A 57,671-nucleotide genomic window follows, 5' to 3' on the forward strand; every position below is an offset into this window, starting at 1 on the left:
CGTAAGACATGGAATTGGCATAGTCGATTGATGGCCACGTACATCTACTCTCCTGCTCAAAAAGACTGGGGATGACTGTGGCTTAATGATATCCAAGTATCGCGTCAAAAATGGCAAATAAAAGCCCGACTAGCACTTGTGCAAAGCAGCGATTACGACAGTCGAATGTATGCTTATGAACCCAGTCTCCCATATTCATTTTCATTACCCGCTTATTCTGGTAAAGGAATAAGAACATGCTTGGTAATTCAATATAAATGCATGACACATTTGGACGTTTCCGCCAAAATGGGGAGAATGGATTATTTTGATCGAGATGAAATTGGATCTGGTTTAGACCTAATTACAGGTTCACACAAAACGGATGTCAGTCTACAAATAGTTTGGAACAATTTATAAAATGGCTTCTCTGATTTTCATCAATTTTTCCAAAAGACCTTCCAATTGATCCAGAGGCAACATATTTGCCCCATCTGATTTAGCTATGGATGGATTAGGATGGGTTTCTATGAATAAACCATCTGCTCCTACCGCAATCGCTGCTTTGGCAATTGTCTCAATGAGTGCTGGCTGCCCACCAGTAATTCCAGATCCCTGATTAGGTCTTTGTAACGAATGCGTACAATCCATGATAACTGGAACCTGAAAAGCAGCCATTTCGGGTAAATTTCTAAAATCAACAACCAAGTCGCCATATCCAAATGAATTCCCTCGATCTGTCAAATAAACCAAAGCCTCGGGGTTTTCATACTTCACTTTTTCAACCGCAAATTTCATGGAGGCGCCCGACATGAACTGCCCTTTCTTAATATTAACGGCTTTTCCGGTCTGTGCGGCCGCTGCTAATAAATCAGTTTGACGACATAGAAAAGCAGGAATCTGCAATATATCCACATAGGGGGCAGCCATAGCGGCCTCCGTGCTTTCGTGTATATCTGTCACCGTAGGAACTTGATAATGAGCTCCTACTTCTTTTAATATCTCTAAGGCTAGGATATCACCTATACCTGTAAATGAATCAATTTTAGTACGATTTGCCTTACGATACGAGCCCTTAAAAATAAAAGGAATACCCATGGAATCGGTGATATGCTTGATTCTTTCAGCAATTTCATAAGCCAAATCTTTGCTTTCAATAGCGCAACTGCCTGCCATCAAGAAAAAGGGTGCTTTATCTTGACTTGTTGTATAGGGTAATAACATATTATAAAATGTTTACTTCGGTTTCTAGTACTACACCAAATTTACGGAGAATAGATTGTTTAATTTTTTCTGACAAAGTCAATATTTGCTGACCTGTAGCATGGCCATAATTGACTAGAACCAAAGCTTGTTTGGCATGTACACCAGCGTCTCCCTCACGGAAACCCTTCCAACCAGCTTGTTCAATCAGCCAACCCGCCGGAAATTTGATATCCGTACTTCCTGCTACTGGGTAATGCGGAATCTGAGGATATTTCTCAATCAATTCGGTGGCACTCTCCTTGTCCAATGTTGGATTTTTAAAAAAACTGCCTGAATTTCCTATGTCTTTAGGGTCGGGCAATTTGCTTTGTCGAATTTCAATAATAGCATCAGAAACATCTTGAATACTGGGCTGAGTGATGGATTTAGCCAATAACACTTCTTGAATTGCACCATAGGATGTCTTTGGACTTGCTACTTTGTTCAATTTAAAACATACATAAGCTATCACATATTTACCTTTCCCCTCGTGTTTGAAATAGCTCTCCCGATATCCAAATTGGCATGCTGCAGCATCAAATGTTTCCAACCTTTGATTGTCCAAATGAAAAGCTTGTAAATGATCAAATGTATCTTTGATTTCGACGCCATATGCCCCAATATTTTGCATGGGAGCAGCACCCACCGTACCGGGAATAAGGGATAAATTTTCAATACCTGCCCAATGATGGCTCACAGTATATTGTACAAAATCATGCCAAACGACTCCAGCACCAGCTCGTACCCAAACATGTTGATCGTCTTCTTTAATGACTTCAATACCCTCTATGGCCACTTTGACCACCAAGGCATTTATATCTTGAGTTAATAACACGTTGCTTCCTCCCCCCCAAAAAATATGAGCTACATGGGCATACTGACCAGAATTCAATAATGCGTGGTATTGCTCTATGGAACGAATTTCTACAAAATACTTTGCCTTGACCTCAATTCCGAAGGTATTGAGTGATTGGAGGGAATAGTTTTCCAATACGCTAGGTATGGCAATGGAAGAAGGCATATTAATGCAATTTAGTAGATAAAAATTCTTGTAAAGCTGGTACCTCCGTACTCATCAAAGTCTTATTACTACCCTCCCAAAGCTTTTTGCCTTCCTTCAAAAAGATCACATATTCTCCCATTCGAAGAACGGAATTCATGTCGTGAGAAATAACGACTGTCGTGATGTTAAACTCTTTAGTAATCTCTTGAATCAGTAAATCAATTTTAACGGCTGTCAAGGGATCCAGACCAGAATTGGGCTCATCACAAAATAAATATTTTGGATTCATCACAATGGCCCTCGCTATACCTACCCTTTTCTTCATTCCTCCTGAAATGTCAGAGGGCATTTGACTAGCTGCCGCCTCCAAACCCACCCGTTGCAAACAAATTAATGCGCGTTCATTCTTCTCTTCTAAACTTTGCTGGGTCAAAATATCCAAGGGGAAGCGCACATTTTCTAAGACCGTTTTGGAATCAAATAAAGCTCCTCCTTGAAAAAGTACTCCCATTTCTCTACGAATAGATTTGATAGTATCATTGGATGCCGTAACAAAATCCCGACCATCGTATAAAACTTTACCTTGCTCAGGTTTCAAAATACCAATCATACACTTCAACAATACACTTTTCCCCGTTCCACTTCCTCCTATCACCATATTGATTTTGCCCTTTTGGAAGCAGCCATCAACTCCATCCAAAACAACTTTTCCATCAAACTCTTTGTGTATGTTTTTGATTTCAATCATACTCAAAATTAGGTATATTTTGCCAAAAATGAAGAATGTCTAGTTTTTTAGCCGAATTATTTTCAAAGCCAAAATTTGCCTCTAAATCCAGATAAAATTCTAATAACATAAATTGATTGCTTGATGATACTATTCTTTGTACTTTAAGCCATTGAATATTTCAAACCTAAACACTAAAAATACTTCTATGTTTTTCATCGTCGTTGGAATTGTATTACTGGTTATTGGCAATATCATTGCGAATCCCAATTTGGTATTTTCAAAATACAGCAAAGCCTTTAAAATTGGAGGAATAGCTATGGCTGCTTTAGGCTTGTTCAGCTCAACAGTCAAACAGATTGAAGCAGGGGAAGTTGGGGTACAAAGCCTATTTGGTAGCGTCAAACCGCAAGTATTAAACAGTGGTTTAAACTTTGTCAATCCACTATCGAACATTTTTATTTTCGACGCCAAAACACAAAACTATACCATGTCAGGTGTACATGATGAAGGCGACAAGGAAGGGGATGATGCTATCAGAGTTCTAACAGCTGATGGATTGGAAGTAATTGTTGATTTAACCGTATTGTATAAAATATCTTCTCAAGAAGCCCCCAATATATTTAAACAAATTGGATTAGATTATAAGGATAAAGTCGTTCGCCCGATTACTCGAACCAAAATTAGAGATAATGCAGTCTATTATGATGCCGTGGGTTTGTTTTCGAAAAAAAGGAACGAATTCCAAAACCGTATCTTCAAAGACATTGACGCGAATTTTAAAAACCGCGGACTCATTTTAGAACAATTATTAATTCGAAATATCACTTTGCCCAATTCAGTAAAACAAAGTATAGAATCAAAAATCAATGCCGAACAGGATGCTCAGAAAATGCAATTTGTCTTACAAAAAGAAAAGCAAGAAGCTGAACGGAAACGAGTTGAAGCCCAAGGAATTGCTGATTACCAACGTATCTTATCCACGGGATTAAGCGACCGTCAATTACAATATGAATCCATTTTGGCTCAAAAAGAATTAGCAAAATCTCCTAATAGCAAAATCATCATCATGGGTAATGGAAAAAGTAGTCCGATAATTTTGGGTGGGAATTAAATTTTAACTTAAGACAAACTTATATTGCTCAATTCATCTGCCAGCTTATGTAATCCCTGAGAAATTTGAATTATTTTCTTATCCGACAATGGGGCCAATTTTCTAGTATATTGCCTGAATAAGCTTGGATTAATACCTACATAGTGTTCAGCAAATGCAGATTTATTGATTACATGGAAATAGTCGAAAAACTGTTCTAAATCCAATACATAATTCAACGAATAATCTTGAATTCGTATTGAATTACCCATTTCATTTTCATAATCAACATGGTATTGTAACACTTCTAAAAAATTAGCTTTTAACTCTTTAATGCTATCTCCTACAGTAGCCATTCCATCTATTTCTTTCGCATAGGCAGAAAAACCCGTTCCTGTTTTTTCTACAATGACCGTCAACTTTATTCGCAAATTCATCATTCTTAAATTTAAGAGAGTCTTAGCTTCTTTAATCAATATAAATCACCTCCTATTCAAACCTGCTGCTTTTAAAATACTTAACCATGTTCCATTGGCCATTTCTTTACTAGCATGTCGCGGAATCACCAGTTGACCCAATTTAATGGGATGCCTGTATAAATCATGATTAGCTCCATTTCTATATAAATACCAACCATCATTTTTCAATATTTTCAACAATTCATTAACGGATGCCATGGTTCAATTAAAAATCAAAACAAGATTATCTTTTAACTAAACCTTTCAAATATATAACAAATATGTTATAAAAAATAGAACGATAGATTAAAATTGAGCCAAATAAATTAGATAAATAGATAAAAAAAAAGCGCTCCCCAACGGGAGCGCTTTCTATATCAATATGTTGATTATTTCCTCAAAATGGAATGTCCCATTTTATCTCGTTTCGTTTGTAAATATTGCTGGTTGTGTGGATTGGGATTAATTTCAATAGGTATGGATTCCACAATTTCCAATCCATAACCTAATAAGCCTGCACGCTTTTTAGGGTTATTGGAAATTAACCTCAATTTTTTGACCCCTAAATTTCGCAAAATTTGAGCCCCTACCCCATAATCCCGTTCATCCATCGCAAAACCTAATTCCAAATTAGCTTCCACCGTATCTCTCCCCATCTCTTGAAGTTTATAGGCTTTAAGTTTGTTCAATAAACCGATTCCCCTACCTTCTTGAAACATATACAAAACCACTCCTTTACCTTCCTTTTCCACCATTTCCATGGCTTTGTGCAACTGAGGGCCACAGTCGCATCGACAAGAGCCAAATATATCTCCCGTAACACATGAACTGTGTACACGTACCATAATTGCTTCATCTTTCTCCCAAGTTCCTTTCACCAAAGCTAAATGGGTATCACCCGTATTTTTCTGCTTGAAAGCAATCAGGTCAAAATTTCCCCATTGCGTAGGCATATCGACTCCAATTTCTCGCTGAATTAAGGATTCCTTATCCAAACGATATTCAATCAAATCCTTAATGGTAACCAGTTTCAAATCAAATTTATCGGCAATCCGACGAAGATCCGCTAAACGCGCCATACTTCCATCTTCATTCAATACCTCTATCAACACGCCAGAAGGTTGAAAACCCGCCAGACGAGCAAAATCCATCGATGCTTCGGTATGTCCAGTCCGACGTAATACTCCTTCTGATTTACTCTTTAAGGGGAATATATGACCTGGTCTACCTAAATCATTGGGTTTAGTCAATGGATCGACCAAAGCTTGAATCGTTTTAGCACGATCAGAAGCGGAAATACCGGTGGTGCATCCATTTCCCAATAAATCTACCGATACCGTGAATGGAGTTTCATGTGAGGTCGTATTGTTATCGACCATCATTTCAAGCCCTAAAGCACCGCAGCGATCTTCCGTCAGAGAAACACACATTAAACCGCGTGCTTCACGAATCATAAAATTGACTAATTCAGGAGTTATTGCTTCTGATGCGCAAATCATATCACCCTCATTCTCACGGTCCTCATCATCGGCTACTATGATGATTTTACCTTGTCGAATATCTTCTATCGCATCTTCTATACGATCCAAACGAATGGAATCTTCCTGCATGTTTTTAAGCTTTATGAACCAAAACACAAAGGTAAGCAGATTTAGTTCCCATTTTACTACCTTTGTAAGATAATCTATCCCTTATCAGGTATGTCGATTGAAGTTGCCAATCTTTCTAAAATATACGGTTCACAAATCGCCGTTAATTCGATTTCATTTCAAGCTTCTGAAGGTCAAATCATTGGTTTTCTTGGGCCCAATGGTGCAGGAAAGTCAAGTACGATCAAAATGCTGGTTGGGTTAATTCAACCAAGTCAAGGTGAAGCCATAGTACTCGGACTGAATGTAGCAGACCATAGCTTAGCATTGAAAAAAAAAATAGGCTATCTAGCAGAGAACAACCCCCTTTACCCTGATATGTATGTGCAGGAATTTCTGGATTTTATCGGTAAAATTCATGGGATTTCGGCTATCCAAAGAAAACAGAGAATCGAAGAGGTTATTCAACTTGTGGGATTAGATAAAGAGAAAAAAAAGAAAATATCGGAATTGTCTAAGGGCTATCAACAACGAGTAGGCCTTGCTCAAGCGATCTTTCATCATCCATCCGTACTAATCTTAGACGAGCCCACTAGTGGTTTAGATCCCAATCAAATGGCCGAAATCAGGTCATTGATTCAATCATTAAGTAAGGGAAAAACCATTTTGTTTTCGAGCCACCTATTAACTGAGGTGGAATCCATTTGCGATCGAATTTTACTGATTAGTCATGGAAACTTAGTAGCTGATTGTTCGCTACAGGAAGCTCAAAATTATGCGGGAGGCTTGGCTGCTTTCTTTAAGGATAAAACAGCTTAATTCAATTCAAATGCATCGGCATCAAGATGTGCCGGGAATTTATCCCTAAACTCCTGTAAAGATTCCTTGGAGATACTTGTGGTTTGTATTGCCTCTTCATCCAATAGTTGGATTATTTCCTCTCCTTTAAAAGAGACAACAACTGAATCACCTTGATAAACTAAGTCATTCGCGTCTTTACCTACTCGATTAACCCCGACCACATAAGCTAAATTTTCAATAGCTCGGGCTTTCAAAAGTGTAGACCAAGCATGGGCGCGTGCAGCTGGCCAATTTGCTACATAAATAGCTACGTCATAAGCCATCTGCACATTTCTTGACCAAACAGGAAAACGTAAATCATAACAAACAAATAAGGCGATATTCCACGATTTGTAAGTTAAAATTCCTTGCTTTTCACCTGGACTATAAAACTGATGCTCGTTGCCCATGCGAAACAAATGCCGCTTATTATAAGCAATGATTTTCCCATCTGGAAAAACGGCTAACAATCGATTATAAAACTGATTATTTTCTTTGATTTTAAGGCTTCCTACCAACAATACATCTAGCCGATTGGCCATCATTTGCATCCATTGTACTTGAGCTCCTTTGGAAAATTCCGCCCCTTCGGCACTCATACTAAAACCTGTCAGGAACATTTCTGGCAAAACTACCATATCGGTTTTACCCTGTAAAACCTGTAATTTCTCTTCTAAAATAGCACAATTGGCTGCAGGATTCTCCCATACAAGAGATGTCTGCACCATACTTACCCGTAACTGATTATTCGGGGAAACCATGTATTTGTGAATTACTTCGCAATATAGGTATAATACACCTTCAATTTAATTTTACTTGCATTCAAAGGTATATAACGGATATTATCTCCAATAATACGACTATAGCCTGCTGAATTACTCGTTAAAGGACTCGTTACCAAAATGGCGAAATTCTTACGGTTATTTGCAATGATGTTTTGAATGGCCGTTGTAATATTAAAGCTATAAGTCTTCGAACCTGAATCAAAATTAGCTGTTTGAATACCGGTTCCTCCTTCGGTCAACAAATACCGTAAACCATAGGAATTCTTAAGTGTTCTATTGCTAGCATCCGTTTCAACCAAAGATAAAGAACCTAGGGTTTTAGCTAATTCGTAATGATCAGAGGCTGGAATTACTAACTCAGCTTTATTGATCGCGACATTCTTATTCCCTTTCAAATTCAATAAATAAGGGATTTCCAATTTAGTCGCTAATCCTGTTCCTGATTGAACATAAGTCACCATATTGGTCTGTGATGCAGGAACCTGATCTCCTGGTTTTTGTAAATTTCCTAAGGCACCCGAACGTGAAATATTCAATTGATTAAATCGACCGTGAATTTCAGCTACTAAAGCCGTAGATAAGCTAAAATAATAATTCACTGCATATTTAACCGTATCATTTGGATTATGATAATGTAAAGTCATGACTGAATATGTTGGTGTAAAACCAATAATAGCTGCTTTGCCTGCTGAACTGGCTTTAATGTACATACCTTTAAAATAATCTCTAAAGGCTGCACCACCGGCTGCAATGGACTTGTCCGTATATTTACCAATCAGCTCTCTTCCAAATGAAGCATTCATTTTAAAGCTCAAGGTGTCGTATTTCAAGGAATCACCGTTAGCCGTTTTGGCTTTGATTGGACGAGGATAAAAAGAGTGTGATCCAATGGGAGTGGGATCATAGGGTAAGGTAGATGTATTGAAATAATCTACCGCACGGCTAACACTGTCCTTCAAACGATAGATGGAAACAGTTTGCTTCTGAGTGGTATCACCCACAAAAGATTGATAGATTAAATTCATTTTCAATGAATCCAAAATTGAGGCTTCTGTACTTTTCAAAGTATCCACATTGGCTATTTGAGTAAATGTCGAAGCAGCAATAGTCCCCAAAATGGGATCTTGATGTGATCCTACTAAAAAAGTACCCGTTTGATTCGTGTATATCGAATCAATCAAGACAGTTGACGATTGAATGCTCAATGAATCTGTATAGTTCAAACCAACTTCAACACTAAACAAATCGGACCCAATTTCTTTGGGTAAATCACAAGAAGTAAGGAAAAGGGAAAGAATCCCTACCCATTTAATTGCCGGCCATTTCCAAATACAATTTTTCGAAGAAATCGAGATCATTTTCGGCAATATTTTGATAGGTTTTTGATTTGAATTCATCAATGATGGATTGGATACGGCTATTTTCCGCATTTTCTAATGATACTACTTTATCGGCATATTCTGCACCAATTTTAATGAAGGCAGAATAATCTGAATTTGCTAAACTAGTTAAATTTTCGTCTTCAATTTCACCTAATTTCACTTTTTCTAACAAATCTTCATTAGAGAACGTAAAATCAAATTCAGAATTGTGAGGAGAGAAAATAGTTTTTGAATCTTTAAAGATTGGATGGTTTTTGTAATGAGTAGAGATGTACAAGGGTACTAAGCTCGACATCCAATCATTACAATGCACGACATCTGGAGACCAGCCTAACTTAACCACGGTCTCTAATGCTCCTTTACAGAAGAATGCGGCACGCTCATGATTGTCCTCATAGAATGCTCCATCTTTGTCATTTAAAACATATTTACGCTGGAAATAATCTTCATTATCAATAAAATACACCTGCAATTTAGCTGCTGGAATACTAGCGACCTTAATCGTTAACGGTTTTTCTTCCTCACCCATAGGGATAGTGATTCCGGAAAGCCGAACTACTTCATGCAAACGGTTTTTGCGCTCATTAATAGAACCAAATCTTGGAACCAAGATTCGAATCTCCATTCCCCTCTCCTGCATGGCAGTTGGGAGGTTACGAACGAAGTCTGCAATTCTAGAGGTGTTAAGGAAAGGGTCAACCTCACTCGAAACGTAAAGAATACGTAATTTGGACATTCTAAATTGATTTAGGGGAAAATTATCCCAAAAAAACTTTGCAAAAATATAAAAAATTTATCGGATTCCAGCTATATAAATTAAGCAAAGGTCTTTATTTTGCCTTGTGATTCTCGAAATCCATCACCACCATATGATAAAATCCATTCTTAAGTACTTATTCTCGACTTTATTGGCTGCCTCGCTCTTGTATTGGGCTTTTTCCAAAAGTCAACTAGAATGGGATGATATTTACCAAACACTTTTACAAGCTAATTACCAGTGGGTAACCGTAGCCATCGTGATTTCTTTGATTTCACATTGGTTAAGAGCTTTACGTTGGGAGCAATTACTCGATAGCCTACATTATCAACCTGGTCAAGTCAGAACTTTTTCAGCTGTACTCATCGGCTATTTTGCTAATTTCATTGTTCCTAGAATGGGCGAAGTTTCCCGATGTGGCTCCCTTCAAAAAACAGCCGACATCCCATTTGAAAAGTCATTTGGTACTGTCATTACCGAAAGAATTGTCGATTTACTTGGCCTAGTTGGCTTGGTTGGAATTACATTTTTAGTTGAATGGAAACCCATTCAGTCTTTCTTGTTTCCTCAAACAGACAGCCCACCTTTGACCTTAATCATGGGTTTGATTATCCTGAGCCTCATTGGACTCATCACCTTATGGTTCACCAAAGATTTTATCATAGCTAAATGGGACGTTCTTTCTAAAAGTTCCAAAGTCGGGCAAATCCTTTCAGGTTGGATTGATGGCATTATTAGTATCAAAGACGTAAAAAGACCGGGTTTGTTTTTGATCTATACCCTAGCCATTTGGGTGGCTTACTTTTTGAATGTCTATACCCTGCTTTTAGCATTCCCAAGCAGTGAAAACCTAGGTTTTTCAGCTGCATTAAGTATATTAGTGATGGGCACATTTGGTATGGCTACTCCTACTCAAGGTGGAATTGGAGCTTATCATAGTCTAGTAGCATCTACTTTATTTTTCTACCAAATCCCAATGAAAGAGGCTACAGCCTTAGCTACTTTTTTCCACGGAACTCAAATGGCCACAATCTTGTTGTTTGGGGGTATCAGTTTTATTTTAACTCTTTTCTTACCTAAAAAAACAAACAGTGTCAACTCTCAGTGAACATAAGATTCATACACTCAGTGAAGCTATTGAAATTCGTAAAACCTGGAAAAAAGACCTTCAAAAAGTTGTTTTCACCAATGGTTGCTTTGACATTTTACATCTCGGCCACGTCGATTACTTAGAAAAGTCGAGTCAAGCAGGAGACAAAATGATTGTAGCTGTTAATTCTGACCGATCAGTTCGTGAATTAAAAGGCCCCGAAAGACCCGTAAATTCAGAATATGCACGGGCCCGATTAATTGCTGCTTTAGGATTTGTCTCTATGGTCATAATATTCGATGAAGAAACACCGTTAGAACTAATTAAAGCACTTTTGCCCGATGTACTTATCAAAGGAAATGATTACACCATTGGTACCATCGTGGGGTCAAAAGAAGTTTTAGAAGCAGGAGGAGAAGTAAGTACCATTGATTTAGTACCCAATTATTCAACAACAGGAATTATTAACAAACTTAAAAAATAATAAAATGACCGGAATCTATGTTTTAACCATCCTATTTGGAGTTATCGGAATGTTGATTTCTTGGAGATTAAAATCCAAATTCAAACAGTATGCAGAAGTACCATTGCAAAGTAATTTATCTGGCCAACAAATCGCTGAAAAGATGCTTGCTGACCATGGTATCTACGATGTTCGTGTTATTTCTGTCGATGGACAATTAACAGATCATTATAATCCTAGCAACAAAACCGTGAATTTAAGTGCGGATGTGTATCATGGTCGAAATGCGGCTTCCGCCGCCGTAGCAGCACACGAATGTGGACACGCTGTACAGCATGCCCAAGCCTATTCCTTTTTGCAATTTAGAAGTGCCATGGTTCCCTTGTTGAATATCGCCAATGGTTTCATGCCCATCTTATTAATGATTGGAATGATGATTTTATATTCAACAGGAAGTGCTACTTTATTGAGTATTGGAGTGGCCTTGTTTGCCTTAGCAACTGTATTCAGTTTTGTAACTTTACCTGTGGAATTTGATGCCTCCAATCGAGCCTTAGCTTGGATAAAAAACAATCAAATTGTCAATGCAAGCGAATATGAAATGTCAAAAGACGCACTTTGGTGGGCAGCTATGACCTATGTAGTGGCTGCATTAGCCATGTTGGCACAATTACTCTACTACTTGAATTTATTAGGTGGGCGAAGAAGTAATGACTAAAAAATGAGGCTATCTCAAATTCAATGGGTAGCATCAAGAATCGCTTATTTGATCTATGTCTACATCAGCGATTTGAATATAAAAAAAGAGGCTGTTTAAGAAAAACAGCCTCTTTTTTTATACATGCAATTTACTCTTTCGATAACTGTAACTGAAATAAATTACGAATCCTGCAATACACCAATATAAGAATCGCTCCCAGTTGGTTGCTCCCATTTGAGTCATCAAATATAAATTGACCAATAAACCTAACACTGGTATCAATGATAGATTGATGGTAAAACTAAAATAGGCTAATACTAACCAAATAATAAAGAATCCTGATAGCAAGAAATGGTCAACGCGAGCATCGCCAATCCAATGCGCATTCCAATAATTCGACCAAGAAACTGCATCAGGTAAATAGAAATAGATGCCAATAATAAAGCAGAAACCTACCCAATATTTGGCATTGATATAAGGAATCTTAAACTTGGATTTCTTTTGATTTTCAGGATCTAAATCCAAAATTAATACACCTCCACAAACCAATACAAAGGCAAATAAAGTACCGATACTACTCAAATTGATCACCTCTTCCAAATTGGCAAATAAAGCAGGAATACCCACTAAAACGCCCGTCATAATGGTAGAAAAGGAAGGCGTTCGGTATTTAGGATGCATGTTAGAAAAAGCCTTGGGTAAAAGTCCATCGCGTGACATGGTCATCCAAATACGAGGTTGCCCCAACTGATACACCAATAAGGCACTAGTTAAGGCGATAACCGCACTGGCTGCTACGACACCAGCAACACCGTGTAAACCAACTTGTGTGAACATGTAAGCCAATGGATCTTCTATACCAGCTAAAGATGCAGATGGCACAATACCCGTTAATACTAGCGTTACTAAGACGTATAAAACAGTACAAATAAGTAAAGCCCACATCATGGCTTTGGGGATATCACGCTGCGGATTGGTACATTCTTCTGCTGTTGTAGAAATGGAATCAAAACCGATGTAGGCAAAACAAACCGCTGCCACACTTTTTAACACACCGCTGATGCCATTAGGGGCGAATGGAGACCAGTTGTCTACTTGCACATAAAAAGCACCCACACCTACCACGATGACAATCACCAAAAGTTTAAGGATCACCAAAATATTATTCATATTCTTGGTTTCTTTAATTCCGATATAGACCAAATATGTGATGGCTGCTGTAATTAATAAAGCAGGAATATTGGCCACAAAATGCCATCCAAATAGTAATGGAGCAGTTGCATAAGCAGCATACCCTTCTCGAACATTGACTGATAGCGATTCCAATAATTGCCCTTGTGACATCGCTACTTGCGCTTCAGCGTAAGCTCTTTTAGCCGATAAAAAATCCATGGTGAGGTAATCAGGAATATGAAAACCGAGACCTTCAACTAAATCAACAAAATATTTTGACCAAGAAATAGCAACAGCCACATTGGAAATGGCATATTCCAACAAGAGGTTCCAGCCTAAAATCCAAGCAACTATTTCACCAAGGCTGGTATAGGCATAAGTATAAGCACTTCCACTAATCGGAACCGTAGCGGCAAAACGAGCGTAACAGAAGGCCGTAAACATACAGGCTACAGCAGTAAATACAAATAATAGGGATACCGCTGGGCCACCATTAGCAGAAGCCTGCCCAATAGCAGAAAATATACTTGCTCCTATGATAGCGGCTACGCCTAAAAAGGTTAGGTCACGAACTCCTAAATTCCGAACCATGGACCCACCTTCCAGCTTTTCCATTTCGATTTGATCAGAAACTATTTTATCAATGGACTTTTTGCGAAAAAAGGATGAATTCATGCAATTGGATTAGTTGATGTGATGGTAAGATTAACAAAAATACATCTTTCCCGAATAAATTCTAATTTGAACGATTTACTTACCTTTGTTACAAAGGAACATTATGTCGGTAGCGATTGTCATTTTAAATTTTAATGGAAAACATTTTTTAGAGAAATTCTTACCATCGGTTGTAACAAGCTCTCCTAAGGATTCTGTTTATGTCGCGGATAATGGATCCTCTGATGACTCCATTGACTTTATAAAAAAACAATATCCTGAAGTACATCTTTTGATTGGCGAAGGCAATTTGGGTTATGCCGGAGGATATAATCGAGCATTACGATCCATCAAAGCAGATTACTATGTATTAATGAATTCGGACATTGAACCCAGTGAAAATTGGTTGAATCCACTAGTAGAATACATGAATAGAAATCCACAAGTGGCGGCAGTGCAACCCTTCATCCTGGATTATCAAAACCCTAGCCAATTTGAATATGCGGGTGCAGCTGGAGGTTATTGGGATAATTTAGGCTTCCCATTTTGTCGAGGTAGGATCTTTGATTCCATTGAAAAAAATGAAGGGCAATATGGTACGAGCTTAGTACAATGGGCAACAGGAGCTTGCTTATTGGTCCGATCTGATATATACTGGCTTGTGGGAGGATTAGATGAGTATTTTTTTGCTCACATGGAAGAAATTGACCTATGTTGGAGAATCCAGAGGGCTGGATATCAGGTGGCTGCTGTGGCAGATAGTACGGTCAAACATGTTGGAGGAGGTACTTTAGATAAAGGAAATCCATTTAAGACCTATTTGAATTTCAGAAATAATTTGATTCTTTTATACAAAAACCTATCCGGTAGGAAAAAATGGTCTACCTTATTATTTCGAATGGGGGCTGATGGATTAGCAGGCATTCGATATTTATTAGCTGGGGAATTTGCATTAATATGGGCTATCCTAAAAGCCCACTTTTCGTTTTATTGTTATGTATTAGTACATCATCCCAAGCAAAACTTAGCGCATACTTTAATTAAAAACACCAACACTGTGAGCTATCCCAAATCCATCATTTGGGCTTATTTCGGGCAAAAAAAGAAAAAATTTAGTGACTTAAAATTTTAGAATTCCCAAACAGTTGGATTATTTCTTTGACGCAAATACCGACGAATATTCATCCAAAATGCTAGAATCAAATAGATGATAATGGGAGAACCCATGGTGATGAATGAGGTATAAATAAAATACAGTCGTATGCTGGAGGTGGAAATTTTAAACTTCTCTCCTAATCTAGTACAAACTCCAAAAGCTTGATTTTCAACGAAATACTTTACTTTTTCCATGTAGCTAAATTTAATACTTACAAAAATATTAATTAATTACCCGTTTCAAGATATCAAATACAAATAGTCCTAATAATTATATAAATATTACAATAAAAAAATAAAAAAATTGATATTTTGTAATATTTAATTTGAATTTGCTTGCATGCAATTGAATTTTATATACATTTGAACACTTAAAAGTTTTAATTCAGCAAAATTCTCGACTTCATCCCTCCTAGTATCTCCCCGGTTTACACTCCAATTGATTCTACAAGTTTGTCCCAGTCAAAATTCTTGCGTCTAAAATTCTTTAAGATTTAATTTTTTAACATTAATTTTTTATGCAAACTGGTAAAGTAAAATTTTTCAACGAGACGAAAGGTTTCGGATTCATCGTTGACGATCAAACAGGTGAAGACATTTTTGTACACGTAACTGGCTTAGCTGGTGTTACGATTCGCGAAAATGACAGCGTTTCCTACGAAGTAACTGACGGAAAGCGTGGAGCTAACGCTATCAATGTAAAGAAAATCTAATTTTCTTACATGTCCTTGATTAGAGCAAATCAGTATTTTCCAATATATATTAGGTTATCCTATTAAAATTGCAACATTGATCTCTAATAAAGAGAAAAGAAAAAGCCATCCTTCGGGATGGCTTTTTTGATTTCAATCAACATATCGATTAGAACTCAATCCAAGCAATGACTTCATCTTTGCTCGGCATAGCAGCTTCAATTTTCAGTTTCTTACGCATCCCTCCCAAATCATTAAATACTTTATTGGGATTTGCTGCTTTCAAAGCCTCTAGTGTCAATATTCCCATTTTCTGTAAAGCGGGAATCCAATGTTCGGCTACACCCGCCTGAACAAAATCAGCATCGGAAGATACTTCCTTCAATAATTCTGGCCTCATTTGTGGAAAGAATAATACTTCTTGAATGGAGGCTTGGTTCGTCATCAACATCGTTAAACGGTCAATACCTATTCCGATACCAGAAGTTGGCGGCATGGCATATTCCAATGAACGAATGAAATCATGATCCATAGCCATGGCCTCATCATCCCCTTTTTCGGCTAATCGCAACTGATCTTCAAATCTTTCTTTTTGATCAATCGGATCATTTAATTCTGAATATGCATTGGCAATCTCCTTACCATTTACAAATAATTCAAATCGCTCTACCAAACCTTCTTTTGATCTGTGCTTTTTAGTAAGCGGTGACATCTCAACAGGATAGTCAATGATGAAAGTTGGTTGAATTAAATTAGCTTCCACTTTCTCTCCAAAAAGCTCGTCGATTAATTTGCCTTTGCCCATCTGCTCATCCACTTCCATACCAAATTCTAGACATTTTGCACGTAAAGCATCCTCAGATAAAGCATCCACATCAACACCTGAATATTTAAGTATTGCTTCCGAAATGGATAATTTAGGATATGGGCCAGCAAATTCGATGGCATTTTCTCCTACCATCACATGGGTTTGATGATGTAAAGTTTGAGCTACCTTTTCAAAGATTTTCTCTGTCAAGTCCATCATCCAGTGATAGTCTTTATATGCTACATAAAACTCTAATGAAGTAAATTCAGGATTATGGGTTCGATCCATTCCTTCATTTCTAAACATTTTACCAAATTCGTAAACGCCATCAAATCCACCTACAATTAATCGTTTCAAATACAACTCATTCGCAATCCGCAAATAAAGTGGCATGTCCAAGGTATTATGATGCGTTTTAAATGGTCTAGCCGAAGCACCACCATGAATAGCCTGTAAAACAGGAGTTTCTACTTCCAACCAACCTCGTTCATCGAACATAGCTCGCATAGTAGAGATGATTTTAGCACGCTTGATAAAAATATCTTTAACGGAAGGATTTACGATTAAATCAACATATCGCTGGCGATAACGCATTTCTGGATCAGAGAAAGCGTCGTAGGTCTGCCCTTCAGCTTCCTTCACGACAGGTAATGGTTTTAATGCTTTAGACAATAGGGTGAATTCACGCACATGAAGGGAAATTTCTCCCATTTGAGTAGTAAAAACATATCCTTTTACCCCAATGATATCACCAATGTCTAAAAGCTTTTTGAAAACAGTATTATATATTGTTTTGTCTTCTCCTGGACATAAATCATCCCTTCTGAAATACAATTGGATTCGACCGCTGGCATCTTGCAATTCTGCGAATGAGGCATTTCCCATGATGCGAAAACCCATCAATCGACCTGCCAAGGTTACATCTTGAAAGTTGGCTGCCTCGGCGGAATAAGTAGACAAAATATCCTTGGCATAAACTGAAACGGGATAGGCTTCTGCTGGATAGGGATCAATGCCTAAAGCCATTAAATCCAATCTTTTCTGTCTTCTTAGTTGTTCTTGCTCACTTAAAACCATGGGGTATTTGCTAATTTCTAAAATGAATTGCAAAATTAACCAATTATAGTCCGATTAAAAAATAGACTTCTATTTCAAGTAAAATATACTGTATGATATGAATAAATTAAATCAAATAAATGGGTTCGAGTCAATCGTTTTTATATGACATTTCACATAAAATCGCTCCCAAACTAGCTTTGATAATGGTTGATTTGTCAGTTTTTGGCAATTGCTTCAAAACTGATAATCTGCCAATTCTTAAATCTTGTTAATAAAATAACGAGTTCAGAACATTGGCACACATTTTGCGTTAAATTAGCAAATCTAAAATCTAACGCATTTTTAATATTATGGAAATCAAAAACCACCTTAAAACGTATGTGATTATCGCCTTACTTTCTAGCGGAATCACCCTTGGCGCCTATTCCTTATTAAATTTAGGTTCCTCGCACACCCTAGGTGATGCACCTTCTGCATTTACAAGTTCTGTTTCCAACCAACAAAATGTCCCCGGAAATCCTGGAGAATTCACCTTTGCAGCTGAAAAAACTACACCAGCTGTGGTTCACATTAAAACTAAAATGACAGCTCGACAGAGTCGTCAGTCATCCAGTCCATTTGATGACTTTTTTGGATTTGGAGACCCATTTGGCGGACGTCGTCAACAAGCTCCCCAAACACAAGAGGCCTCGGGTTCAGGTGTCATCATTAGCTCTGACGGATATATAGTTACAAACAATCACGTGGTACAGGAAGCAGAAGAAGTGAGCGTTATCTTAAATGATAAACGTGAATTTAAAGCGAAGGTGATTTCTACGGATCCATCTTCCGACTTAGCTGTGATTCAAATCAAAGCTGAAAATTTACCTTTCTTGAACTTTGGTGATTCAGATGCACTTCGTGTGGGAGAATGGGTATTAGCCGTCGGTAATCCATTTAATCTGGAATCAACCGTTACTGCGGGTATTGTATCAGCTAAGGGCCGTCAAAACATCATTGACCGTGATGGTGATACTAATCCTTTAGAATCCTTCATTCAAACCGATGCCGCTGTCAATCCAGGTAATTCAGGCGGGGCCTTAGTTAATCTAAAAGGAGAGTTAATTGGTATCAATACAGCTATCTATTCTAGAACGGGTCAATTTGCTGGTTATTCTTTTGCCGTTCCGGTTAGTATTGTGAAGAAAGTATCATCTGATTTAATCAAATACGGAAATGTGCAACGGGGTTTCTTAGGTGTAAGTATCACCGAGGTAAATGCCAAATTGGCAGAAGAAAAGGACTTGAAATCGAAAGATGGGGTTTATGTGGGTGGCTTCTCTGAAAATTCGGCAGCCAAAGATGCAGGTATTAAAATAAATGACGTCATCATTAAGATTGATGGTACAGACACCAAATCTTCTTCTAAATTAATGGAGATTGTAGGCAGAAAGCGTCCAGGTGAAAGTATTTTGGTCACAGTGAACCGTGATGGTCAAACCAAAGAGTTTAAAGTGACTTTAAAAAATAAGGATGGTAATACCTCCATTGTGAAGGGTGATGCAGGTGAATCGACTAAATCTGAATTTTTAGGAGCAAAATTTGGAAGCCTAAGTAGCGCTGATAAAGAAAAATTCAAAGTGAGTAATGGTGTAAAAGTTATTGAGGTAATGGCTGATGGCCGACTAGAAATGTATGGCTTATCGAAAGGTTCAATCATCACTAAGATTAACGATAAAGCCGTTAGTGATCCTAAAGAAGCTGTTCAGTTATTGGAAGCACGTAAAGGACGTATTAAATTAGAAGGAGTGGATGTGGACGGTTCTCGTTTCATCTACGTCCTATAAATAGATTGATATTTTGAGGTTTTGACATATTAAAAATCCCCCGAAAATCGGGGGATTTTTTTGTTTTTGAACGCTAATTTCCTAACGCTGGCAAGGTTCTAAACCTTGACAGCGTTGAGCGTTCATAACGATTTTGGAAATAAATATGTTGTCCAAGAAATTGATATTGTATCCAACTCAAAAATGAGAGTACAAAAAAAAGAGCCAAGTGAAAGCTTGGCTCTTTTAACTTATATTTTACTAGAATTACTTTTTATAAGTAACTGTTTTTACTGCTTGTATCGTGCGCTCAATGCTTGGCAAAATTTCTTCAATCAAGGTAGGAGCATAAGGTAAAGGCAAATCCTTCGAGTTAACGCGCACTACTGGAGCATCTAAATAATCGAATGCCCAACGTTGTAAATGATAGGTAATTTCAGACGAAATAGCCGATAATGGATTTGCTTCTTCAACAACAACGCAACGATTTGTTTTCTTAACTGATTCCACTACAGCAATGTAATCAATAGGGCGAACACTACGTAAGTCGATAACTTCCGCATTAATCCCCATTTTGGTTAATTCTTCCACAGCTGGCATAACCACACGAGAAAGCATTTTACCAAAGGTTACAATGGTTACATCCTTACCTTCTTTCACGATATTAGCTTTACCGATTGGAATCAAAAATTCACCATCTGGAACCAAACCTTTATCTCCATACATTACTTCTGATTCCATGAAAATAACAGGATCGTTATCGCGTATAGATGCCTTTAATAGTCCTTTGGCATCGGCGGGGTTCGATGGAACAACCACTTTCAAACCTGGAGTATTGGCATACCAGTTTTCAAAGTTAGATGAGTGCTGAGATGATAATTGACCCGCATTTCCTGTAGGACCGCGGAAAACAATTGGACAAGAATATTGACCACCAGACATCGACATCATTTTAGAGGCCGAATTGATAATTTGATCAATCGCTACTAGGGAGAAGTTAAAAGTCATAAACTCGACTATCGGACGTAAACCATTGGCGGCAGCACCTACTCCAATACCTCCAAATCCTAACTCTGCAATCGGAGTATCTATAACCCGGTCTGGACCAAACTCATCCAACATCCCTTGGGAAACTTTGTATGCACCATTGTACTCGGCAACTTCTTCACCCATTAAAAAAACGGATGCATCGCGTCGCATCTCTTCTTGCATTGCCTCACGCAAGGCTTCTCTGAATTGAATCTCTCTCATAAAATGTTAAGGTGTATGAAAAAACATAACCGCGCAAAATTAGGCAAGAAAAAGCATACCACAAAACCAAAATTAGGTTCTCAAATTGCCCATTTTGAGAAATTCGTGGTATTTTTAAACTTTAATACCAATTTCACATCTTATGTCCGTACAAATAGCTGCTATTTCAACTTCGCTACCCGCATTTTTAGACCATAAAAGCTATTCTAGCGTAATTGTCTTAGTGGATGAGCTAACGCAAAAACATTGTTTACCCAAAATTGAAAATTTTCTACCTAAAAATCACATTAAAGTTGTCATCAAATCGGGTGAAACAAATAAAAACCTGACGACCTGTGTGAAAATATGGGAAGTCATGACTAAGGCAAATTTGGACAGACATACCTTGATGATCAATTTGGGGGGTGGTGTCATCGGAGACATGGGAGGATTCTGTGCTTCCACTTATAAAAGAGGTATTGATTTTATACAAATACCCACTACTCTTCTGGCCCAAGTAGATGCTAGTGTCGGTGGAAAATTAGGTATTGATTTTCAAGGATTCAAAAACCATTTAGGCGTATTTCAATTACCCAAAACTGTATTGATTGACCCAACTTTCTTAGAAACATTGACAGAAAGAGAAAAAAGATCTGGTTTTGCTGAAATTATTAAACACTGTTTAATCCGTGATGCCACTAAATGGTCAGAAATTAGTCAAGTGGATTGGCAAGAAAACGATTTTGCTACTTTGGTCGCGCATTCAGTTGCCATCAAAGAAGCCATTGTTATGGAAGATCCTAAAGAAGCAGGAATCCGGAAAATCCTCAATCTAGGACATACCTTAGGACATGCTGTCGAGACATTTTTATTAAACCAAGGCAAAAGAAAAATCTTACACGGTGAAGCTGTAGCCGTAGGAATCATCACAGAAGCCTATATTTCCTATGAGCGAGGTTTAATTAGTTTAGCTGAATTAGAAGAAATTGAAGCATATCTATTTGCCACCTATGGGAAAGTAATTGTATTGGAAAGTGAAATTCCAGAAATTATTCGTTTGACCATGCAAGACAAAAAGAACCTTGGAAATGAGGTTCGCTTCTCATTATTAACGGGAATTGGTGATTGTGGATATGATATTCCTGTAGGGAAATCAGAAATGAAAAAAGCACTCCAATATTATATTGGCTAATTACTCAATTACTTGAGGCACTTTAAAATAATTTTCGTTGGTGTCTGGACCTAAGTTCAACGCTTTTTGACGATCTAGCATCGCTTTGGCTTGATCTTCTCTAAAATGATTTAAAGCAGGAGTCATGTGAACTAAGGGTTCAACCGATGTTGTATTTACAGCATTCAATGCTTCCATCCAATCCAACACTTTATTGATGGAATCCTGCATGTCTTGAATTTTTTCCTCTTTCAGCTCCAAACGAGCCAAATGAGCAATTTTAATCACATCGTCCTTATTTACCTTCATCATTCTTAGGATTTAACTTTTTATCATCCGGCATCTCTTTATCCAAAAATGCATTTAAGGCATCTCGATTCAAAGTAGAAGTAATTTGTCCAAATGAATCTATATTCATCTCAAAGCCAGCCAAATCTGGATGTACTTTGGGAGCTTTCTCTTTTACTTTCTTTGATTTATCTTTCATATCTAAATGGCGGGAAACATTTCTAATGCCTTATTTAATCTAGCTAAAACTTGATCCTTTCCCCAAAGTTCCAAAGATATCATTAAATCTGGACCTGCGCCTTTTCCACTCATTGCTACGCGAAATAATTGCATCACTTTACCCATTTTTATACCTGCTTGATCTAAACATTGCTGGATACTATGTTTGATTTCTTCTGCATGCCAATCATGACAATGAGGTAGGGCTGCTACAATAAGTTCCAAAGCTTGTTTGGTTTCTGCATTCCATTTTGACGTCAACACTGCCTCATCATAATTTTCAGGAAATTCAGAAAATTCTTGAACCATTTGCTCGAGCTGTTGCGGAAAAGTAATACGGTCCAAAAACAAATGAACATATGCTTCCCCTTTTTCCATCTCAATAGATGGCAAATAAGTAGCTGCTAGCTCTTTTGCAGCATGTTGTTTCAAATATTGCTCATTGAACCATTGAGCCTTTTTAACATCGAATTTTGCCCCAGCTTTATTGATTCTTTCCAAAGAAAAAGCTTCTATTAAGTCTTCCAAAGAAAACAACTCTTGTTCTGTTCCTGGATTCCAACCTAGAAAGGCTAAAAAATTCAATGTCGCTTCTGGCAAATAACCTTCTTGCTTAAAGCCTTTGGAAATAGCTCCTGTTTGAGGATCCTTCCATTCCAAAGGAAACACAGGAAAACCTCCTAAATCAGCATCTCGCTTAGAAAGTTTACCATTCCCTTCTGGCTTAAGTAATAGAGGAAGGTGGGCAAAATGAGGAGGATTCCAACCAAATGCTTGATATAATAAAATATGTAAAGGGGCAGATGGCAACCATTCTTCCCCACGAATCACATGGGTAATTTGCATAATATGATCATCCACGACGTTAGCAAGGTGATATGTTGGCATTCCGTCTGACTTCATCAATACTTTATCATCAATGCTGGAAGTATGAACATGTACCCAATCTCGAATGATATCTTGAAATCGAATTTCACCTTTGGCAGGAACTTTCAATCTGATAACATAAGGAGTATCATTGGCCAACAATTGATCAACTTCTTCTTTAGAAAGCGCCAAAGAATTTCTCAATTTAACCCGAGTAACCGCATTGTATTGAAAGGCTGAACCTTGGCTTTCAAATGTGGCTCTCATAGCATCCAATTCCTCAGAAGTATCAAAAGCATAATAGGCTTTACCTGATTGGATTAATTCATCGGCATAAGCTTTATACATCGTTTTTCTTTCACTTTGACGATAGGGCTCAAAAGGCCCACCAACACCTATTCCTTCGTCTGGCGAAATTCCCAACCAAGCTAAACTTTCCAATATATAGGCTTCGGCACCTGGAACAAAACGCGCTTGATCAGTATCTTCAATACGTAAAATGAAAGTACCTCCCAATTTACGAGCTAATAAAAAATTATATAAGGCTGTTCGAACTCCACCAATATGTAATGGTCCTGTTGGGCTGGGGGCAAAACGAACACGTACTGAATTAGGCATATGAATTTATTTATGGGCAATACAAGAAATTTCTACACGAACATCTTTAGGTAAACGAGCTACCTCAACAGTCTCTCTTGCAGGTGGATTGACCGAAAAATACTGGGCATATACCTGATTAACCTGTGCAAAATGATTCATGTCTTTAACAAAAATGGTACACTTAACTACATCTTCGTAGTCATAACCTGCCTCTATCAAAATATAGCCAAGGTTTTTCAATACTTGATGCGTTTCTTCTTCAATATCTCCTCCAGCTTCCAATACCGAAATGGCAATTTGACCTGAAACATATAAGGTTCCATGAATAGCAACTGCCTGTGAATAGGGGCCAATCGCAGCAGGTGCTGATTCCGATAAAATTATTTTTTTTGTCATACCTTTGAAAAAAGAAATGCAAGTTACCAAAAAAATAAGGATTACCTGAATCTGAAACGAGCTTTCTCCCTAAAATATGCTTGCTAAAATTTATCCATTCATCAGTAAAAACAAAGGAATTGGCTTCATGCTATTATCCTCATTATGCTTTGCTTTGATGTCGGCCATGGCCCAAAGGATGAGTAAATTTTTCCCTTCTGTTGAATTAGTTTTATTTCGAAATGCCGTTGGCCTACCCTTTTTAATAGTGAGCCTTTGGCAGAAACCAGCAGTACAAACGGGAGGAAAACTAGGATTCCTAATATTCAGAGGCTTATTGGGTGCTTTTACTTTGTATTGTTTGTTTTATGCTTTGGAACATCTGGGATTGTCATTAACGAATACCTATGGACAAGCCTTTCCGCTTTTCATTGCCATATTTACCTTTATCTGGATACCATCAGAAAGCTTAAAAAGCAAACAAGTTTTGTTTCTTTTGATGGGCTTCATGGGTATATTATTGATTTTTCAACCTTCTGTGAATAGCCCTTGGCAAAAACATTCGGTAGGTCTATTGTATGCTATGGGAACCGCTTTAGGCTATATGGCGATTAAAGAAGCGCAAAAATACTACGATTCTCGTTGGGTCATATTTTCCTTCATGGCTGCAGGCTTTACGGCTTCTTGCATTTCTTTAGTCTTTGGAACGTGGGGTAATTTACCTAACAGCTTTTGGTCGGGTAAATGGGTGAACCCTCAGGGAATACAATATCTTGAAATTCTCATAATGGGGCTTTTAGCATTAGGCGTTCAAAGTTTTACCACGCAAGCTTTGAGATTTGAAAAAACGAGTATCGTGGGCGCTGTAGGAAATAGTGCCGTCTTGTTTTCCATAGTAATAGAAATAATCTTAGGACATGGACTACCTAATATGATCGTGATGACCGGAATGGCTTTAGTGCTTGTGGGAAGCTATCAGATTTCAAAAAAATAAATGAAAATGCTAAACCTCGACAGCGTTTGAAACGCTGTCGAGGTTAACGAAAAAAGGCTAGTAAATGATATCATTTACTAGCCTTTTAAGCTTTATTATCAAGATATTGATTAAGCAGTAGCTGAATTCATCACTTCTGTTTGCTTACGGATAGATTCTAAGTGAACCAATTTGAACAATTCTTCTACGAACTCAGGATATAAACCTAAACCTTTTGCTTGATTGGCGCGGTCACCATGTAATTGCTTCCAACGATCCAATTGTAAAACGGCTACATTGTTATCTCGCTTGTATTCGCCTAGCTTTTCAACAACCGCCATACGAGCCGTTAAGACTTCTAATAATTCGCGGTCGATATTATCAATTTTCTCACGCAATGCCGCTAATTCATCTGAGAAATCAGCACCATAACTTGCATTTCTAACTTCTAATTCACGCAACATCTCCCCTAATTTCTCTGGAGTAACTTGTTGTGAAGCATCTGACCAAGCCGCATCTGGATCACGGTGAGTTTCGATGATCATACCATCGTAATTCAAATCCAAGATACGCTGTGACAATTCCATCAACAAAGCCCGCTTTCCAGCCATGTGAGATGGATCGCCGATGATTGGCATTTGAGGGAATAAACGCTTCAATTCAACAGCCATAGCCCACATAGGTGAGTTGCGGTATTTTGTCTCTTGAGCATTAGAAAAACCACGGTGAATAGCACCTAATTTTTTAATTCCTGAACCTTGTAAACGCTCAAATGCACCTACCCAAAGAGCTAAATCTGGGTTAACTGGATTTTTCACCAATACTGGGATATCTACACCTTTCAAGGCATCAGCCAGGTCTTGTACGTTAAACGGATTAACGGTAGTACGAGCACCAATCCACAAAACATCGACACCATACTTCAAAGCTAATTCAATATGCTCAGGAGTGGCTACTTCAATAGCTAATGGCAAACCTGTTTCTTTCTTTGCTTCCACCAACCACTTTAATGCTGGCTCTCCCATGCCTTCAAAGCTTCCTGGACGAGTACGAGGTTTCCAAACACCAGCACGCATGATGTGCGCATAGCCTTCCGCTTTAATACGACGGGCTGTCTCTAATACTTGGTCCTCAGTTTCAGCAGAACAAGGTCCCGCAATGATAAGCGGCTTGCCATCTGTTTGAATCCATTCTTGCATCGGCACTACTTCTAAATTGGCATTCATAAATTTGGATTGATTAAAAGAGCCTAAGCTCAAACTGTTTTAATATTAATATTCTTGTGTTACAGATTCGGTTAAATTTTATTCACTTATATTTGCAGGCAATTTAAAAAAAATGACCCACCAAACATCTTCGAAAAAGTTGAAAAAGCTATCTTTTGAGGACACCCAAATCGCCTTTGCTTCTAAAAGCGATTTTCAACTTCGCAAGTCCTATTGGATATTTGCGATAATGAACCAAAATTGGCTTGTAAAGTTAGGGACTTTTTTCATCAAATTATTCCTTTTCTTGCATTTACCTGTTAAAAAAATAATAAAAACTACTCTTTTTGGCCAATTTTGTGGAGGAGAATCGATACAGGAATGTCAAACGACCATCCAAGAATTAGATAAAGCTCACATCGGTACAATCCTTGATTATTCGGTAGAAGGGGAAGAAAACGACAAATCTTTCCAATTAACTAAAAATGAAATCCTTAAAACAATTGTTCAATCGCATGAAAGTAGCGCGATCCCTTATGCGGTTTTCAAAATGACGGGGATTTTCAATAGTGAGCTATTAGAAAAATACCAAACGGAGAAAGGTTTGACGGAAGAAGAAGAAGTTGACTTCTTAAAAAGCAAGGATTATTTAATTGAAATTTGTCAAGAAGCTTACAATCAAGAAGTTAGACTATTTATTGATGCCGAAGAAAGTTGGATTCAAAACACCATTGATGAATTGTGTTACGAAATGATGCAACGATACAATCAAAAGACAGCCATTATCTTTAACACGTTCCAAATGTATCGCATCGATATGTTGGAGAACCTGCATCATGCCATTCAAGTAGCTGTTGATCAATCCTTTTTCTTAGGAGTAAAATTGGTTCGGGGTGCCTATTTGGAAAAAGAGCGTTTGAGAGCACATGAGGATGAATATTCAGAACCCTTGCACAAAGAAAAAGATGCGACTGACCGTGATTTTAACTTAGGAATTCAAGCCTGTCTTGATCATTTGGAACAAGTTCATTTCTGCGTAGGTACGCACAATGAGCAAAGTTGTCAATTACTATGTCAATGGATGGAAGAAAAAAGCATACCCCAAAATCATTCGCATATCTACTTTGCACAATTATTGGGTATGTCAGATAATATATCATACAATCTAGCGTCTTCAGGATATAACGTAGCCAAATATGTGCCTTACGGGCCTGTTTCTGCTGTTATGCCCTATTTATTCCGTCGAGCTGAGGAAAACAGCTCTATTGCAGGTCAAACTTCGAGAGAGTTTGCCCTTTTACAAAAAGAAGTGAGCCGAAGAAAAAAACTATGAAGTTGAAATATTACCGCTACTTTTTAGTCAGCATTGCCATTATATTGATTGATCAAGCCATTAAAATATCGGTTCATTTTTTCATGGAACCTGGTTATTTTGGTCAAAAAGAAATTTTAGGAAGCTATTTTAAATTACATTATACGCTAAACCCGGGTATGGCTTTTGGGATTCAGCTAGGAACGATCTATGGCAAACTCATGCTAACTAGCTTTCGCATAGTTGCCATGTTTGGCATAGGGTATTATCTGTACAATTTCACTAAGAAAAAAATGCATGCTGGTTTATTGGTCTGCATGGGATTGATATTAGGTGGGGCCATTGGCAATTTAATTGATTCTATTTTCTACGGTGTTTGGTTTAATAATGCTCCTCTTAATGCTCCGATGACTTGGTTTCACGGACAAGTTATTGACATGTTTTTCTTTGATATTTGGGAAGGAATATTGCCCAATTGGGTGCCCATTTGGGGAGGTAGCTATTATTCAACGCCCATCTTCAACTTTGCCGATGCATCTATTTTTTGTGGAGTAGTTCTTTTTTTAGTATTTCAAAACAAGTTTTTAGAGAAACATGAAGTAGAAAAGATTGATACGACTTCAAGTCCTGAGACATTGAATGCTCCAGAAGAAGAAACTACACAACAATTATAGCAGGTATTTGGTATATTGAAGGATGGAAACATATACCCTATTCTTTTTTTTAGCGCTATTAGCCGAAATTATCGGAACAGTTAGTGGCTTTGGTTCATCCATTTTATTCGTGCCGCTAGCTTCTTTGATTTTAGATTTCAAAATTGTGTTGGGTGTAACGGCCGTATTTCATGTATTTAGCAATACCTCTAAAATTCTATTGTTCAGAAAAGGGATTGATAAAAACATTGTCTTGAAATTGGGCATCCCAGCGGTTCTATTTGTTGTACTGGGTGCATTATTGACCAATTACATCCCACAAAAAAAGATTGAACTAAGCATGAATATCATCATATTGGCTTTATCCATTTATATGATGACTGGTGCCCACAACCGAATTCAAAAGAGCAATCAAAATTTGTATACAGGTGGGGCTATTTCTGGCTTTTTAGCTGGCTTAATAGGTACAGGAGGAGCTATTCGTGGAATAACCTTAGCCGCCTTTCAACTGGAAAAAGATGTATTTATCGCGACATCGGCCGTTATTGATTTTGGGGTTGATTTAAGTAGAGCGGTTGTGTATATATCTCAAGGGTATTTTCATCAAGAACATCTTATTTTAATTCCCTTTTTAATCATCATCAGCATAGTGGGCACATATTTAGGTAAAATTATTTTAACCAAAATTTCAGAAAAAGTATTTCATTACCTTGTTTTGTCCGTCATCATCATAACAACTGTCATTCAAACCATCCATTATTTTCAAGATTAAACAGACTATTTCACTGGCCTATTCGACATTTTTTTTGCGAAAAATGTGTTTCTAGCTGAATAATGACGAAATTGCGTAAAATTAGGCAAGCTCTATTCCATCGATTGAACCAATTTTCGGGTCTTTCCGTTTGAACTATCAGCGTAACATTCATTTTCATCCACATGGCTAACACGAACCTCATCGGACTAGACAGTCAAAAATCAGAAGAATTAGCGGCTAAATTGAACATTCTTTTAGCTGATTATCAAATACTTTATATCAATGCCAGGGGTTTTCACTGGAATATTTCAGGTGAAAAATTCTTTGAACTACATTTAAAATTTGAAGAAATTTACAATGATGCTTTGTTGAAAATTGATGAGATAGCTGAGCGAATTTTGACTTTGGGGCATACACCATTACACTCTTTCACCGATTATGTGGCTCATGCAAGAATCAAGGAAGTGAAACATATTTCCAATGGAAAAGAAGCTTTATCTCACATATTAGAAGGTTTTCAAGCACTTATTGTTTTGGAAAGAGATTTACTGAATTTGGCTTCTGAGGCCCAAGATGAAGGTACTAATGCCCTGATGAGCGATTACATTCGTGAGCAAGAGAAATTAATTTGGATGTTTGCTGCATTTCTTAAAAAATAATCCGTCTACCATTTTAGACAACGAGTTCCTTTTCGTCCGACCGGTGATCAAGAAATCAAAACAATCCGGTCGATAAACAAAAAGACACTATGTCATTTGAAAATTTAAAGTTAATTGAGCCTATTCTGAAGGCTTTACAATCAGAAGGTTATACCACCCCTACTCCTATCCAAGCCAAAGCTATACCATTAGTATTGGATAGAAAAGATTTACTAGGTTGTGCCCAGACTGGCACTGGTAAGACCGCCGCATTTGCAATTCCAATCATTCAACTGCTGACAGAAGATAAGCATTTACCTGCAGGTAAAAGGCTGATTAGAAGTCTTATTTTAACACCTACTCGGGAATTAGCCATACAAATTGGTGAAAGTTTTGAGAGCTACGGTAGAAACACCAATTTGCGCTACAAAGTGATATTTGGAGGAGTAAGCCAACACAGTCAGGTAGAATCATTGCGTGCTGGGATAGATATTTTAGTAGCTACACCTGGTCGTTTATTGGATTTAATGAATCAAAAAATTATCAGTCTACAGCATATTCAGTTTTTTGTATTGGATGAAGCTGACCGTATGTTGGACATGGGCTTTGTGCATGATGTCAAGAAAGTTATCTCACGTTTACCACAGAGAAGGCAATCCTTGTTCTTTTCTGCCACCATGCCTCCTGCCATTGTAGAATTGGCAAATACAATTTTGCACAATCCTTCTAAAGTAGAAGTTACTCCAGTTTCATCTACCGCTAATACCATCAATCAAGTGATATATTTTGTTGATAAGGACAATAAGCGCAAATTACTGATTGATATTCTAAAAGATAAGGACATTGAAAGAGCTTTAGTTTTTACGAGAACAAAACATGGGGCGGATCGAGTAGCTAAAGATTTGACCAAGGCGGGAGTCAATTCCCAAGCCATTCATGGGAACAAGTCGCAGAATGCAAGACAAACGGCCTTGAATAATTTCAAATCAAAATTGACGCGCGTGTTAGTAGCAACAGATATTGCTGCCCGTGGCATTGATATTGATGAATTAACACACGTCATCAACTATGAGTTACCCAATATTCCTGAATCCTATGTACACCGAATAGGTCGTACTGGAAGAGCGGGTGCTAGTGGTATTGCTATTGGTTTTTGTGAAGCAGAGGAGAAAGAATACTTAAGGGATATTCAAAAATTAATTGGAAAGCAAATCCCTGTGATTGAAGACCATCCTTATCCATTAATGAATCATACCATTGCTAAGAAAGCCGCAAAGCCTCAGCGCCCACCTAGAGCAGCTGGAGCTTCCTCATCTCATAGGAATAGCGGTACTCCACGAACAGGTGCACCAGCTGGAGCTAATTCCTCAGGCGCTACAGCACCTAATAAAAATACACCTTATACAGGTTGGAAGAAGAATAAATACCAAGGAGGTAAATCATAAGGGTACCCATGCGGTATTAATTAGTTTATTAAAGCAGATGTTCGATTATCCATCGTAATTCTAGCTGGGAGAATTGTTTAGTTTCGTTTAGCTTGGTAATGTGGCTTAGTGGGGAGGGAGAGGGAGATTTGTCAACTTTTAAAAAGTTGACAAATCTTAGTTGACAAATCTAAAATGAGCTTACTAAGTAATACATGTATAATATCCATCTCTTTTTAAAGCTCTAATTTAACTAAACAGTGGATAAACATCTTGATAAAATCAGATTTAGCCAAAATTTATCAATTGCTTGATTTATGAGACATAAAAAAAGGGTGCAAGTTTTGAACTGCACCCTTTTTTTGATAACAATGATCTTACTTCTTCGTAGCAGGAGTAGCTGTTTTCGTTGCTGGTGTAGTCGTTGCAGCAGATGGAGTAGCTGTAACTGGCTTAGGAGTAATTCCCATTTTCTTCAACACTAAATCAGAGATGCTAGCCTCTGCTGGATAGTGTAATAAGATAGGAGCTGTTCCCATACCTGCATCATAATTGAATACATAGGTGTAAGCATTTTCATTCGCTACAGCATGCATGTTTTCTTCAATTTTCTTCAACAAAGGCTGTAACAATTGTGCTTGCTTCTTTTGCAAAGAAGACTGTGAATTTTGTTGAAATTCCTGAATAGATGTCTGTAAATTCTGTAATTCCTTTTCTCTATCTTGTTTAATGATATCAGCAGTGCTTGCTGGCAATTTCTCAAAAACCGCTAATTTATCTTGAAAATCTTTTACCTTTCCTTGGTACAAGGTTTCATATTGCTTTTGCGTATTTTTCAAATCTTCTTCCACTTGTTTAGCTTCAGGCATTTGACTTAATATGTAATCTGCATTGATAAATCCGATCTTAATCTGCGCCTTAAGAGGCATTACAGCCATTCCGAACACTAGGCCCATGGCCAACAAAAATTTGGTTTTCATACGTGAGTTTAATTGATTATTAATTTTTTTTTACTTGTTTAATTTATCTGTTGATTTATCGACCAAATTAGGATCTAATTCCAATCCCAACTCTTCCAATATATAATCAGAGTAGTCATGCACCGGATTGGTATATATCAACGCCAACCCGTCATTGGCTTTATCAAATAGGAAATCAAGTCGCTTTTGGCGAACAACTTTCTCTACCGCTTTGGATATTTCATCCAATATAGGTTTCAAGGCTGCCTGCTTGAACTTAAACAATTCCCCATCTATGCCGAATATCTTATTTTGAAAGGATTTTGCCTCATTGTCTTTTTGACGAATGACACTTAATCTTTGTTGACGTAAATCTTCCGTCAACAATAACTCTTCTAGTTTATAATCTCTTTCTAATTTAGCGACTTCCTCATTTTTAGTTGAAATTTCTTGAATCCATTGTTTGGTCATTTGATCTATTTTGCCTTGAACTTGTTTGTACTCAGGCATTTTTGATGTAATGAATTCTGTATCAATGTATCCGAATTTCTGGGCAAAAGACCTTTGTCCTAGCACCGTAAGCATCAAAATTAAGAAAAAAATCGACTTTTTCATTGTATGCTGCTAAATCACTATCTAATCTGCTGACCAATAGAGAAGGTAAAGGCCTGACGTCCGAAATCAGAATCACCTGGTCTAGGTTTATCAAATCCAAAACCATAATCAATACCAATCATACCAAAGGCTGGCATGAATATACGTGCTCCAAAGCCTGCTGACTTATATAAATTAAATGGATTATAATCTGATAGTGTAGAGAAGTTGTTTCCTCCTTCAGCAAATCCTAATACGAAAATAGTCGCTGATGGATTCAAGGAAACGGGATAACGTACCTCCATAACAAATTTATTATAAGCTACCCCTCCATTACCATAAGATCCGGATGGTCCAATAACACGATCCTTGTAACCTCTTAAACCAACAATATCACGGTTGAAAGAAAAACCTTGAACCATTCCTGAACCACCTAGGTCGAAACGCTCAAATCGAGTTGTTTCCTTACCCCCATAAGAGCCTAAGAATCCTAAGTGAGCGCGCGTATGTAAGACAAATTTTCCTGCCAATGGACTAAACCAGCTAGCATCCAACATCCATTTATGGTACTCAATGAGTTGTCCTGTTTTATTCCCACCTAATAACGAATAAGGTGGTGTTAAGGACGCTGTCATGGAGAAACTAGAACCTGAACGTGCAAATGTAGGGTTATCAATACTATTTCTTGAGAAATTAGTCATGAAAGTTACTGAAGTGGAAATACCTTGTGGATATGCCCAAGTATAATAACGATCCACATCATACTGAGAAAATGACAGGGAATGGCTCAAAGAAAAATAATCATCAGGCCATTTCAAACGCTTTCCTAAACTGAAAGTAACGCTATTAACATTAAAGTGAGCAGATAACAATGAGTCGGGTACTGAATAGCTTTGATAGCCCCCATATGCCCCACCATAGCCGCCATATCCACCATAACCACCGTATCCTCCTCCATAACCGCCACCGACTCCACCTAAGCCGCTACCATAGCCTCCTCCTCCATAACCCGTTGTTCTAAACTGGTACGGATATGAAATACTACGATTCAATGCAATAGAGAATGAATTAGGTTTCTTCCCTCCTAACCAAGGTTCAGTAAACGTTAAACTGTAATTTTGGAAGGCTGCACCATTCGCTTGAAAACGAACGGCTAGTTTCTGTCCATCTCCCGCAGGTAGTGGGCGCCAAGCGGCCCAATTGGTTAAGTTTTTTGCAGAGAAGTTATTAAATACGACACCCAAAGTACCCACAAAACCCACATAACCTCCCCAACCTCCTGATAATTCAATTTGATCCGAAGGTTTTTCTTCTACATTGTACTCAATATCTACCGTACCATCGGCTCTTGGCTGTGGGTTCGGACTAATCTTCTCAGGGTTAAAATACCCAATTTGAGATAACTCTCGAACGGTACGTATAATCGCTGACTTGTTAAATTTTTGTCCTGGCAAGGTACGAATCTCACGCATGACCACGTGGTCAGACGTTTTCGTATTTCCATTCAAAATAACCTTGTTGATGGTAGCTTGCTTACCTTCTGAAATACGTATGGTCAAGTCAATGGAATCACCTACAATCGCCGTTTCTACAGGCTCAGCATTGTAATATAAATAACCATTGTCCATGTAAACAGAACTCAAGTCTTCACCAGGGTTTCCACCCATTTTTTTATCAAGTTCTTCTGTATTGTAGACATCCCCTTTCTTAACTCCTAATACATCTTTCAACACGGAGTCTGGATAGATATAATTACCATCAAAAAAGATATTTCGGTAATAATATTTACGTCCCTGAACTAATTTGACTTTCAAGTTTACGGAAGAATTATCGTGGCGATACACTGAATCTGTTATCAATTGAAAATCACGAAAACCCATTTTATTCATGGCAGCCAAAAGCTTCTCCTTATCTTCATCCCATTTTTTAGGTACAAATTTGGATGGCTTGAAAATACGTCCAAAACGAACTTGCTTGGTATTCTTGATTTTTCTCAAAATAAGGGAGCGCTGAGCTGGCTCTATTCCGTCAAGAATGATTTTATTTACCTTCACCTTATCTCCTTTATTTACGGTAACGATCAAGGTAGCATTATTCCCCTTTGTGGTATCTGTTTTAACTATTGACTTAGTCGTGATATTCAAACGACCTTTCTCTTGGTAATATTTACGAATAACCAATTCCAGGTTTTTACGAAGTGTTTCCGTAATAATTTTCCCTTTGTAGGCCTTTACTTTTTCATTTAAGGTCTCTCTTTCCCCTTTTCTGATACCATCATACGTAATGGCAAATAAACGAGGTCTTTCTTTTAATTGAATACGCAACCAAATTTTATCTCCTTCTACTTTCTCCGCAAAAATCTCGACATCTTCCAAAATTCCTTGGTCCATAATTTTCTTGATGGCGGAAGCAATGGCATCTCCTGGAACTTTGATTTTATCTCCAACTTGTAAACCCGAAATATTCACCATGGAATTACCATCGTAAAACTGTGATCCCGAAATGGATATTCCTCCAATGGTGTACTCCTGAGGTACAGAATAAGAAAAACTGGGTTCAGAGCTCGTAGGTGTTGTGGAGAATAAGCGTCCACCTAAGCCTTGAGCTAATAAGCCTTGACTCATAAAAACCATCAAACTAAAAAACAAGCCCAATGATTTCCATTGTAATTGGCACGCGTTAACTCGATTCATTAAATATCTATTTTTCATACGAAGCCTTAGCCTTCACTTTTAACTTGTTCACTGGTTTTCCCAAAGCGTCTTTCACGCATTTGGAAATCAACTATAGCCTGATACAAATGTACTTTTCTAAAGTCAGGCCAAAATAAATCTTCAAAAATATACAATTCGGCATAAGCCAATTGCCACAACATAAAATTACTAATTCGATGATCACCACCCGTTCTAATCATTAAATCGGGATCAGGCATTCCGGCGGTAGATAAATGCTTATCCATCATGGAATCATCTATTTCACTCGCTTTTAATTCTCCTTTTTCCACTTTATCAGCCAACTTTTGGGCTGCTTGTACCAAATCCCACTTTCCTGAATAAGATAGCGCCAATACCAAAGTTAAACCGCTATTACCTGCTGTTTTATCCATCGCAGCCTTTAATTCTTTCTGCGATTTTATAGGCAATGAATCAATATTTCCAATGGCCTTTAAACGAACCTGATTCTTCATCATGGTGGGTAATTCCTCATTGATGGTACTAACCAACAAGCTCATTAATGCCATGACTTCCGCTTTGGGTCTATTCCAGTTTTCTGTGGAAAAAGCATACAAAGTCAAGTATTTAACCCCTAATTCACCGCATCCTTCAATGGTTTCCCTTACTGCTTGAATGGCATTCCGGTGACCAAAAATTCGATCTGTGAAACCCTTCTGTTTCGCCCAACGACCATTGCCGTCCATGATAACGGAAATATGGGCAGGAAGATTGTTAAGGTCAATAGATTCTTTCACAAATAGGGTAATAATTAATCGGATAAAACAAAGTGGTAAAGATAGCTAATTTGAACACCTATTCAAAATACTAGCACCAATCAGTAAACTTTGGGACAAAAGATGGATTGAATGGTATAAGTGATGGAAAGACCCAGATGTAAATACTGATCTCCACCCTCTAAGGTAAAGCTATCCATATTGCCATCATAAGTGGCAACTTGGTCTAATTTATCAGAAAAGACTTTTCTGCTTCCCAATTCACCGCGAACTCCCCAATTCTTATTAATTTGGAATTTAACACCTAGGCCATAAGGAATTGCTGGGGTCAAAAATGCATCAATCTTATCTGGACTAGCAAAAACTGCGGATAAACCTCCATAGAAGTAAGGTGTCCAATTGAAATGTCGAGGGTTTACTTCATAGTCCAGAAAATTATAGTCAACTATTCCTGAAAATTCAGTGATGGAGGTGGCAAAAATAGAAGCATCCGCTACTTTTCCATTCGGCGTAATCACAGTAGGTGATGTTCCTATTGGAAATAAAGTACTTGGTCGATTGGCAATATTAGCTTGAATCCGGCTCACCATGACTTGAAAACGATACGTAAAGGCATGTCGCTCTTGATACGAAACAAATAGGTGGATTGCGGGCAAGGTTTCTTTCAATTCCGGCACACTTGGTCGATATCCCCAATCTGCCAATTCTCCCTTATATACCGAGGCACCGAAGCCTGCCCCCCAAGCCCATCTTTGTGCTAGTAAATTCGAAGAAGCAGCTAACAAGAAAACAAGAAGACACAGCAAAGTGGCCTTATGTAGATTTGGGGATATTATCGTGGTAGTGGAGGACAATCAATCTTATTTTTTAAATGATAAATCAAACGAATTTGAGTTGTAAAATACTGATCGGAACCTTTGGCTATGAGGGGGGGATTACCAGAGGTGCTACCTTGTGCAACCTGCAATAAATAAGGTCTTCTATCCGCTAAAGTATTGGCAGCATACCACTCGGAAGAACGATCTGTAATCAATGAAGTGACTGCAGGAACATTCACTCGATTATCCGATACATCATCCAAATAATCAGAAAATGCAATTCTGTAACCAAAATCGAAGCCTATATCAAAGGATTGATTTAATTTATAACGAACACCAAATCCAAAAGGTACTGCACCCGTAATTTTAGAATAATCTACTCCCTCTGTTTGTTTGTCTTTCAAATCAATCCAATCTTGCTGAACTGGAGGAACAGTACTCAATGGATCAATATCATAAATGGCTTTCGATCTAGCTGTTGGATTAAAATAAAGTCCTGAAAGCCCTAAATAAACATAAGGTGACAAGGTTCTACGTTTGGGTAAATTCTCTTCATTTCCCAATATTTCATATATACCTACCAAGGATAATTCCTGCATATCAGTTCTAAAATGCAAATTTCTTCCATAACTAGGCTCAAAGCGTCCTGTTGGATCAAAATAATTATCATCCCCTGCAAGGCGAATGTACGTGAAGGAACCTTGAATGCTAATATGCTTTTTAAAATGACGGGTATATTGCACTCCAGCATTCCAACGTAATGCCTTTCCTCCCACATCCATCAACGTCATGGCAGGCGCGATATCTCCCAAATAAGTAGATGATCCTGCCCCAAAACTAAAGGATGAATGTGCCTTAAATGGATTTTTAGGGGATGCATTCTTAGCATTTTGACCCAAAAACCAAAATTGGGCCTGAGTAGGTGCTGTGGCCAAAAGTGTAATCAAAATACATAAGCTGAAGAGTCTGAACATAGATGTTTCTACTGGTTAGATCATAAAACGCTAATACTCCCTCAAATGTTGTAATAAAAGGCGATACGAATATACAAATTTATGGCTTGTATTAAAAGTTAGCCCTTTATTGAACGATCATCCTTTTGTGCGTAGAAAGCCCAGAAGAACTGGACATATGCACTAAATATATCCCAGGCGTTAAGCCTAATGCATTCAAAGTCAACTGATAAGTGCCTTGAACTCTGGTACCCCGAAATAATGTCAATATCTCTTGTCCTAGTAAATCATACAAGGTAATTTTTACATCCAACACAGGTTTGTAAATGGCATATTGAATGACCGTATAATCAAATACAGGGTTGGGCATGGGCGAATTAACTTCCATTCCCAAAGTATCAGGCAAGGCATCTGGTGAATTCTTAAAAATAGGAACCCGTTCAAATGTCTGCTTAAATAATTCCTGTGTTTTAACAGCATCCAAGCCCAAATGATCTCTCAAAACAGTGCTATAGATTTGTCGGTAATCAAAATTATACCGCAAATCTCCATTACTATCCAAATTGGTCAAACTAGGATTTGATCCAATCAAGCCTCCTTTAACCGTATTTCCTATAAATAACATAGGAGCCGCCGTACCGTGGTCTGTGCCCTGTGTTCCATTTTGATTCACCCTTCGACCAAATTCAGAAAAGGTCATTACCGTTATGGCATCTGCTAAACCTTGATTGCTTATATCATTCTGAAAAGCAGAAACAGCTTCCGAAATGGTCTTCCACAAATTGGCATGTTGTGTTTTTTGGTTGGCATGCGTATCAAATCCTCCAATATTGGCTAGGTATACAGGAGTTTCCAAGCCACCTGCTACTAAGCGCGCAATAATGCTCAATTGCTTAGCTAAATTAGTATTTGGATAGGTATAAGCATTTTTAGCTTTGTTTGCCGCATCACGAATAACGGTGGAATATTGAATTGACGAACTAGCAATTTGCTTTAAAAAAGCTAATTCATCACCAGCCAAGGTGGCAGGTGGTAATTCGGAATCAGCTAAGGTTCCAGAAACCAATTGATAAAACAAATTAGGATCTTCAAAAACCGTTCCTACCCTACCCATGTCCGTTTGAAATAGCTGCGATTCCACCGAACCCAATTGAATTGCCATGGGGTCCTTCGGCAATTTAATAGGGTAATCTGGATATTGCATTTCTAAAAATCGACCCGCCCAGCCTTCATCCCAAACGGTAGCTGCATCCGAACCTGTATTCCAAATATCCGTAGCTCTAAAATGGGAACGATTAGGATTGGCATAACCTACACTTTGTGTAATAGCCACCTGACCTTTGTCGTACAATGACTTCATACTCATCATCGCAGGATTCATGTACATGCCCTTGGATAAAGCTAGTGCATCCGCTTTCTTGATAGATATATCAGGTCTCTTTGAAAAATAATTATCGTCATCTGCGGGTATAATCGTATTTAGTCCATCATTTCCTCCATTCAGTTGAATGATGACCAATACCTTCCCCCTAGCGGCATTGGCGAATGGGACTGCTCCATAAGCTTTTCCTGTGAGTGAGCCCAAACCCCAGGTCATCCCACCGCTAAGTAGGGCCATTTGACGTAAAAACTGCTGACGGCTTAGTTCTCTTTTCATTTTTATGCCAATTGATATTCAGGTAAGCGCATCATAGCTTTCAAAAACTTATTAATTCGAGCGTCGGTATTGGGCGTGTAGGTAGACCAATTGGCAGCAATGGTGCCATCCAACAATACTTCCAATAAAAATGCCTTTCGTGACTCTGTGAGAGGGAAACGAATGAACAGTTTAACCATCTCTTCTACAAACTCCTTGGGCTTTTCGGCATTGGAGGATAACCTTGCAAAAGCAATGGGATCTAATTTTCCTGTGACTGTTGCTCCATTATATCGCTTTCCACTCAATAATGAATCTGTAAATCCTGCTCGATAAGAATAAGTTGTAGAACTAATCCAATCTCGTTGACCTTCCCAACCAGCCACATCTGGAGGCTGAAACAATTGCATTTGCAGTATGATAGCCATATCATACCAATTTTGAAGATCAGGATTTTTTAATTCCAATTGCTTGGCGGATCCAACAATTAACTCAGTTGGACTTTTAATTTTGGCCGCCATGATTTCTGGTTTATAAAACTCCTCTGAAGTAAATAAGAATTTTAAAAGAGGCTTTAACACAAAATTATTTTGTTGCAATACAAGGGCCATTTTTTTAACAAAGACCTCATCAACTTTATAGAAAACAAATTCTTTGTAAATCTTCCGACAAATGAATTCTGCCGCTGCAGTTTGCGTAAAAATATGATCGATTAAACTGTTATTATCAAATTTAGCCGTTTTGCCTAATACCGTTACAGTGGCTTCTCGGTACCAGCGGGTAGCATCAAAAACAGCCACCAATCCCCTGACTTGCCAACCCGAAAAAACCTTAGCGGCTTGTTTAATATCATTCTCTGTATAATTGCCGATGCCCAAGGTAAAAAGCTCCATCACTTCTCGGGCATAATTTTCGTTGGGGGATGTACCCCGACTATTATTTCCATCCAAATAAATTAACATGGAGGGATCTATACTAATGTCTTTGACTAATTGTTTGAAATCTCCGAAAGCATAGGTTCGGAACAGTTGATTCTGTTTGTATACATATTGCGGATAATTTACCTTTTGTCTTTCATTGGAAAAGTGGTTGTGCAGAAACAAAACCATTTTTTCTTGCATACTCAGTGATTCGTTGAGCATTCGACTATACCACCATTTGGTTAATTGCACAAACCATGGTCCTGCCATATTTCTATCCAATTGGCTTTGTTCAGGTGTTAGATTGATCCAAGTATCTGGAGGAGCCGGAATAGATAAATCTTTTAAAATGGCTAGGTCCAATAAATCTTGGAAATTTCCATAACCCATGGCACGTTCAAGATCCGATTTGGAATAACCGAATAATACGCGTGATAGCAAATGTGAAACATGGGTGGTATTCCAAGTCAACATGGTATCCTTGATTTAATTGTATTTCATGTTGACCATGAAACTCATGAGAGTAAATAAGCCTAAAGTAGTTCGTAATAATAAGGCAATCTATTCTAATTATCAATTATTTGATAATTAAACTTGTCATTTTTCTATTTTCAATCTGATTTAGGAACTAAAAAAAGTGACCTGCCGTTGTAATTGGGTTCATTCATCTAAAAATTTAAAAGCAAAGGTGAATTTTATCGCTTTGGAACGAAAAAAAATCACTTGATTTGCGGGAATAATCAATTTATCTATGTCACAAGCTTATAATCCACCCCGAAGAGCTCCTCGTAAGAAGTTAAAAATGCCCTTGTTTGGCAATATGGGTAGTGGTAATTCCAATCAAGGAGAAAAGATAGACTGGGGAGGCAAAAACTTCACCAAACTCGTCTTTATTGTTGGAATTCTGGGCTTATTAGCCCAAATGTTTCTACCCAATCTTTGGGCAGAAAAAATGTATGATACTCAAAGTGAACTACTTGATTTAGATTTAGATGGCTCCATTCGTAAAAAATATACGGATGCCACTAACCCTAATGATGTTCATTATATTTTGGTTGTCAAACAAAAAGATGGAACACGTCGTAAGTTAGATTTACATATCGCAGACCCAGTGTTTTTTGACCAAGTAGCTGTTCCACAAAGGCTTAAAAAAGCTAGTAGTTCTCTAGATGTTTTGGTCACACGTTTTTCAAAGCCAGATACTACCCTCACGATTAAATTTAAGCCATGATTTTTCTTAAGATCAACCGTAATTTGAAGCATCGTATCATCACTAAGGTTTAAGTTTAGCGTTTTTTAGAGATTAATTGGTAAATTGCATATTCAATTTTAAAATGGCCTAGGTAGGCACACATTCTATACAATGTTATCCATCTTCAGCAAAACAGTAACCAAAATATTTGGAACCAAGTCGGAAAGAGACATCAAAGTCTTGATGCCGATTGTCGATAAAATAAAAGAAGAGTACGCACGCTTGACTAACATCTCAGACGATGAGTTACGTCAAAAGTCGGCGGACTTCAAATCCCGTATTCAAGCATTTTTGGCAGATATTGATACCCAGATTAACACCTTACATGCTCAAGGTCAGGCGACTGAAGACATTGATGAAAAGGAAAAATTTTTCCAGGAAATAGACAAATTAAACCTCGAACGTAATAAGCAATTGGAGGTTGTATTAAACGAAATTCTTCCAGAAGCTTTCGCTGTTGTGAAAGAAACCGCACGTCGATTTACCGAGAATAAACAATTGGTTGTTCAAGCCACTATAGAAGATAAATTCATTGCCTCCAAGAAAGCGAATGTCAAAATAGAAGGAGACAAAGCCATTTGGGCCAATACCTGGGATGCCGCAGGGAATACCATTACTTGGGATATGATTCATTACGATGTCCAATTGATTGGAGGTATCGTATTACACCAAGGGAAAATCTCAGAAATGGGTACTGGGGAGGGTAAAACGTTGGTTTCTACGCTTCCTACCTATTTAAATGCTTTGGCTGGTCGTGGCGTACATATCGTAACAGTCAATGATTATTTGGCCAAACGTGATTCTGAGTGGAATGCTCCTTTATTTGAATTCCATGGTTTGAGGGTGGATTGTATTGACAAACACGAGCCGAATACCGAAGAGCGTAGACATGCTTATGCTGCGGATATCACTTATGGTACTAACAATGAGTTTGGCTTTGATTATTTGCGTGATAACATGGCTCGTAGCCTTGAGGATCAAGTGCAAAGACCCCATCATTTTGGGATGGTGGATGAGGTTGACTCCGTTTTGATTGACGATGCTCGTACACCTTTAATCATATCTGGCCCGATCCCACGTGGGGATGAACAGGAATTTGATGCTTTTAATCCACGTGTTCAGAAATTGGTGGAAGCTCAAAAGCAATTGGTTCAGAACTTCTTGGTAGAGGCGAAAAAACAAATTGCAACAGGCGACAAAAAAGAAGGAGGTTTGGCTTTATTTAGAGCTTTTCGTGGTTTGCCAAAATCAAAACCTTTGATTAAATTTTTATCTGAATCAGGCAATAAGCAATTACTTCACGAAACCGAATCCATCTATTTGGCAGAGAATCAAAAATTGATGCCTCAAGCGGATTCCCCCTTATTGTTTACCATCGAGGAAAAAAACAATCAAGTAGAGTTAACGGAAAAAGGATTGGAATTCATGAGTGGAAACACAGAAGACCCTAATTTTTTCGTATTACCTGACTTATCGATTGACTTAAATAAAATTGAGAAAAACAAAGAGCTTTCTGATGCAGATCGATTATCTCAAAAGGAGCATTTAATCCGTGAATACAATGATAAGGCTAGCCGAATTCATACCGTTAACCAATTGCTGAAAGCCTATGCCTTATTTGAAAAAGATACGGAATACATCATCGTAGATGGTAAGGTAAAAATCGTAGATGAGCAAACGGGCCGTGTCATGGAAGGTCGCCGATATTCAGATGGTTTACATCAAGCGATTGAAGCGAAAGAAGGAGTGAACGTGGAAGATGCTTCACAAACGTATGCGACCATTACTTTACAAAATTACTTCCGAATGTATCACAAATTAGGTGGTATGACGGGTACAGCTGAAACAGAGGCTGGTGAGTTTTGGACGATTTACAAATTGGATGTGGTTTCTATTCCAACGAATCGAGTGATTCAAAGAAAAGATGCGGAAGATAAAGTCTACCGTACCGTTCGAGAAAAATACAATGCCGTTGCAGAAGAAATTCAAGAATTAGTGAACCAAGGTCGTCCTGTACTTGTAGGTACAACGTCAGTTGAAAACTCGGAATTGATCAGTCGACTGTTGACGATTCGTAAAATTCCTCATAATGTATTGAATGCGAAGCAACATGCACGTGAAGCTGAGATTGTGGCAGAGGCAGGACAATCAGGTAAGGTGACTATTGCGACCAATATGGCTGGACGTGGTACGGATATTAAGTTAAGTCCTGAGTCGAAAGCTGCTGGTGGTCTGGCCATCATTGGTACAGAAAGACATGAATCTAGACGTGTCGACAGGCAGTTGCGTGGTCGTGCAGGTCGTCAGGGAGATGTGGGTTCATCTCAGTTCTTTGTGTCTCTAGAAGATAATTTAATGCGTTTATTTGGTTCAGACCGAATTGCAAAAGTAATGGATCGCTTGGGCATGGAAGAGGGAGAAGTTATTCAGCATTCCATGATTACTTCGTCCATTGAAAGAGCTCAAAAGAAGGTAGAAGAAAACAATTTTGGAATTCGTAAGCGTCTATTGGAATACGATGACGTGATGAACTACCAAAGAAATGCCATTTACAAGCGACGCCAAAATGCCCTTTTAGGAGAGCGTTTATCTTTGGATATCATCAATACGATGTTCGATGTTTGCCAAGATTTGGTAGGTCAATACACATCGTACAGCGAATTAGAATTAAAGGTAATTGAGTTATTGGGTATTGAGCCTCCATTCGCTGAGGAAGATTTTAATCGATTGACTTCTGATGTGAAGATTGAGCGCTTATTCTTGGCCGCAGAAGATCATTACAAGAGCAAAAACGATGGCATAGCTAAGCAAGTCATTCAAGTGGCGCAAGAAGCCTTACGCCAAGGGTATTCAGGCATTCAAGTTCCTATAAGCAATGGGAACTGGGTAACTGGCGTTGTGGTAGATGCACAAAAAACGATCGATTCTCATGGGAAAGAAGTAGTTAAAGAGATGGAGAAATTCATCACCTTGACCTTGATTGACCAAGAATGGAAAGAGCATTTACGTGAAATGGATGATTTGAAACAATCTGTTCAAAATGCGGTATTTGAACAAAAAGATCCTTTATTGATCTACAAGTTTGAAGCTGTTAATCTATTTCAGCGCTTTGTTTCTCGCGTGAATGTAGATACCATTAGTTTTGTTTTAAAAGCTGAGATACCGGAAATACAACAAACAAACCAGGCACAGCAAGCGCCAAAAGAAAAAGCACCTAAATTACAACTGAGTAAGGATGAGGCAATTTCTTCCCTATTAGGTGGTTTAACAGGTGGACAAGGAGAAGAGCAGCAAGAATACCATGACCCTAGTTCACGCAGTGAAGAGCGCATTGCTCCCCGTCATGCCATCAAAATTGCGGATCGTAATCAGCGGGTTACGGTGCAATACCGAGATGGTTCAACGAAGGAGAATGTTAAATACAAAACGGTGGAGCAAGATGTGGAAAGTGGTGAAGCCGTAGTAATCGCCTAAAAAGCGAATTATCTTGAATAGGTGGTTAGTTTTTAGCACGATGATAGGCTGAAAGACTAACCACTTTTTTTTATGAAGTATAGTATTAAAGATGCGTATTTTATGGTTTTATTTAAATAGTTAAACAATTATCTAAATAATAAAATTCTATAAACCCATTTAACTACATTTATGCCCTTCAAAAATCAAATTTTAACAGATCCTCTTAAAGGTGATATTTATGAGTTTTTAGAAACAGCTCAAGATAGTCAAGGAGAACGAGTGAGCATCAAAATGACCGTCAAGACGAAAGGGCAAATAGTTCCAATGCATTTGCACATGCTTCAAGATGAACACTTTACGGTATTGAGCGGTCAACTTACTGTACTACACGAAGGCAAATCTCAAGTATTACAAGCTGGAGAAAGTATCAGTTTAGCAAAAAAGGAGGTACATAATCATTTCAATAATCATGATGAGTCCGTGGAATTCATTCAGACTGTCAGTCCAGCCTTGGACTTTGATTATTTCATTGAAAATCTAATTAATTATACGATAGACCATCAGGTTAAGGGAGGCAAGTATGGCTTGATTCAACAATTGGTGACATCCAAATACATGGATAGTAAAAGTTATGTAGCTGGTATTCCTATTCCGGTTCAAAAGTTATTGATGAATGTGGTTGGGCCTATTGCGAAGCTATTTGGTGTGAAAGCTTTGTATGCGGAATATTGTGGGGTAAATAAATAAAAAATTAACGCATTTTTCTAACGCTGTCAAGGTTTGGAACCTTGACAGCGTTGCGTTAACGATTAAATTTTCACATATATTGTCCAATAAATTGATAATCAATGATCCTGAATTACATCATGATAAAATGATATTGATCACATGATATAACGGAGTATCAATCCATACATAAACAAATCGGAAAGAATAGTACATTGCGGGCATTTGACCAATACAAGAACATGAAATATAGCCTATACCTGTTTATACTCATCAAATTCATACTCCAATATACGCTCATTGATCCAAGCTATGACTTACAAAGAGATGAGTATTTGCATCTAGATCAAGCCCACCATTTGGCATGGGGTTATATGTCAGTACCTCCTTTCACTTCTTGGATTTCATGGATCATTTTACAATTGGGCAACCAAGTATTTTGGGTCCACTTTTTTCCTGCATTATTCGGGGCCTTGACCATGGTAGTTGTATGGAAAACCATAGAATCTCTTGGCGGCAAGTATTTTGCCTTGTATTTAGGCGGTATCTCGGTCCTACTTTCAGCAGTTATGCGCCTAAATACGCTATTTCAACCTAATTCATTTGATGTATTAGCTTGGACTACCTGCTTGTATCTATTCATTCGATTCATTCAAACGGATCAATCCAAATGGCTTTACTACTTTTCCATCATGTGGGCCTTGGGATTTTTGAACAAATACAATATCCTGTTTCTCGTATTGGGACTTTTCCCCGCAATCCTACTCTCTGAGCACCGTAAATTATTTTTGCAAAAACGATTTTACCTAGCTATTTGCTTGGGATTCTTACTCATTTTACCGAATCTGATTTGGCAATATGCGCATCAATTTCCCGTGGTTCATCACATGAAATTATTATCTAAAATTCAATTAATTCATGTCAATCGATTAGATTTCCTTCGGACTCAAATCATGTTTTTTCTTGGTGCTTTCTTTGTGCTAATCGCATCGTTTTGGGCTCTTCTATTTTATCCTCCATTTAAAAAATTTCGGTTTTTATTCTGGACCTTAATTTTCACATTAGCCATCTTCACCTATTTTAAAGCCAAAGATTATTATGCCATGGGGCTTTACCCCATCTACTTATCTTTTGGTGCTGTCTATATAAGCTTGTTACTACAGCATGGTTGGAAAAAGTATTTGCAAGCCATCGCATTGGCTTTACCTTGTATCGCCTTTATACCTATGTACTTATATCTATTCCCAAATAAAAACCCAAATACCATCATTCAAAATCCTGATCCATATCAAAAATTAGGGCTTCTGCATTGGGAGGACGGAAAAGACCATCATCTACCTCAAGATTTTGCCGATATGCTGGGATGGAAAGCGTTAGCTGAACAAATGGATTCTGTTCTTGCTCATCTCCCAAAAACAAGTTTAGATAGTACCATCATTTTGTGTGATAATTACGGTCAAGCGGGTGCAATTAACTATTACTCTCAAAATAAATCCATCAAAGCCTACTCCATGAACGCTGATTATGCCCAATGGATACCTCTCCATCAACCCATGAAACATGTCATTCTCGTGAAAGAACATGACGACGAAGACCCAAACCGAACAGAAGAAAGACCTTTATTTGATACCATTTATTTGGCTAGAGAACGTGTGAATTCTTTAGCCAGAGAACACAAAATCTCTATTTACGTATTGAAAAATGCCAAAATCAATATCAATAAACGTGTGCAAGATGAAGTCTTTGAAGCCTTACATCCAAAATAACAAATGACACTTCTAACGTAAAATGAAACTTATATTTACTACATTTTGATGATGTTTGGTAAGCTGAAAATCAAAAAACAGTGCCCCTACCTTATCTATACATGTATTCGGCATGAAAGAAGTGTCATCCATCTGCTTGGGAAACGTTTAAAATTGGTTAAATAGGCCATTGACATTGATTTGTACTAAAGTAACAGCTCAATGACATCCAAAACCCAGAAAATTTGACTTATTATTAGCAAGAAATTAACATCTACCTAATAACTCCATGAAGACATTTCACCCCTATTTTTTGCCAACATTACTAGCACATTATCAGCAAGAAGCTAATGAAATCATGGCTAAGATGGACCGCTTGTATCCTGAAATCTATGATGCTAGTTTAGCTACTTCAAAGAATCCCATCGACAAAAGACTTTCTTTTAGTGCCTATTTTTTAGCCATGATTCAAAGCTTGGATGAAAAAGGAGAAAGTTATGAGCAGATTCGACAGGTGTGTCTTGAAGTTGCTTATGATTTCGTACAACCCAAAAACAGCTTCCAAGCACTCATTAAAAAATGGCCATCCTACTTCATTCAAACTTGGCTTGGAAAATTATTGATTCAAAACTTGAAAAAAGAAGTAGAAAAACCTAGCCACCCCGATGGTTTTGTGGCACGTATAATCACTGACAAAAACGCCACGCATGGTTTAGGCTACGGCCTTGATATTCTTGAATGTGGTATTTGTAAGCAATTTCAGAAAAGAAATTACCAACGCTTTACCTCCATTTTATGCGAGGTGGATCATATGACAACAAGCTTGGCTGGATTAGAAATGATTCGCCAAGGCACGATTGCTTTAGGAGCTGAGCTTTGCGATTTTAGGTATAAAAAGATAAGTTAATTTCTCTTACCAAAGAACAATATCATCGGCATTTGCCACCTCCATACTAGCGGCAGAAGCTGTCAATTCAGACTTAGAACAACGAGCTCGTGCAATAGCTATAGGTTTTTTATTGACATCTAGCAATTCGATTACTTCACCTTTTTCAAAATCTCCAAGAAACTCCATTACTCCGACAGAAAGTAAACTTTTTCTCTGAGAAATTGCCTTTGCAGCTCCTTTATCTAACACCGCCTTACCACGTATCAAAGACCCCGTAGCCAACCATTTTTGTCGGGCATTAAGTGATGCCTCTTGTGCTTCAAATACCGTCCCAATCTTTTCATTCAAAGCATCTACAATTCCCTCTCCTTGGTCTAGGCCAAATATTACTACCTTAATACCTAGTCTAGTTGCCATCCGAGTAAAGGTTAATTTGGAAATCATTCCACCCAAACCAGAACTGGATTTATCTGTACTTACTACACTTAAGACCTCTGAATCAATTTCCTTAACATGTCGAATGATCTTTCCTTCTCCATTCAAAAGTCCGCCAACAGAGGTTGAAATCAACAATTTACTTGCTCCAAAACCCGTAGCAATTAAAGTAGCTAATTCATCATTATCCGAAAATTTCAACTCCACATTACTCACCACATCATTCTCATTGGCAATAGGAATAACTCCATTTTTCCAAAGTTCTTGATAGGTCTCTTTCAGTTGCAAAAATTGACCTCTCTGAGAAAAATGATGTCGTTCACATAAACTTTGAGCTATGGAAATACCATATTTCTGGAAATAATCATTGTACTTGGCTATTAGAATAGGATTACCTACCGCGGCAGCGGCTTTACGTTCCGACAAGCTTCCTTTGTAATTTTTAAAGACCGATTTACCCGCAGCCACTGCCCCACTGGAAACTAATACTATGTGGAATTTCGGCTGTAATTGAGCGACTTGAGAAGCTATTTTTTCCAAGGTTTGCTCATTAACACCCCCATTGGCATGTGTGATGGAAGAAGAACCGAATTTTATTACAAGTATAGGTTTTGACATATGGAACGAAATATGCTTGCAATTTAAGCAATTGAATCCATTCTTAGGAATGTAGCATGAAAATGAAGAATGTAGAATGTAGAATGTCCTGTCTTGATTGTCTTGTCCTGATATAGGTTGACTTTGAGCTTATTAAAAACTCATTTTAAATATTTAAAAACTGCACTAAAACCTACTTGGTATTTCTTTTTTTTGATAAAAAAAGAAACAAAAAAAACAGAAGAAATACGGTTAATCCTAAGACGAATTCTGCTACGCAGAACCGATTGTCTCTCCGCATAGGACTGTTAGAATGTAGAATGAAAAATGTAGAATCAAAAATTGATAATATGATCAACGTCTTCAGGCATTTACAATTTATAATTCATCATTTATAATTTCCTTTCCGCCTGCCGCTTCGCTCAAGCTTCGTTCCAATCTTTCGTTGGGATTAACCTTTTGAGCTATTAGGTAGTATTGTTTAGAATGTAGAATGACGTCACATCCATTTATAATTCATCATTTACAATTTCCTTTCCGCCTGTCGCTTCGCTCAAGCTATGTTCCCATCTTTCGTTGAGATTAACCTTTTGAGCTATTATGTATTATTGTTTAGAATGTAGAATTTCTTTAAGAGAAGAAAACTTTCTAATATTTTGAAATTTTCTAGAAGCCATTTAACTTACTGACATAAGCTTCAAGCTACTCATTATCAATCACATGGAAACAGACAACTCGATTAAACAGCAGGCCAACAAATTGATTTTCCTAGGAATATTCTTGTTCTTTTTGGGATTGGTCATAGGGCTATTAATCCCCATTCTCGCTAAGCCCAGAATAGGCTTATCCTCTCATTTAGAAGGAGTTATGAATGGGATGTTCTTGGTCATATTGGGACTCATTTGGAACCGCTTATCTCTTTCCAAATTCTGGTTTAAAACATCTTTTCAATTGGCAATTTTGGGAACCTATCTCAATTTTTTAACCATTGGATTAGCGGCAGCTACAGGTGCGGGGAAATTACTTCCCATAGCAGGAGGAACAGAACAAGGACCTTTTATCGAATCTTTGATTACCATGGGCTTAATTTCCGTGACCATTTCCATGCTCCTTGCTTGCATTTTGGTCATGAAAGGATTGGTCAATCAAAGCTTGAATAAAAGCTAAATTGTATGTAAAATTTAATAGTCTTTTCCGGGTAATTCAAATTGGCAAGTCTGTTTAAGGGCCTTGGCCAAGCGACTTTTATATTCTTTTCTGCTGATTTCAATGGCTCCATATCGAAGTACATTATCATTCATAAACTGAGTATCCAATATGGAATATCCCTGCTCTCGGAGCATAATCATTAAATAATGAAAGGCAACTTTAGAGGCATTGGATACCAAACTAAACATGGATTCTCCAAAATAAACGCCACCCAATGCAACTCCATAGAGCCCTCCAACCAATTTTCCGTCTATATAGGCTTCTACCGAGTGCGCAAAACCTCGATGAAAAAGATGGGTATATAACTGTATAATTTCTTCTGAAATCCATGTTTCTGAATCTGTAGATCTTGGTGCAGCACAACAGCGCATCACCGTCTCAAACTGCGTATCAATACGTATTTCAAAGAGATGTTTATTGATGACAGAACGCAAAGATTGAGCGGGTTTGTAAGTCTCAATCGGAATGATGGCCCTAGGATTGGGACTATACCAATGAATTTCACCCGCATCTGCCATGGGAAAAACACCTTTGGTATAGGCATAAATTAATTGTTCAACCGATAATACTTTATCCTCTTCCATGAAATAATTAGGAGATTATTCGCATTTCCCCGCTGAATTTCTGAAATTGCGAGCTAATTAGGACAAACTTAGGACGAGCATCCTGGTTTACAAAAAGAATGCAGATAAAATTATTATTCGTACATCTTACTTCTCCTATCCGACGAAGGCGACGATACATCTTTAGGGTATGATCCCCTAGGGACCTGAGGAATGCTATTGTTTAAATTTTATCGTCGTTAAGAATGAATCCTTATACTGTTCAAGTTGCTAGTCAAGCCCATTTTGGCCTAGCAGAGTCTATTTGTCACGAAATGGCCGAATCGGCAAAAGCTCGTGGTACGGGTATTGCCAAAAGAACGCCTGAATACCTCCAAGAGAAAATGTCGGAAGGAAAAGCCATCATTGCCACCGATGATGTCACCGGAGCATTTGTAGGTTTTTGTTATGTAGAAACCTGGCAACATGGGAAGTTTGTGGCTAACTCCGGTTTGATTGTCAATCCTTCTTACCGACAGTATGGCGTGGCTAAAGCGGTAAAAGCCAAAGCTTTTGAATTGTCTAGAACAAGGTATCCAGATGCCAAAATCATCGGAATCACGACCTCTTTGGCTGTGATGAAAATCAATTCGGATTTGGGATATGAACCCACCACTTTTTCTGAATTACCCGTGGATGATAATTTCTGGAAAGGCTGTGAATCCTGCGTTAATTACGATATTTTAACCCGTACTGAACGTAAAATTTGTTTGTGTACAGGGATGATTTATGACCCCAATGCAGCGAAGAAGGCCTTAGGTGATTCTGAAGAAAAATGGTTATTCCTGAAAAATATTGCTGATTTCAGCAAATTAAAAAAGATCAAAGAAAAATTATTAATGCCCTTCAAGAAAAAGGGGAAATCCAAATAAACATGAGCAAGCCGAAAGTAATTTTAGCCTTTAGTGGAGGATTAGATACCTCATTTTGTGTCAAATATTTAAGCGAAGAGCGTGGCATGGAAGTGCACTCTGCTTTAGTGGATACGGGTGGTTTTTCTCCTGAAGAATTAAAGGCCATTGAAGCCAAAGCCTATGCTTTAGGAGTAAGCTCACACGTTACATTGGATGTTGTGGATTCATATTACCAAGATTGCTTACGTTATTTGGTTTATGGAAACGTATTGAAAAACAATACCTACCCGCTTTCAGTATCAGCTGAGCGTGTATTTCAAGCAACGGCCGTTGCTAAATATGCTGAAAAATTAGGTGCAAAAGCCATAGCTCACGGAAGTACTGGCGCGGGAAATGACCAAGTGCGTTTCGACGTGGTATTCCGAATCTTGGCTCCTGAATGTGAAGTCATTACTCCTATTCGTGATTTACAACTTTCACGTGAGGCTGAAATCGACTTCCTAAAATCAAAAGGTGTGGTTCAAGAATGGCATAAATCAGCCTATTCCATCAATAAAGGCCTTTGGGGCACTTCAGTAGGTGGAAAAGAAACTTTAACCTCTGATGGGTATTTACCTGAGGATGCTTGGCCAACTCAATTGACTAAAACAACTCCAGAGAAAATCAGCTTGGAATTTGAACAAGGTGAATTAGTAGGAATCAACGGCAAAAAAGCCAGTTCTAAAGTAGCAGCCATTCGTGAATTGACAGAAATAGCTAGTGCTTTTGCCATCGGAAGAGACATCCACGTAGGTGACACGATTATTGGCATTAAAGGTCGTGTGGGTTTTGAAGCCCCTGCTCCTTTAATCATCATTAAAGCTCACCACAGTTTAGAAAAGCATATTTTGACCAAACACCAGTTGTATTGGAAACAAAACATCGGTGATATGTATGGAACCTTGTTGCACGAAGGTCAGTTTTTAGAGCCTGTAATGCGCAACTTTGAAACATTCTTGGCAGATACCCAAAGTAATGTTACAGGTACTGTACACGTGCAATTAAATCCATATCAATTCCACATCCTGGGTATAGAATCGAAATACGATTTAATGTCGTCTGTTTTTGGAGCGTATGGAGAAATGAACAAAGCTTGGTCTGGTGATGACGTAAGAGGATTCTCTAAAATTGTCTCAAACCAAACCATGATACACCGGAAGGTAAACGAAAAATAGTATGGCTAAGATAGGAATTGTTGGAGCGGCGGGATATACAGGGGGTGAATTATTGCGGATTTTGGTCAATCATCCCGATGTGGAATTGACATGTATTCTTTCTAATTCACAAGCAGGTAAATTGGTTTCAGATGTGCATACCGATTTACTAGGGAGCACCTTTGCCAAATTCACGGATACCCTAAAACCTGTGGATGTACTTTTTCTATGTTCAGGTCATGGAGAATCAAAGAAATTCTTGGAAGCCAATGACATTCCTTGGCATACTAAAATCATTGATTTAAGTACCGACTACCGGGATGAATCGGATGGATTCGTCTATGGGCTTCCTGAATTCCAAAAAGCCAAGATTCAAACAGCACAAAAAATAGCTAATCCGGGATGTTTTGCAACTTCCATTGAATTAGCGCTATTGCCTTTGGCAGCTGCGGGAAAAATAACTGGAGATGTGCACGTTTCAGCTATCACAGGTAGTACTGGAGCTGGTCAGTCATTATCGAACACAAGCCATTTTTCATGGAGAAATAATAATATTAGTATTTATAAAGCTTTCACACATCAACACCTGGCAGAAATTGGTCAAACATTAGCCTTTGAAAAAAAGGCCCCTTTGATCCATTTCGTCCCTTATCGAGGTAATTTCTCTCGGGGAATCATGGCCAATGTATATACTCCTTACTCAGGCACTCTGGAAGAGGCCTTGGAATTATACCATGACTACTATGAGTCCTCGCCCTTTGTCTTCGTCTCTAAAGCCAGCATTGATTTAAAGCAAGTGGTGAATACCAACAAATGCTTGTTGCACCTAGAAATCCACCAAGGGCAATTGTTGATTACTTCCATCATCGACAACTTGATTAAAGGAGCCTCAGGACAAGCTGTGCAAAACATGAATATCATGTTGGGCTGGGAAGAAGATGAAGGTCTACGATTAAAAGCCATTGGTTTTTAATCCATGTTACCTAGATTTTCATTCAAAAAACACGCATTATCATGAAATTATTTGACGTATACCCGCTTTATCCTATTGAACTTGTGAAAGCACAAGGTGTTACTTTATGGGATAAAAAGGGTCAAACATACACGGATTTATACGGAGGTCACGCGGTGATTTCCATTGGACATTCGCATCCTTATTATGTAGCTAAATTGACCGAACAATTACAGAACATTGGTTTTTATTCCAATTCTGTCATCATTCCGGGTCAAGAAGAATTAGCGGAAAAGTTAGGAAAATTATCTGGCTACCCAGATTATCAATTATTCTTAACTAATTCAGGTGCTGAATCCAATGAAAATGCCTTGAAATTGGCCTCTTTTCATACGGGGCGTAAAAAGGTGGTGGCCTTTAAAAACGCTTTCCACGGTCGTACTGCTGGTGCTGTGGCCGTAACAGACAATCCAAGCATTGTTGCCCCAATCAACGACACGTCGCATGTTAGCTTTTTGCCACTCAATCAAATTGAAGGCCTAGAAGCTGGAATTACTGAAGAAACCGCTGCAGTCATTGTGGAGGGAATTCAAGGCGTAGGAGGAATTCAAGTGGCTGGAACGGAATTTTTAAAGGCTTTAAGAATACGTTGTGATGAAACAGGAGCTCAATTAATTTTGGATTCTGTTCAATGTGGCTATGGCCGTTCTGGCAAGTTCTTCTCCCACCAATATGCGGGAATTCAACCTGATATGATGACTACTGCTAAAGGCATGGGGAATGGCTTCCCGATGGGTGGTGTATTAATTGCTCCACATATCAAAGCAAGTTATGGACTCTTAGGTACAACTTTTGGGGGTAACCACATGGCATGCGCCGCAGGAAATGCTGTTTTGGATGTCATTAAAGATGAAAACTTAATCGAAAATGCAGCAAAAATCGGGCAGTATTTGATGGATCAATTGAGTCAATTTACCGCAGTGAAAGAAGTTAGAGGAAAAGGTTTGATGATCGGTATTGAATTCGAACAAGCCGTTGGCCCTATTCGTGATGCTTTATTATTTGATCACCATATCTTCTGTGGATACGCTGGGAAGCATACATTGCGTTTATTACCAAGTTTAGCTGTTAACCAAAAGGTGGCAGATCAGTTTTTAGAAAGTTTGACACAAGTCCTGAAAGCTTAAATTTCGGAGGCTCATTCTGATAAAGGTTTGCTTTTTCATTAGAAATGTGATTATTTTGCGTTTCTTTTGTGAACGGCTAAGGCTCTTAAAAAAAGACATTAAACAACTTATTATACATTATCAATGGCATTAATTACAAAAATTAGAGAGAAATCGGGAATCGCGGCAGCAGCAATCGCCATCAGTTTAATTTTATTTCTCATCGGTAGTGATATTTTCCAAGGAAGATCGTCTTTATTTGGCTCCAATAACCAAGAAGTAGGTGTTATAGCAGGTGAAAGTATTTTATTACCTGAATTCCAAAAGAAAGTAGAAGAGGCTACAGCCAATTATACGGCTCAAACGGGTAAAGGTCCAGGGGAGCAAGAAGCTACCATGATCCGTGATCAAGTTTGGAACCAATACATCTTGGATATTGCCTACAAAAATGAATTTGATGCTTTAGGATTGAAAGTTTCTTCGGAAGAATTGATTGATATGGTGCAAGGAAATAATATCCACCCATCTGTTCGTCAGCAGTTCACCAATCCACAAACTGGTCAATTTGATAAGACTTTTGTGATTCAGTTTTTGAAAAATTTAAAAACGATGCCGGCACAGCAGCAACAAGGCTGGGCTAATTTTGAGAAATCGATTGCTCAAGATCGCATCCGTTCTAAGTATGAAAACTTAATCCGTTTATCGACCTACGTCAATACAGCTGAAGCACAAAAAGAATACCAAGCACAAAATTCCAAGTTTTCTGCTCGTTTCTTATACGTGCCTTTCTTCTCAATTCCAGATTCAGCCATCAAAGTGAGTGATGCGCAATTGGAAGAATATTTAGCGAAACACAAAGATCGCTTCAAAGGTGTTAATTCGCGTTCTATCCAATACGCTACTTTCCCAGTAGTTCCAACGGCTCAAGATACGGTGGAGTTTTACAACCAAATCAAAAAGTTAGCGAAGGATTTGGCAGTAGCGCCTAACGACTCTGCATTTGCGATGTTGAACTCCGATGTACGTACTCCTTATTTATTGGCATACTCAGAAATCCCTGAAGTGGTTAAATCACAATTAGGCACGTTCCAAGTAGGTGGTATCTATGGACCATTCAAAAACGGTTTAACTTATTCTATTTACAAGTACGGTGGAGTTAAAAAAGATAGCTTATTCACTGTTCGTGCAAGTCATATCTTAATTGCCCCAGCGAATAAAACTGATTCTGCCAAAGCACAAGCTAAACAAAGAGCAGAAAACATCTTGACTCAAATCAAGGGTGGTGCAAGCTTTGAAACGTTGGCTCAATTAAACGGAATGGACGGTACTGCACAAAATGGTGGTGATTTAGGCTATTTTAAGAACAATGGTTCCATGACTAAGGCTTTTGAAAAAGCAATTTTCGGATTCAATGGTGCTGGTTTGATGCCAGGTGTAGTTGAAACTGAATTTGGTTATCACATCGTTAAAATCACGGATGCAAAGACCAATACCGCTTATCGTTTAGCTGCTATTAACAAAACCATTGCTCCTTCTCAAGCAACATTAGATCGTGTTTACACACAAGCAGATGCTTTTGCTAATGCAAATGGTACGATTGGTGCTTTCGAAGCAGCTTTGAAAAAAGATAAAAATATCATCATGATGCGTGCTGAGCGTTTGTTGGAAAATGCAACCAGCATCAACAACTTAAGCAATGCTCGCGAGATTGTTCGTTGGGCATTTGATGAAGGCACATCCGTGGGTGATGGTTCTAAAAAAGTATTTGAGCAAGATAATCAATACATTGTGGCTTATTTAACTGGAAAGACGGATAAAGACAATGTGAAGGTGGATGATTACCGTGAGGGAATTAGCAACTTGGTTCGTGCAGAATTAAAAGGAGAGAAAATCTCAGCTAAATTGAGCGGAATCAAAGGAAGCTTAGAGCAAATCGCACAGAAATATGGTGCTGGCGCTTTGGTTGAAAATGTATCGGATGTAACTTTATCAACAGGTATGTTGAATACAGCTGGTCCAGATGCAGTTGCTTTGGGTAAAATTGCGGGTTTAAAGACTGGCAAGAGAAGTCAAGTATTCACAGGTGATAATGGAGTATTTA

General features: G+C 38.1%; 56 protein-coding genes (2 of these 56 cut by a window edge). 28 read left to right on the forward strand and 28 right to left on the reverse strand.

Features of this window, described 5'->3' with window-relative positions; genetic code table 11:
* Together U0R11_RS10635 and U0R11_RS10640 are read left to right on the forward strand one after the other, a co-directional pair.
* On the forward strand, positions 1-75 hold the 3' portion of the coding sequence (locus tag U0R11_RS10635) for a hypothetical protein (protein WP_406751665.1). 1,560 nt of this gene lie to the left of the window's left edge; 75 of the gene's 1,635 nt are visible here — the last part of the coding sequence; the start codon falls outside the window, past its left edge; it ends in the stop codon at positions 73-75.
* A 186-nt stretch (positions 76-261) separates the two neighbouring features.
* Entirely contained in the window at positions 262-399 is a 138-nt protein-coding gene (locus tag U0R11_RS10640) for a hypothetical protein (protein ID WP_406751666.1), read from the forward strand.
* Here the strand turns inward: U0R11_RS10640 and kdsA are convergent.
* The 3 genes from kdsA to U0R11_RS10655 are packed head-to-tail and all read right to left on the reverse strand — an operon-like array spanning position 394 to position 2,975.
* Entirely contained in the window at positions 394-1,203 is an 810-nt protein-coding gene (gene kdsA, locus U0R11_RS10645; protein ID WP_406751667.1) for a 3-deoxy-8-phosphooctulonate synthase, read from the reverse strand. The genes U0R11_RS10640 and kdsA overlap by 6 nt on opposite strands.
* A gap of 1 nt (position 1,204) precedes the next feature.
* Positions 1,205-2,245, reverse strand: coding sequence for a UDP-N-acetylmuramate dehydrogenase (murB, locus tag U0R11_RS10650; protein WP_406751668.1), 1,041 nt, complete (start codon positions 2,243-2,245; stop codon positions 1,205-1,207).
* A gap of 1 nt (position 2,246) precedes the next feature.
* Positions 2,247-2,975: an ABC transporter ATP-binding protein gene (locus tag U0R11_RS10655; protein WP_269002359.1), complete on the reverse strand. Its 729-nt coding sequence runs from the start codon at positions 2,973-2,975 to the stop codon at positions 2,247-2,249.
* 187 nt (positions 2,976-3,162) lie between these two features.
* Between U0R11_RS10655 and U0R11_RS10660 the strand changes: the two genes are divergently transcribed.
* The gene (locus U0R11_RS10660; RefSeq protein WP_406751669.1) at positions 3,163-4,068 is read left to right on the forward strand and encodes a prohibitin family protein; all 906 of its coding nucleotides are present in this window, start codon (positions 3,163-3,165) and stop codon (positions 4,066-4,068) included.
* Positions 4,069-4,076: 8 nt separating this feature from the next.
* On the opposite strand, the gene U0R11_RS10665 is transcribed toward U0R11_RS10660, so the two are convergent.
* The 3 genes from U0R11_RS10665 to U0R11_RS10675 all read right to left on the reverse strand — a co-directional run bounded on the left by U0R11_RS10665 (position 4,077) and on the right by U0R11_RS10675 (position 6,115).
* Positions 4,077-4,484 (reverse strand): hypothetical protein, encoded by a 408-nt coding sequence (locus U0R11_RS10665; RefSeq protein WP_406751670.1) that lies wholly within the window; start codon positions 4,482-4,484, stop codon positions 4,077-4,079.
* Positions 4,485-4,529: 45 nt separating this feature from the next.
* Positions 4,530-4,724 carry a type II toxin-antitoxin system HicA family toxin gene (locus U0R11_RS10670; protein WP_406751671.1) on the reverse strand — a complete coding sequence of 65 codons (195 nt, stop codon included), beginning with the start codon at positions 4,722-4,724 and terminating at the stop codon, positions 4,530-4,532.
* A gap of 170 nt (positions 4,725-4,894) precedes the next feature.
* Positions 4,895-6,115 carry a bifunctional 3,4-dihydroxy-2-butanone-4-phosphate synthase/GTP cyclohydrolase II gene (locus U0R11_RS10675; RefSeq protein ID WP_406751672.1) on the reverse strand — a complete coding sequence of 407 codons (1,221 nt, stop codon included), beginning with the start codon at positions 6,113-6,115 and terminating at the stop codon, positions 4,895-4,897.
* 90 nt (positions 6,116-6,205) lie between these two features.
* Between U0R11_RS10675 and U0R11_RS10680 the strand changes: the two genes are divergently transcribed.
* Entirely contained in the window at positions 6,206-6,913 is a 708-nt protein-coding gene (locus U0R11_RS10680; protein WP_406751673.1) for an ABC transporter ATP-binding protein, read from the forward strand.
* On the opposite strand, the gene U0R11_RS10685 is transcribed toward U0R11_RS10680, so the two are convergent.
* From U0R11_RS10685 to U0R11_RS10695, 3 genes are read right to left on the reverse strand one after another with little or no spacing between them, the layout of a single operon-like run.
* Positions 6,910-7,695 carry an amidohydrolase gene (locus U0R11_RS10685; protein WP_406751674.1) on the reverse strand — a complete coding sequence of 262 codons (786 nt, stop codon included), beginning with the start codon at positions 7,693-7,695 and terminating at the stop codon, positions 6,910-6,912. The genes U0R11_RS10680 and U0R11_RS10685 overlap by 4 nt on opposite strands.
* Before the next feature lie 11 nt (positions 7,696-7,706).
* Entirely contained in the window at positions 7,707-9,116 is a 1,410-nt protein-coding gene (locus tag U0R11_RS10690; RefSeq protein ID WP_406751725.1) for a DUF4270 family protein, read from the reverse strand.
* Positions 9,028-9,837: a glycogen/starch synthase gene (locus U0R11_RS10695; protein ID WP_406751675.1), complete on the reverse strand. Its 810-nt coding sequence runs from the start codon at positions 9,835-9,837 to the stop codon at positions 9,028-9,030. The genes U0R11_RS10690 and U0R11_RS10695 overlap by 89 nt, the downstream gene beginning before the upstream one ends.
* 133 nt (positions 9,838-9,970) lie before the next feature.
* On the opposite strand from U0R11_RS10695, the gene U0R11_RS10700 reads away from it, so the two are divergent.
* Genes U0R11_RS10700 through U0R11_RS10710 form a run of 3 tightly spaced genes read left to right on the forward strand, consistent with a single transcriptional unit; the run spans position 9,971 to position 12,129 of the window.
* Complete coding sequence (locus U0R11_RS10700; protein ID WP_406751676.1) at positions 9,971-10,966, forward strand: lysylphosphatidylglycerol synthase transmembrane domain-containing protein; 996 nt, start codon at positions 9,971-9,973, stop codon at positions 10,964-10,966.
* Positions 10,950-11,432: a D-glycero-beta-D-manno-heptose 1-phosphate adenylyltransferase gene (rfaE2, locus tag U0R11_RS10705; protein ID WP_406751677.1), complete on the forward strand. Its 483-nt coding sequence runs from the start codon at positions 10,950-10,952 to the stop codon at positions 11,430-11,432. Before U0R11_RS10700 ends, rfaE2 begins: the two co-directional genes overlap by 17 nt.
* Before the next feature lie 4 nt (positions 11,433-11,436).
* On the forward strand, positions 11,437-12,129 hold the full coding sequence (locus U0R11_RS10710; RefSeq protein ID WP_406751678.1) for a zinc metallopeptidase: 693 nt from the start codon (positions 11,437-11,439) through the stop codon (positions 12,127-12,129).
* A gap of 117 nt (positions 12,130-12,246) precedes the next feature.
* Here the strand turns inward: U0R11_RS10710 and U0R11_RS10715 are convergent, their stop codons facing one another.
* A complete protein-coding gene (locus U0R11_RS10715) occupies positions 12,247-13,959 on the reverse strand; it encodes an amino acid permease (RefSeq protein WP_406751679.1) in 1,713 nt (570 codons plus the stop codon).
* 103 nt (positions 13,960-14,062) lie between these two features.
* On the opposite strand from U0R11_RS10715, the gene U0R11_RS10720 reads away from it, so the two are divergent.
* Positions 14,063-15,070, forward strand: coding sequence for a glycosyltransferase family 2 protein (locus tag U0R11_RS10720; RefSeq protein ID WP_406751680.1), 1,008 nt, complete (start codon positions 14,063-14,065; stop codon positions 15,068-15,070).
* On the opposite strand, the gene U0R11_RS10725 is transcribed toward U0R11_RS10720, so the two are convergent.
* Positions 15,067-15,288: a PspC domain-containing protein gene (locus tag U0R11_RS10725; protein ID WP_109322469.1), complete on the reverse strand. Its 222-nt coding sequence runs from the start codon at positions 15,286-15,288 to the stop codon at positions 15,067-15,069. The two genes, U0R11_RS10720 and U0R11_RS10725, sit on opposite strands and share 4 nt — an antisense overlap.
* A 323-nt stretch (positions 15,289-15,611) precedes the next feature.
* Here U0R11_RS10725 and U0R11_RS10730 point away from each other — a divergent pair, with 323 nt between their 5' ends.
* Positions 15,612-15,806, forward strand: coding sequence for a cold-shock protein (locus U0R11_RS10730; RefSeq protein WP_109322468.1), 195 nt, complete (start codon positions 15,612-15,614; stop codon positions 15,804-15,806).
* Positions 15,807-15,954: 148 nt separating this feature from the next.
* Here the strand turns inward: U0R11_RS10730 and lysS are convergent, their stop codons facing one another.
* The gene (gene lysS / locus U0R11_RS10735) at positions 15,955-17,670 is read right to left on the reverse strand and encodes a lysine--tRNA ligase (protein WP_406751681.1); all 1,716 of its coding nucleotides are present in this window, start codon (positions 17,668-17,670) and stop codon (positions 15,955-15,957) included.
* Positions 17,671-18,002: 332 nt separating this feature from the next.
* Between lysS and U0R11_RS10740 the strand changes: the two genes are divergently transcribed.
* Positions 18,003-19,478, forward strand: a complete 1,476-nt coding sequence (locus U0R11_RS10740) for a Do family serine endopeptidase (RefSeq protein ID WP_406751682.1) — start codon at positions 18,003-18,005, stop codon at positions 19,476-19,478.
* Positions 19,479-19,724: 246 nt separating this feature from the next.
* Here the strand turns inward: U0R11_RS10740 and U0R11_RS10745 are convergent, their stop codons facing one another.
* Positions 19,725-20,708 (reverse strand): pyruvate dehydrogenase complex E1 component subunit beta, encoded by a 984-nt coding sequence (locus U0R11_RS10745; RefSeq protein WP_406751683.1) that lies wholly within the window; start codon positions 20,706-20,708, stop codon positions 19,725-19,727.
* 142 nt (positions 20,709-20,850) lie between these two features.
* Here U0R11_RS10745 and aroB point away from each other — a divergent pair, with 142 nt between their 5' ends.
* Positions 20,851-21,879, forward strand: a complete 1,029-nt coding sequence (gene aroB, locus U0R11_RS10750; protein ID WP_406751684.1) for a 3-dehydroquinate synthase — start codon at positions 20,851-20,853, stop codon at positions 21,877-21,879.
* Here the strand turns inward: aroB and gatC are convergent, their stop codons facing one another.
* Genes gatC through U0R11_RS10770 form a run of 4 tightly spaced genes read right to left on the reverse strand, consistent with a single transcriptional unit; the run spans position 21,880 to position 24,228 of the window.
* Positions 21,880-22,170, reverse strand: coding sequence for an Asp-tRNA(Asn)/Glu-tRNA(Gln) amidotransferase subunit GatC (gene gatC, locus U0R11_RS10755; protein ID WP_406751685.1), 291 nt, complete (start codon positions 22,168-22,170; stop codon positions 21,880-21,882).
* Entirely contained in the window at positions 22,154-22,345 is a 192-nt protein-coding gene (locus U0R11_RS10760) for a hypothetical protein (RefSeq protein WP_406751686.1), read from the reverse strand. The genes gatC and U0R11_RS10760 overlap by 17 nt, the downstream gene beginning before the upstream one ends.
* Positions 22,346-22,347: 2 nt before the next feature.
* The gene (gltX, locus tag U0R11_RS10765; RefSeq protein WP_406751687.1) at positions 22,348-23,850 is read right to left on the reverse strand and encodes a glutamate--tRNA ligase; all 1,503 of its coding nucleotides are present in this window, start codon (positions 23,848-23,850) and stop codon (positions 22,348-22,350) included.
* Between the two features lie 6 nt (positions 23,851-23,856).
* Positions 23,857-24,228, reverse strand: a complete 372-nt coding sequence (locus U0R11_RS10770) for a RidA family protein (RefSeq protein WP_406751688.1) — start codon at positions 24,226-24,228, stop codon at positions 23,857-23,859.
* A 76-nt stretch (positions 24,229-24,304) separates the two neighbouring features.
* Between U0R11_RS10770 and U0R11_RS10775 the strand changes: the two genes are divergently transcribed.
* A complete protein-coding gene (locus U0R11_RS10775; RefSeq protein WP_406751689.1) occupies positions 24,305-25,201 on the forward strand; it encodes a DMT family transporter in 897 nt (298 codons plus the stop codon).
* A gap of 110 nt (positions 25,202-25,311) precedes the next feature.
* Here U0R11_RS10775 and U0R11_RS10780 read toward each other — a convergent pair whose 3' ends face one another.
* The gene (locus U0R11_RS10780) at positions 25,312-26,406 is read right to left on the reverse strand and encodes a chorismate mutase (protein ID WP_406751690.1); all 1,095 of its coding nucleotides are present in this window, start codon (positions 26,404-26,406) and stop codon (positions 25,312-25,314) included.
* A 139-nt stretch (positions 26,407-26,545) separates the two neighbouring features.
* On the opposite strand from U0R11_RS10780, the gene U0R11_RS10785 reads away from it, so the two are divergent.
* From U0R11_RS10785 to U0R11_RS10805, 5 genes are all read left to right on the forward strand, one after another.
* Positions 26,546-27,718: a proline dehydrogenase family protein gene (locus U0R11_RS10785; RefSeq protein WP_406751691.1), complete on the forward strand. Its 1,173-nt coding sequence runs from the start codon at positions 26,546-26,548 to the stop codon at positions 27,716-27,718.
* Between the two features lie 2 nt (positions 27,719-27,720).
* Entirely contained in the window at positions 27,721-28,371 is a 651-nt protein-coding gene (locus tag U0R11_RS10790) for a lipoprotein signal peptidase (RefSeq protein ID WP_406751726.1), read from the forward strand.
* 22 nt (positions 28,372-28,393) lie between these two features.
* Positions 28,394-29,122 (forward strand): sulfite exporter TauE/SafE family protein, encoded by a 729-nt coding sequence (locus tag U0R11_RS10795; protein ID WP_406751692.1) that lies wholly within the window; start codon positions 28,394-28,396, stop codon positions 29,120-29,122.
* 164 nt (positions 29,123-29,286) lie between these two features.
* Positions 29,287-29,763: a Dps family protein gene (locus U0R11_RS10800; RefSeq protein ID WP_406751693.1), complete on the forward strand. Its 477-nt coding sequence runs from the start codon at positions 29,287-29,289 to the stop codon at positions 29,761-29,763.
* 89 nt (positions 29,764-29,852) lie between these two features.
* Complete coding sequence (locus tag U0R11_RS10805) at positions 29,853-31,187, forward strand: DEAD/DEAH box helicase (RefSeq protein ID WP_406751694.1); 1,335 nt, start codon at positions 29,853-29,855, stop codon at positions 31,185-31,187.
* 356 nt (positions 31,188-31,543) lie between these two features.
* Here the strand turns inward: U0R11_RS10805 and U0R11_RS10810 are convergent, their stop codons facing one another.
* The 8 genes from U0R11_RS10810 to U0R11_RS10845 all read right to left on the reverse strand — a co-directional run bounded on the left by U0R11_RS10810 (position 31,544) and on the right by U0R11_RS10845 (position 40,968).
* Complete coding sequence (locus U0R11_RS10810; protein WP_406751695.1) at positions 31,544-32,146, reverse strand: OmpH family outer membrane protein; 603 nt, start codon at positions 32,144-32,146, stop codon at positions 31,544-31,546.
* Between the two features lie 30 nt (positions 32,147-32,176).
* The gene (locus U0R11_RS10815) at positions 32,177-32,740 is read right to left on the reverse strand and encodes an OmpH family outer membrane protein (RefSeq protein ID WP_406751696.1); all 564 of its coding nucleotides are present in this window, start codon (positions 32,738-32,740) and stop codon (positions 32,177-32,179) included.
* A gap of 17 nt (positions 32,741-32,757) precedes the next feature.
* A complete protein-coding gene (gene bamA, locus U0R11_RS10820; protein ID WP_406751697.1) occupies positions 32,758-35,412 on the reverse strand; it encodes an outer membrane protein assembly factor BamA in 2,655 nt (884 codons plus the stop codon).
* 26 nt (positions 35,413-35,438) lie between these two features.
* Positions 35,439-36,188, reverse strand: a complete 750-nt coding sequence (locus U0R11_RS10825; protein WP_406751698.1) for an isoprenyl transferase — start codon at positions 36,186-36,188, stop codon at positions 35,439-35,441.
* A gap of 80 nt (positions 36,189-36,268) precedes the next feature.
* Complete coding sequence (locus U0R11_RS10830; protein ID WP_406751699.1) at positions 36,269-36,973, reverse strand: DUF6089 family protein; 705 nt, start codon at positions 36,971-36,973, stop codon at positions 36,269-36,271.
* A gap of 26 nt (positions 36,974-36,999) precedes the next feature.
* The gene (locus tag U0R11_RS10835) at positions 37,000-37,959 is read right to left on the reverse strand and encodes an outer membrane beta-barrel protein (RefSeq protein ID WP_406751700.1); all 960 of its coding nucleotides are present in this window, start codon (positions 37,957-37,959) and stop codon (positions 37,000-37,002) included.
* Positions 37,960-38,065: 106 nt separating this feature from the next.
* Entirely contained in the window at positions 38,066-39,595 is a 1,530-nt protein-coding gene (locus tag U0R11_RS10840) for a DUF1501 domain-containing protein (RefSeq protein WP_406751701.1), read from the reverse strand.
* Between the two features lie 2 nt (positions 39,596-39,597).
* Positions 39,598-40,968 (reverse strand): DUF1800 domain-containing protein, encoded by a 1,371-nt coding sequence (locus U0R11_RS10845; protein WP_406751702.1) that lies wholly within the window; start codon positions 40,966-40,968, stop codon positions 39,598-39,600.
* 277 nt (positions 40,969-41,245) lie between these two features.
* Here U0R11_RS10845 and U0R11_RS10850 point away from each other — a divergent pair, with 277 nt between their 5' ends.
* The 5 genes from U0R11_RS10850 (at position 41,246) to U0R11_RS10870 (ending at position 48,580) form a co-directional block, all read left to right on the forward strand.
* Positions 41,246-41,725 (forward strand): hypothetical protein, encoded by a 480-nt coding sequence (locus tag U0R11_RS10850; RefSeq protein ID WP_406751703.1) that lies wholly within the window; start codon positions 41,246-41,248, stop codon positions 41,723-41,725.
* Between the two features lie 132 nt (positions 41,726-41,857).
* A complete protein-coding gene (gene secA, locus U0R11_RS10855; protein WP_406751704.1) occupies positions 41,858-45,220 on the forward strand; it encodes a preprotein translocase subunit SecA in 3,363 nt (1,120 codons plus the stop codon).
* Between the two features lie 171 nt (positions 45,221-45,391).
* A complete protein-coding gene (locus U0R11_RS10860; protein ID WP_406751705.1) occupies positions 45,392-45,949 on the forward strand; it encodes a cupin domain-containing protein in 558 nt (185 codons plus the stop codon).
* A 221-nt stretch (positions 45,950-46,170) separates the two neighbouring features.
* The gene (locus U0R11_RS10865) at positions 46,171-47,694 is read left to right on the forward strand and encodes a glycosyltransferase family 39 protein (protein ID WP_406751706.1); all 1,524 of its coding nucleotides are present in this window, start codon (positions 46,171-46,173) and stop codon (positions 47,692-47,694) included.
* Positions 47,695-47,962: 268 nt separating this feature from the next.
* Complete coding sequence (locus U0R11_RS10870) at positions 47,963-48,580, forward strand: L-2-amino-thiazoline-4-carboxylic acid hydrolase (RefSeq protein WP_406751707.1); 618 nt, start codon at positions 47,963-47,965, stop codon at positions 48,578-48,580.
* A 6-nt stretch (positions 48,581-48,586) separates the two neighbouring features.
* On the opposite strand, the gene proB is transcribed toward U0R11_RS10870, so the two are convergent.
* Complete coding sequence (gene proB / locus U0R11_RS10875; RefSeq protein WP_406751708.1) at positions 48,587-49,615, reverse strand: glutamate 5-kinase; 1,029 nt, start codon at positions 49,613-49,615, stop codon at positions 48,587-48,589.
* Between the two features lie 699 nt (positions 49,616-50,314).
* Here proB and U0R11_RS10880 point away from each other — a divergent pair.
* Positions 50,315-50,761: a hydrogenase gene (locus U0R11_RS10880; RefSeq protein ID WP_406751709.1), complete on the forward strand. Its 447-nt coding sequence runs from the start codon at positions 50,315-50,317 to the stop codon at positions 50,759-50,761.
* Between the two features lie 14 nt (positions 50,762-50,775).
* On the opposite strand, the gene aat is transcribed toward U0R11_RS10880, so the two are convergent.
* On the reverse strand, positions 50,776-51,387 hold the full coding sequence (gene aat / locus U0R11_RS10885) for a leucyl/phenylalanyl-tRNA--protein transferase (protein WP_406751710.1): 612 nt from the start codon (positions 51,385-51,387) through the stop codon (positions 50,776-50,778).
* 224 nt (positions 51,388-51,611) lie between these two features.
* On the opposite strand from aat, the gene U0R11_RS10890 reads away from it, so the two are divergent.
* From U0R11_RS10890 to U0R11_RS10910, 5 genes are all read left to right on the forward strand, one after another.
* Positions 51,612-52,277: a GNAT family N-acetyltransferase gene (locus U0R11_RS10890; RefSeq protein WP_166375384.1), complete on the forward strand. Its 666-nt coding sequence runs from the start codon at positions 51,612-51,614 to the stop codon at positions 52,275-52,277.
* A gap of 2 nt (positions 52,278-52,279) precedes the next feature.
* Complete coding sequence (argG, locus tag U0R11_RS10895; protein ID WP_406751711.1) at positions 52,280-53,473, forward strand: argininosuccinate synthase; 1,194 nt, start codon at positions 52,280-52,282, stop codon at positions 53,471-53,473.
* A gap of 1 nt (position 53,474) precedes the next feature.
* Positions 53,475-54,425 carry an N-acetyl-gamma-glutamyl-phosphate reductase gene (argC, locus tag U0R11_RS10900; RefSeq protein ID WP_406751712.1) on the forward strand — a complete coding sequence of 317 codons (951 nt, stop codon included), beginning with the start codon at positions 53,475-53,477 and terminating at the stop codon, positions 54,423-54,425.
* A 38-nt stretch (positions 54,426-54,463) separates the two neighbouring features.
* Positions 54,464-55,591, forward strand: a complete 1,128-nt coding sequence (locus U0R11_RS10905) for an aspartate aminotransferase family protein (protein WP_406751727.1) — start codon at positions 54,464-54,466, stop codon at positions 55,589-55,591.
* A 123-nt stretch (positions 55,592-55,714) separates the two neighbouring features.
* Positions 55,715-57,671 carry the 5' portion of a peptidylprolyl isomerase gene (locus U0R11_RS10910; protein ID WP_406751713.1) on the forward strand. The gene runs 161 nt beyond the window's last position, so the window shows 1,957 of its 2,118 coding nt (coding positions 1-1,957); the start codon lies at positions 55,715-55,717; its stop codon lies beyond the right edge, outside the window.

The organism is Aquirufa salirivi, from assembly GCF_045310485.1.
Taxonomy (GTDB): domain Bacteria; phylum Bacteroidota; class Bacteroidia; order Cytophagales; family Spirosomataceae; genus Aquirufa; species Aquirufa salirivi.

Excerpts from the sequence above, each read along its gene's own strand:
- U0R11_RS10640 (WP_406751666.1), top strand. The coding sequence starts at position 262 with ATGACACATTTGGACGTTTCCGCCAAAATGGGGAGAATGGATTATTTT.
- kdsA (WP_406751667.1), bottom strand. The coding sequence starts at position 1,203 with ATGTTATTACCCTATACAACAAGTCAAGATAAAGCACCCTTTTTCTTG.
- murB (WP_406751668.1), bottom strand. The coding sequence starts at position 2,245 with ATGCCTTCTTCCATTGCCATACCTAGCGTATTGGAAAACTATTCCCTC.
- U0R11_RS10655 (WP_269002359.1), bottom strand. The coding sequence starts at position 2,975 with ATGATTGAAATCAAAAACATACACAAAGAGTTTGATGGAAAAGTTGTT.
- U0R11_RS10660 (WP_406751669.1), top strand. The coding sequence starts at position 3,163 with ATGTTTTTCATCGTCGTTGGAATTGTATTACTGGTTATTGGCAATATC.
- U0R11_RS10665 (WP_406751670.1), bottom strand. The coding sequence starts at position 4,484 with ATGAATTTGCGAATAAAGTTGACGGTCATTGTAGAAAAAACAGGAACG.
- U0R11_RS10670 (WP_406751671.1), bottom strand. The coding sequence starts at position 4,724 with ATGGCATCCGTTAATGAATTGTTGAAAATATTGAAAAATGATGGTTGG.
- U0R11_RS10675 (WP_406751672.1), bottom strand. The coding sequence starts at position 6,115 with ATGCAGGAAGATTCCATTCGTTTGGATCGTATAGAAGATGCGATAGAA.
- U0R11_RS10680 (WP_406751673.1), top strand. The coding sequence starts at position 6,206 with ATGTCGATTGAAGTTGCCAATCTTTCTAAAATATACGGTTCACAAATC.
- U0R11_RS10685 (WP_406751674.1), bottom strand. The coding sequence starts at position 7,695 with ATGGTTTCCCCGAATAATCAGTTACGGGTAAGTATGGTGCAGACATCT.
- U0R11_RS10690 (WP_406751725.1), bottom strand. The coding sequence starts at position 9,116 with ATGAATTCAAATCAAAAACCTATCAAAATATTGCCGAAAATGATCTCG.
- U0R11_RS10695 (WP_406751675.1), bottom strand. The coding sequence starts at position 9,837 with ATGTCCAAATTACGTATTCTTTACGTTTCGAGTGAGGTTGACCCTTTC.
- U0R11_RS10700 (WP_406751676.1), top strand. The coding sequence starts at position 9,971 with ATGATAAAATCCATTCTTAAGTACTTATTCTCGACTTTATTGGCTGCC.
- U0R11_RS10710 (WP_406751678.1), top strand. The coding sequence starts at position 11,437 with ATGACCGGAATCTATGTTTTAACCATCCTATTTGGAGTTATCGGAATG.
- U0R11_RS10715 (WP_406751679.1), bottom strand. The coding sequence starts at position 13,959 with ATGAATTCATCCTTTTTTCGCAAAAAGTCCATTGATAAAATAGTTTCT.
- U0R11_RS10720 (WP_406751680.1), top strand. The coding sequence starts at position 14,063 with ATGTCGGTAGCGATTGTCATTTTAAATTTTAATGGAAAACATTTTTTA.
- U0R11_RS10725 (WP_109322469.1), bottom strand. The coding sequence starts at position 15,288 with ATGGAAAAAGTAAAGTATTTCGTTGAAAATCAAGCTTTTGGAGTTTGT.
- U0R11_RS10730 (WP_109322468.1), top strand. The coding sequence starts at position 15,612 with ATGCAAACTGGTAAAGTAAAATTTTTCAACGAGACGAAAGGTTTCGGA.
- lysS (WP_406751681.1), bottom strand. The coding sequence starts at position 17,670 with ATGGTTTTAAGTGAGCAAGAACAACTAAGAAGACAGAAAAGATTGGAT.
- U0R11_RS10740 (WP_406751682.1), top strand. The coding sequence starts at position 18,003 with ATGGAAATCAAAAACCACCTTAAAACGTATGTGATTATCGCCTTACTT.
- U0R11_RS10745 (WP_406751683.1), bottom strand. The coding sequence starts at position 20,708 with ATGAGAGAGATTCAATTCAGAGAAGCCTTGCGTGAGGCAATGCAAGAA.
- aroB (WP_406751684.1), top strand. The coding sequence starts at position 20,851 with ATGTCCGTACAAATAGCTGCTATTTCAACTTCGCTACCCGCATTTTTA.
- gatC (WP_406751685.1), bottom strand. The coding sequence starts at position 22,170 with ATGATGAAGGTAAATAAGGACGATGTGATTAAAATTGCTCATTTGGCT.
- U0R11_RS10760 (WP_406751686.1), bottom strand. The coding sequence starts at position 22,345 with ATGAAAGATAAATCAAAGAAAGTAAAAGAGAAAGCTCCCAAAGTACAT.
- gltX (WP_406751687.1), bottom strand. The coding sequence starts at position 23,850 with ATGCCTAATTCAGTACGTGTTCGTTTTGCCCCCAGCCCAACAGGACCA.
- U0R11_RS10770 (WP_406751688.1), bottom strand. The coding sequence starts at position 24,228 with ATGACAAAAAAAATAATTTTATCGGAATCAGCACCTGCTGCGATTGGC.
- U0R11_RS10775 (WP_406751689.1), top strand. The coding sequence starts at position 24,305 with ATGCTTGCTAAAATTTATCCATTCATCAGTAAAAACAAAGGAATTGGC.
- U0R11_RS10780 (WP_406751690.1), bottom strand. The coding sequence starts at position 26,406 with ATGAATGCCAATTTAGAAGTAGTGCCGATGCAAGAATGGATTCAAACA.
- U0R11_RS10795 (WP_406751692.1), top strand. The coding sequence starts at position 28,394 with ATGGAAACATATACCCTATTCTTTTTTTTAGCGCTATTAGCCGAAATT.
- U0R11_RS10800 (WP_406751693.1), top strand. The coding sequence starts at position 29,287 with ATGGCTAACACGAACCTCATCGGACTAGACAGTCAAAAATCAGAAGAA.
- U0R11_RS10805 (WP_406751694.1), top strand. The coding sequence starts at position 29,853 with ATGTCATTTGAAAATTTAAAGTTAATTGAGCCTATTCTGAAGGCTTTA.
- U0R11_RS10810 (WP_406751695.1), bottom strand. The coding sequence starts at position 32,146 with ATGAAAACCAAATTTTTGTTGGCCATGGGCCTAGTGTTCGGAATGGCT.
- U0R11_RS10815 (WP_406751696.1), bottom strand. The coding sequence starts at position 32,740 with ATGAAAAAGTCGATTTTTTTCTTAATTTTGATGCTTACGGTGCTAGGA.
- bamA (WP_406751697.1), bottom strand. The coding sequence starts at position 35,412 with ATGAATCGAGTTAACGCGTGCCAATTACAATGGAAATCATTGGGCTTG.
- U0R11_RS10835 (WP_406751700.1), bottom strand. The coding sequence starts at position 37,959 with ATGTTCAGACTCTTCAGCTTATGTATTTTGATTACACTTTTGGCCACA.
- U0R11_RS10840 (WP_406751701.1), bottom strand. The coding sequence starts at position 39,595 with ATGAAAAGAGAACTAAGCCGTCAGCAGTTTTTACGTCAAATGGCCCTA.
- U0R11_RS10845 (WP_406751702.1), bottom strand. The coding sequence starts at position 40,968 with ATGTTGACTTGGAATACCACCCATGTTTCACATTTGCTATCACGCGTA.
- U0R11_RS10850 (WP_406751703.1), top strand. The coding sequence starts at position 41,246 with ATGTCACAAGCTTATAATCCACCCCGAAGAGCTCCTCGTAAGAAGTTA.
- secA (WP_406751704.1), top strand. The coding sequence starts at position 41,858 with ATGTTATCCATCTTCAGCAAAACAGTAACCAAAATATTTGGAACCAAG.
- U0R11_RS10860 (WP_406751705.1), top strand. The coding sequence starts at position 45,392 with ATGCCCTTCAAAAATCAAATTTTAACAGATCCTCTTAAAGGTGATATT.
- U0R11_RS10865 (WP_406751706.1), top strand. The coding sequence starts at position 46,171 with ATGAAATATAGCCTATACCTGTTTATACTCATCAAATTCATACTCCAA.
- U0R11_RS10870 (WP_406751707.1), top strand. The coding sequence starts at position 47,963 with ATGAAGACATTTCACCCCTATTTTTTGCCAACATTACTAGCACATTAT.
- proB (WP_406751708.1), bottom strand. The coding sequence starts at position 49,615 with ATGTCAAAACCTATACTTGTAATAAAATTCGGTTCTTCTTCCATCACA.
- U0R11_RS10880 (WP_406751709.1), top strand. The coding sequence starts at position 50,315 with ATGGAAACAGACAACTCGATTAAACAGCAGGCCAACAAATTGATTTTC.
- aat (WP_406751710.1), bottom strand. The coding sequence starts at position 51,387 with ATGGAAGAGGATAAAGTATTATCGGTTGAACAATTAATTTATGCCTAT.
- U0R11_RS10890 (WP_166375384.1), top strand. The coding sequence starts at position 51,612 with ATGAATCCTTATACTGTTCAAGTTGCTAGTCAAGCCCATTTTGGCCTA.
- argG (WP_406751711.1), top strand. The coding sequence starts at position 52,280 with ATGAGCAAGCCGAAAGTAATTTTAGCCTTTAGTGGAGGATTAGATACC.
- argC (WP_406751712.1), top strand. The coding sequence starts at position 53,475 with ATGGCTAAGATAGGAATTGTTGGAGCGGCGGGATATACAGGGGGTGAA.